Here is a 57,367-nt window from a genome sequence, read left to right on the forward strand (position 1 = left end):
CAGCGGCCCAGCGGCCCAGCGGCCCAGCGGCCCAGCGGCCCAGCGGCCCAGCGGCCCAGCGGCGAGACGCTACCCCCGCGTCAGCGACAGCAGGTCCCGCGCCGGTCCGGTGGGGCGGTGTCCCGTGGGCCACACCGCCCTCAAGTCCCGCGCCAGTGCCACCCCGTCCACCGGCACCCGCACCAGCCGCCGCATCGCCAGCTCCTCCCCCACCGCCAGCTCGCTCAGCACCGCCGGCCCCGCACCGCTCACCGCCGCGGCCTTCACCGCCGTCGTCGAGGACAGCTCGATCAGCGGCCGGGCCAGACCGCCGAGCGCCGCGTCCAGCACCTGCCGCGTCCCCGAGCCCTTCTCGCGGAGGATCAACGGCGTCGACGCCAGTTCCTCCGCGGCCAGCGACCGACGCCGCCGAGCCCACGCATGCCCCGGCGCGGTCACCACTATCAGCCGGTCATGGGCGATGACCGCCGAGTCGAGGCCGGCCGGCACCGACAGCCCCTCCACGAACCCCAGATCCGCCTCGTCCGACAGCAGCCGCTCCGCCACCACCGTCGAGTTCCCCGCGTGCAGTGACACCGCCGTGTCGGGCCGCTGCGCGCGCAGCGCGAGCAGCCAGCCCGGCAGCAGATACTCGGCGATGGTCATGCTCGCGGCCACCCGCAGCCGGGAATCGCGACGGACGCGCAGCGCCTGCGCCCCCACGTCGAACGCCTCCGCCGCCTCCACGATCCGCCGCGCCCAGTCCGTCACCAGCGCCCCGGCGTCCGTGAGCCGGGACCCGCGGGGCGACCGGTCGACCAGCGCCACACCGAGCTGCCGCTCCATCGAGCGGATGCGGCTGCTGGCCGCGGGCTGGGTGATGCCGAGTTCCCGCGCCGCACCACCGAGGCTGCCGAGCCGCGCCACCGCAAGCAGCAGTTCCAGGGCGCCCAGATCGGGCACCCGGTGCGCCAGGGCGCCGGAGACCGCCGGCCCGGCCTGCTCATCCGCGTTGCTCATAAACCCAGCTTATGTCGCCATAGAGGCATGGTCCCTGGTGGTGCGCCTCCCCCGTCCCCACCGTGGATTCATGGTCACCGCAGCCCAGCCCCTCGCGTACCCGCTCTCCGTCCGTCATCTCGGACCCAACTGGTACGCCACCGTGATGGGCACCGCCGTCGTGGCCACCGCAGGAGCCACCCTCGCGTCGCATGTCCCGGGGCTGCGCGGCGTGCTCGCGGCCGTGTGGGCCCTCTCGCTCGTCCTGCTCCTGGCGCTGCTCGCGGGACGGGCCGTGCACTGGACCCGGCACCGGGACCAGGCCCGCGCCCACCTCCTCGACCCGGCGACGGTCCCCTTCTACGGCTGCCTCGCCATGGCCCTGCTGGCCGTGGGCGGCGGTGCCCTCACCGTCGGCCGGGACTGGATCGGCCTGCGGGCGGCCGTCGCACTCGACGCGGTGCTGTTCACCGCCGGCACGGTTGTCGGGCTCGCCGCGGCGGTCGTGGTGCCGTATCTGATGGCCGTACGGCATCGGGTGGAGCCGGGGCAGGCCACGCCCGTCTGGCTCCTGCCGCTCGTCGCGCCCATGGTGTCGGCCGCCGTCGGGCCGCTGCTGGTGCCGCATCTGCCGCCCGGCCAGGCCCGGGAGACGCTGCTCCTCGTCTGCTTCGCGCTGTTCGGGCTCAGCCTGCTCGCGACCCTGGTCATGCTGCCGCTGGTCTTCGCCCGCTCGCTCACCGGCGGGCCGCTGCCCCTCGCCCTCACCCCGACGCTGTTCCTGGTGCTGGGCCCGCTCGGGCAGTCCACCACCGCCGTCGGCGCCTTCGCGGACGTCGCGCCCGGGGTCGTACCGGATCCTTACCGCGAGGGTTTCGGCGCCCTCGCCGTGCTCTACGGCGTGCCCGTGATGGGGTTCGCGCTGCTGTGGTCCTGCCTTGCCGCCGCCCATGTGCTGCGCGCCCGGCGGCACGGGATGCGGTTCTCGATGACCTGGTGGTCGTTCACCTTCCCCGTCGGCACCTGTGTCACGGGCGCCGAGGCGCTGGGCCGGCACACCGGGCTCATCGCCTACGCGGGCCCGGCGGTCGTGTTGTACGCGGTTCTGGTCGCGGCGTGGGGCACCGCCGTCGTGGGCACGGTGCGCGGGCTGCTCAGGGGCGAGCTGCTCGCAGCGCCCGGCCGAGCACCCGCGGCGCCTCGGCCAGTGACGGCCCGTACCACGTCAGGTGCCGTCCGCTGACGAGCGCGCAGGGCAGGCCGGGGAAGGCCTCGGGGCCGTCGTCCGCGGTGAATCGGTAGGGCTCGTCCGGGAGGACCACCACGTCGGGTGCCGAGGCGCGGAGCTCCTCCAGCGCGATGCGCGGATAGCGGTCGGGGTGCGTCGCGTACAGGTGGTCGACGCCGAGGCGGGCGAGGACGTCACCGGCGAAGGTGTCACGGCCCAGGACCATCCACGGCCGGCGCCAGATCGGCACGGCCGCCGTCAGCCGTACCCCGGGCTCGGGCAGGGACGACCAGGTCCGCTCCGCCTCCTCCAGCCAGCGCGGGCGGGCCGTCACCCCGCAGGCGTCCAGCACCCGGGCGAGTTCCCGGAAGGCCTGCGGCACGTCGCGGATCTCCGTCACCAGGACCTCGACGCCCGCCGCGCGCAGGCCCGCGAGGTCGGGCTCGCGGTTCTCCTCCTCGTTGGCGATCACGAGGTCGGGAGCGAGGGAGACGATCCGCTCGGTCTTCGGGTTCTTGGTGCCGCCGACGCGTACGACGTCGAGGCCGGGCGGGTGTGTGCACCAGTCGGTGGCGCCGGCCAGGGTTCCGGGCGCCGACCGGGCCACGGCCTCGGTCAGCGACGGGACCAGCGAGACGACCCTCACCGGCGTGGCCGGTCCCGGACCGCCTCGATGTGCTCCGCGACGGCGACGACGATCACGCGGGTGTCCGACTCGGCCGCCCGCCAGCGATGCCGGACGCCGCCGGTCAGGTACAGGGTGTCGCCGCGGCCGAGACGGTAGGCGCGGCCCTCCGCCTCGATCTCCACCGCGCCGTCGGCGACGTACATCAACTGGTCGTTGCGGTACTGGAATTCACGGCCGGCGTCATGGTCGCCGGTGAACTCGGAGGCGTGCATCTGGTGGTGGCCGCGGACCAGGGAGCGGGCGCGGGGCCGGGGCAGTGGCTCGCTGCCGTCGGCGCGGACGACGTCCACGCTGCACGCCGGGTCGGCCGCGGCGAGGAGCTCCACGGCGGTGGTGCGCAGGGCGTCGGCGACCTTCTCCAGGGAACTGGTGCTGGGCCGGGCCCGGTCGTTCTCGATCTGGCTCAGGAACGGGACCGACAGACCGCTGCGCGCGGCCACGACGGCGAGGGTGAGGTCCAGCGCGCGGCGCCGCCGGCGCACGGCCGCGCCCACCCGAAGGGGTTGCTCTTTGTGGTCGCCCATCGCTCCGGCTCCCTCCTTCGCCCGTCGATCCGCTCCCCGTGCGGCGGTGTCCCGGCGCACTGCTTCTGTTGAGTTGTCTGCACCCTACGCATGTTCGGCAAACCGTTTCATGCGCCCGTCACATCGACGTCATCCGGGGCGGTGCACGACCTCACACTTCGCGCCAGGGGATCCTCCGCCGGAGCGGCGCGGCGGGCCTTCCGCCCGCGGAGGAACAGGCAGGGAGAGGGGGTTCAGGGGGTGGCGTCGCGCTCTGTGGTTGTCCGGATCCCGATCGTGGGACCGGGGTCGGGGTGGGGCGCGGCGTGTCGCGCGTCCCACCCCGGAACCCTACTGCGGAGTCACCGCGGCGTCATGCGCTGCACCATGTCCGGGTGCTGCTCGAGCCACTCGGCCACGGCCTCTTCCTCATGGCCCTGACCGCGGTCCTTGATCTCGCTCTCCAGAGTGCCGAGCTCGTCCTCGCTCATCCTGAAGTTCTTGATCCACTTCGTGAGCTGCGGGTACTCCTCGGGGAACTTCTCGTTGGAGATGGTGCGGATCGTGTTGCCCTCGCCGAAGGCCTTCCTGGGGTCCTTCAGCTTGGTCAGCTCGTAGTCGCTGTACGCCCAGTGCGGCGACCAGAGCGTGACGGCGATCGGCTCCTTCTTGGCGTACGCGCGCTTCAGCTCGGCCAGCATCGCGGGCGTGGAGCCGTCGACGACCTCGTACTCCTCGTCCAGGCCGTAGCCGGGCAGGACCTTGTTCTTGAGCAGATCCATCTCGCCGGTGCCCGGCTCGATGCCGATGATCTTCCCCTTGAAGGTGCCGGACTTGCCCTTGAGGTCCTCCAGGGAGTCGACGCCCTTCACGTACGACGGTACGGCGATCTCCAGGGAGGTCGGTTCGTACCAGGTGCCGAGGTCCTTGAGCCGGTCCTTGTGCTTGTCCCAGTAGTTCTTCTGGGCGTAGGGCAGCCAGGCGTCGAAGTTGAGATCGAGGTCGCCCGAGGCCAGGCCGGTGTAGACCGGGCCGACGTCCATCTGCTTCAGGTTCAGCCGGTAGCCGCGCCGTTCCAGGACGTTCTTCCACAGGTAGGTGACGGCGATGTCCTCGTCCCAGGGGAACCAGGCGACGTCCAGGGGCTGCCTGGCCTCGGCCGGCGTGCCGCCGCCGGAGTTCTGCACCGGGGCGAGCTGGTCGACGACGCCGGGGTTCTGCTTCAGCCAGGCGCGGACGGCGTCCTGCTGGTCGCCCTTGCCGGCCTTGTTGATCTCGGCCTCGAGGCTGGTGAGCTGCTTCTCGCTCATCGTGAAGTTCTTCAGCCAGGTGGCGACCGTCGGGGCGTCGTCGGCGAAGCCCTTGCGGGACAGGGTGTGCACCCCGTCGCCCTCGCCCCAGGCGCCCTTCGGGTCCTTGAGCTTCTTGAGGTCGTAGTCGTTGTACGCCCAGTGCGGCGACCAGAGCGTGGTGACGATCGGCTTCTTCTGGGCATAGGCGCGCTTGAGCTCGGCCAGCATCGCGGGCGTGGAGCTGTCGACGACCTCGTACTCCTCGTCGAGGCCGTACTCCTTGAGGACCTTGCTCTTCAGCAGGGCCATCTCGCCGGCGCTGGACTCGATGCCGGTGATCTTGCCGCCGAACTCGGAGGCCTTGCCCTTGAGGTCCGCCAGGGAGTCGATGCCCTTCATGTAGGCGGGCACCGTGAGCTCCAGGGACGTCTTGTCGTACCAGGCACCCAGGTCGTCGAGCTGTTTGCCGTACTTCTTCCAGTACTGGGCGTGGGTGGTGGGCAGCCAGGCGTCCGTCTGGAAGTCGACGTCGCCCTGGGCGAGGGAGGTGTACAGCGGGCCGGCGTCGAACTGCTTGGCCTCGACCTCGTAACCGCGCTGCTCCAGGACCTCCTTCCACAGGAAGGTGGAGGCGACGCCCTCGTCCCAGGGGATGTAGCCGATGCTGATCTTCTTGCCCTGGCCGACGTTCTTGCCGTCCGCCACGGCCTCGGTGTCACTGTTGCCACCGAAGACGCCCATGCCGCCCGCGGTGAGCGCGAGGACGACGACGCCGATCACGGCGACCGCCGGACGCGGGCGGTACGACCAGATCGTCAGCCCGCGGGCCGCGCGCAGCTTGGCGGCGGCGCGGCGGCCGAGCGGGGAGACCTGGGTGCCCAGGGCGCTGGTCATGCGGTCCAGGTAGATCGCGAGGATCACGATCGCCACACCGGCCTCGGAGCCGAGGCCCACGTTGAGCTGGCCGATGGCCTCGTTGACGTCGCCGCCGAGGCCGCCGGTGCCGACCATGCCGGCGATCGCGGCCATGGACAGGCCGAGCATGATGACCTGGTTGACGCCGGCCATCACGGTGGGCAGGGCGAGCGGCAGCTGGACGCGCAACAGGGTGTTGCGCGGGGAGGTGCCGAACGCCTCGGCCGCCTCGACCAGTTCCCTGTCGACCTGCCGGATGCCCAGCTCGGTCATCCGCACGCCCGGGGCGAGCGCGAAGATCAGGGTGGCGACGATGCCCGCGGGGGCGCCGGTGCCGAAGAAGAGGATCGCCGGGATGAGGTAGATCATCGCGGGCAGCGTCTGCATGAAGTCCAGGACGGGCCGGACCAGACCGCTGACGCGGTCCGAGCGGGCCGCCCAGATGCCCACGGGCAGGGAGATCACCAGCGCGATGACGGTCGCCACGAGGACGAGCGACAGGGTGATCATCGCGTTCTCCCACAGTTCGAGGGAGTCGATGAACGCGAACCCGGCGAACGTGAGGACACCGGCGAGGGTGCCGCGCAGCCAGAAGGCGATCACGGCGAAGATGCCCGCGAGGAGCAGCGGTTCGGGGGCCTGCAGGACGGCGTTGATGCCGTCGTAGAGGCCGAGGAAGACGGCCTTGCAGAAGTCGAACAGCCACGCCATGTGGGTGGTGAGCCAGTCGACCGCGTCGTTGACCCAGTCGCCGAGCTGAATCCTAGGCACGGGCGGTCACCTTCTCTCCGCCCTTGCCCCGCGGGCAGTCGCAGGGCTCCGGGTCGGCGTCCTGCTCGTCGCCGAGGAATCCGACCAGGCGCTGCCGGGGCACGACGCCGATCAGCTGGTTGTCCTTGTCCACGACCGGGACGGGGTGGGAGAGCCGGGCGCTGATCGCGCACAGCTCCGTGAAGGGGGTGTCGGCCGTGGCGGTCTCGCAGTGGCAGCCGGGGCCGTCGCCGGTGACCGAGGTGTCCATGATCTCGCCGGCGGTCAGGACGCGGGAGCGGTCGACGTCCTGGGTGAAGGAGGCGACGTAGTCGTTCTCCGGCCGCAGCAGGATGTCCTGGGCGGTGCCGTTCTGGACGATGCGGCCGTCGCGCATGACGGCGATGCGGTCACCCAGGCGCATGGCCTCGTTCAGGTCGTGGGTGATGAAGACGATCGTCTTCTTGAGCTTCTGCTGGAGCTCCAGCAGCTGGTCCTGCATGTCGCGGCGGATCAGCGGGTCCAGGGCGGAGAAGGACTCGTCCATCAGCAGCAGGTCGGCGTCGGTGGCGAGCGCGCGGGCGAGGCCGACGCGCTGCTGCATGCCGCCGGACAGCTCGTCGGGCCAGGACTTCTCCCAGCCGGCCAGGCCGCACAGGGCGAGCGCCTCGTCGGCGCGGCGTGCGCGCTCGGCGCGGGGCACGCCCTGCACTTCCAGACCGTAGGCGGCGTTATCGCGCACGCTGCGGTGCGGGAACAGCGCGAAGTGCTGGAACACCATGCTGATCTTCTTGGAGCGGACCTCACGCAGTTCGCGGCCGCCGAGCGTGGTCAGGTCCTGGCCGTCGAAGCGGACGTGTCCGGCGGTCGGCTCGAGGAGGCCGTTGAGCATGCGCAGCAGGGTGGATTTGCCGGATCCGGACAGGCCCATCACGACGAAGATCTGGCCGGGCTCCACGGTGAACGACGCGTCGATCACGGCGGCCGTCGTGCCCTCGGCCCGCAGCTCCTCCCGGTCGGCTCCGCCGCGCAACCGCTCGACGGCCCGGTCCGGTCTTCTGCCGAACACCTTGTACAGACACTCTGCCTCAAGCGTCGCTGACACGTGCACCTCTATTTCACGGGAACAGAACAGAGCGAGGACAGGGCGCAAAGAGTTGAAATGCGCAACCAGCCTCGCTCCGGGGCGGCGCCTCCCCCCGATCCCCGAAGGCAAACTGCGGTGTGGGCCGCTTCACACCGAGGTGCAGGGCGCAACGCGTTGCGCGGCCGCGAGTGACTGTCGGCGGCGTACGGCATGATGCGTGGCGTGACCGGACGACTGATGCTCCTCGACACCGCTTCCCTGTACTTCCGCGCCTACTTCGGCGTCCCGGACTCGGTCAGGGCCCCGGACGGCACGCCGGTGAACGCCGTGCGCGGACTGCTCGACTTCATCGACCGCCTGGTCAAGGACCACCGGCCGGACCTCCTGGTGGCCTGCATGGACGCCGACTGGCGGCCGCAGTGGCGGGTGGAGCTGATCCCGTCCTACAAGGCGCACCGCGTCGCCGAGGAGCACGCGGTGGGTCCGGACGAGGAGGAGGTGCCCGACACACTGTCGCCGCAGGTGCCGGTCATCGAGGCGGTGCTGGACGCGGTGGGCATCGCGCGCGTGGGCGTCGCCGGGTACGAGGCGGACGACGTGATCGGCACGTTCACCGCGCGGGCGGACGGCCCGGTCGACATCGTCACCGGCGACCGCGACCTGTACCAGCTGGTGGACGACGCGCGCGGGGTACGCGTGCTGTACCCGCTGAAGGGCGTGGGCACCCTGCAGCACACCGATGAGGCGGTGCTGCGTGAGAAGTATGGGGTCGACGGCAGCGGGTACGCGGATCTGGCCCTGCTGCGCGGCGACCCCAGCGACGGCCTGCCGGGCGTGCCGGGCATCGGAGAGAAGACGGCCGCCAAGCTGCTGGCCGAGTTCGGGAACCTGGCCGGGATCATGGCGGCGGTCGAGGACCGGCGGTCGAAGCTGACGCCCACGCAGCGCAGGAGGCTGGACGAGGCGCGTCCCTATCTCGCGGTCGCGCCGAAGGTGGTCCGGGTCGCGGACGACGTGCCCCTGCCGGACGTCTCCACGGCGCTGCCGCGGGCGCCGCGCGACCCGGCTGCCCTGGAGGCGCTGGCGGCCCGCTGGGGACTGGGCGGGTCCCTGGAGCGGCTGCTGACGACTCTCGGGACCTGATCTCGTCGCCACTAGAGGTGTGAAGTGGGGGCGAGGTGCTAACTTAGGTTACCCTAACTATGCGAGACCGGGAGGTCCTCATGGCAGAGCGACCGGGACGCCAGCCGCGCAGGCTCCACTCCGCGCAGGTCGTGCGCACCGAACGGCTGACTCCGCACATGCAGCGCGTGGTGCTCGGCGGCGAGGGCCTCGCCGACTTCGCCGCCGGCACGTGCACCGACCACTATGTGAAGCTGCTGTTCCCGCCCGTGGGCGTCACCTATCCGGAGCCCTTCGACCTGCAGCGCGTCCGGGACGAGCTGCCGCGCGAACAGTGGCCGGTCACCCGGACCTACACGGTCCGCCATTGGGACGCCGAACACAGCGAACTGACGCTCGACTTCGTCATCCACGGTGACGAGGGCCTGGCCGGTCCCTGGGCCATGCGCGTCCGGCCGGGTGAGACCGTGCGTTTCATGGGACCCGGCGGGGCGTACGCGCCCGACCCGGGCGCCGACTGGCATCTGCTCGCGGGGGACGAGAGCGCGCTGCCCGCGATCGCCTGCGCCCTGGAGGCGCTGCCGCGCGGGGCCAGGGCGTACGCCTTCGTGGAGGTCTCCGGTCCCGAGGAGGAGCAGAAGATCGACTCGGATGTGGAGGTCGTCTGGCTGCACCGCGGCGCCCGGCCGCTCGGTGAGGCGCTGGTCGAGGCCGTACGGAACCTGGAGTTCCCCGAGGGCCGCGTACACGCCTTCGTCCATGGCGAGGCGCACTTCGTCAAGCAGCTGCGTCATCTCCTGCGCGTGGAGCGCCACGTCTCCCGGGAGGACCTCTCGATCTCCGGCTACTGGCGCCGCGGCCACAACGAGGACGGCTGGCAGGCCTCGAAGCGCGAGTGGAACGCCCGGATCGAGGCGGAGGAGAGGGTGTCCGCGGCCTGACGGCGGTCTCCTCAGGAAGGCGGGAGTGTGCCGGGGCCGACCCGCGCGTGCAGATGCATGTCGTGCCATCCGTCCGGCTGCAGGATCGCACTGCGCTTGGTGCCCTCCAGCGCGAAGCCGGTCCTGGTGGCGACGCGGCAGGACGCTTCGTTGCGTACGGCGTGCAGGAGTTCCAGGCGGTGGAAGCCGATCTCGCCGAGCGCCCAGCGGGTGAGCCGGGTCGCGGCCCGGGCGGCGACACCCCGGCCCCGGCCCGCCGGGACGGTCCAGTACGCCACCTCCGCCGTCCCGTCCTCGAGCCGTAGCTCGCGCAGCGCCACCCGGCCCAGCAGCACGCCGCGATCCGCGTCGGCCACGGCCCAGTGCGCCTCCCGCTCCCCCTCCCACGCCTGACGCCACTCACGGATCCAGTCACCGGCCTCCGCCACGGAATCGGCGGACCGGGCGTGCCACTGGTGCATCACGGGATCCTGGAAGACCTCGTACACCGCGGGCGCGTCCCCGGCCCGCCAGGGGCGCAGCACGAGTCCGCCGTCGGCGGGGAGTACCGGCTGCGGGCGGCCTGCGAGGGTCCCGGCGGTCAGGACCGGGCTGATGAGGAACGGCATGCCCGTATCCTGGCAAGGCCCGCCGGGCGCTCCCACCGGTTTTCCGCCCCTGCGCACCGGCCTCGTACGCTGGGCCGCGATGAGACGCAAGACCCGCACCCCGCCCGCTCCCCTGCCGCAGCGCCACGGCGTGGACCCGGTACGGGTGCGGCTGCCCGCCACGGGGACCTGGGGCACGGTGCGCGAGCACCTGGTGGAGCGGCTCTCCGGGGCGGGCACCGGAGTCGTCGACGGCATGTTCGACGCGGGCCGGATCGTCGGGGCGGACGGGCGGCCCGTCGCGGCGGACGCCCCCTTCGTGCCCGGGATGTTCGTGTGGTTCCACCGGGACCTGCCCGACGAGGTGCCGGTGCCCTTCCCGGTGGAGGTCGTGCACCGGGACGAGCACATCGTCGTCGCCGACAAGCCGCACTTCCTCGCCACCACCCCGCGCGGCGGCCATGTCGCCGAGACCGCGCTGGCCCGGCTCCGCCGCGAGCTGGACCTCCCGGCGCTCACCGCCGCACACCGCCTGGACCGCCTCACCGCGGGACTCGTGCTGTTCACCGTGCGCCCCGAGGAGCGCGGCGCCTACCAGACGCTGTTCCGCGACCGTCGGGTCCGCAAGGAGTACGAGGCCGTCGCCCCGCACACCCCCGCCCTCGCCCTGCCCCGGACGGTCCGCAGCCGGATCGTGAAGGAGCGCGGGGTGCTCACCGCCCGGGAGGTCCCGGGCGAACCCAACGCCGTCAGCCGTGTCGAGCTCGTCGAGCACCGCGACCGCCCCGACGGGCCCGGCGGACTGGCCCGGTACCGGCTCGCGCCAGCCACCGGGCAGACACACCAGCTGCGCGTCCACATGACGGCGCTGGGCGTGCCGATCCTCGGCGACCCGCTCTACCCGGAGGTGACCGCTCCCGGGGCCGCCGGCGACTTCCGCCGCCCGCTCCAGCTGCTGGCCCGGTGCCTGGAGTTCACCGACCCGGTCACCGGCGAGGAGCACCGGTTCCGCAGCGGCCGGGTGCTCGCGGCCTGGGCGTCGTACGACCGGTGGGCCGCCGGGGCGTACGACGGCCCGTCGGACGGTCAGTAGCCGCGCCACCAGCTCAGGAACCGCTGCCAGACGCCCCTGCGGCGGGGTGGTTCCGCGGCGGCCGGCGGCGGCGGCACCGGAACCGGCTGGGGCTGCGCGGCGGCTGGCCGGGGCTGCACCGGAACCGGCTGGGGCTGGGGCTGGGCGGCGGCCGGTGCGGCTTGCGGCTGCGCCGTGCCGATCTGCCAGTCCGAGCGCTGCGCGGCGACCGGCTTGTGGCTCGGCACCTCCTGCACGTCCTGGGGCGGCTTGGGCGCGAACTGCACCGGCAGTTCCACCAGGTGCCGGGAGGCGATGGACGCCGTCCAGCTCAGCTCCTCCTCGTCGCAGTCGAGTTCGACGTCCGGCAGCCGCATCAGCAGCGCGTCGACGCCCACGTCGGCGATGGAACGGCCGATGTCCTGACCGGGGCACTCGTGCGGGCCGCCGCCGAAGGCGAGGTGGGAGCGGTTGCCCTGCATGCTGGCCTTCAGGTCGGGCCGCACCCGCGGGTCGACGTTGGCCGGGAGCGGCGCGAAGAGCAGCCCGTCGCCCCGGCGGATACGCTGCCCGCCCAGCTCGGTCTCCTGCTTGGCGAAGTAGGCGAAAACCGTGCTGAACGGCGGCTCGTTCCACAGGGACTGCTCCACCGCCTCCGGCACCGTCATCTGGCCGCCGTTGAGCTGGGCCCGGAAGCGCGGGTCGATCAGCACCGTGAGCAGCACGTTGGACAGCAGGTTGGTGGTGGCCTCGTAGGCGGCGAAGAGCACCAGGCGCAAGTGCTCCCTGACCTCGTCGTCGCTCAGCCGGGCCGGGTGGGTGATCAGGTAGCTGGCGAGATCCTCCTCCGGCTGGGCGCGGCGGGTGGCGGTGAGCCGGCTCAGGGCGTCCATGACGTAGGAGTGGCTGGCGATCGCGGTCTCGGTGCCCTTGAGCGCGTCGCGGGCGGCCTCGACGAGGCGGTCGTTGTACTCCTCGGGCATGCCGAGGATCTCGCACATCACCGCCATCGGCAGGTGCTCGGTGAACTGGCCGACGAGGTCCGCCTCGCCCGCCTCGCAGAACCGGTTGACGATCACCTGCGTACTGCGGTTGATGTAGCGGCGCAGGCTGCGGAAGTCGATGGTGGAGATGGCGCCCATGACCGCGCCGCGCAACCGCTTGTGCTCGTCGCCCTCGGCGTGCGAGGCGATGGGCTGCCAGGCGATGTGCGGCATCAGCGGGTGGTCGGGCTTGACCAGACCCTCCCTGAGCGGCGTCCAGATACGGCTGTCCCGGCAGAACTGGGAGGGCGAGCGCACCATGTGCAGGTTCTCGCCGTGGCCGAGGACGATCCACATCGGCACGTCGTCGTGGAGCAGCACGGGCGCCACGGGACCGTGCTGGTCCCGCAGTTGCTCGTACAGCGCTCCCAGGTCCTCCGCCTCGTGCAGCCGGTGCAGACCCCCGGGCCCGAGGCCGTGCGCGGGGCAGCCGGGGGGCGGTCCGGGCCGGAGTCCGTCCGTACTGGTCGGGGCGTGGGATTCAGGCGTCACAGTGTCGCTCCGAAACTGAGGTGGTTCCAGGTGTCTGGGGGGAGGTGTGGGGGTGTGTGATGCGGGTCAGGTGAGCGAGCCCGTCATGGCGAGCGAGTGCAGGAAGCGCATGAGGGTCATCAGGACGTCGCGGCTGGAGGCCCGCCGCCGCGCGTCGCACTCGATGATCGGGATGTCCGGTGTGAGGTCGAGGGCCGTGCGCAGCTCCTCGACGTCGTAACGCGGGGCGTCGGGGAAGGAGTTGATGGCGACCACGAACGGCACGCCGCGCTCCTCCAGCCGCCCCATGACGTCGAAGCTGACCTCCAGCCGCCGGGTGTCGACCAGCACCACCGCGCCGAGCGCGCCCTCGAACAGGCCGTTCCACAGGAACCAGAAGCGCTGCTGGCCGGGCGTGCCGAAGAGGTACAGCACGAGCTGGTCGGTGATGCTGATCCGGCCGAAGTCCATGGCGACGGTGGTGGCCGTCTTGGACGCGGAGCCGAAGTTGTCGTCGACACCGATGCCGGCCTGCGTCATGGTCTCCTCGGTGGTCAGCGGTGTGATCTCGCTGACCGAGCCGACCATGGTCGTCTTGCCGACGCCGAAGCCACCCACAATCACGATCTTGGCCGCGGCCTGCGCCGTGTGGGGCAGCTGGTCCTCGGCCCGGGGGCCCGGGATGGTGTCAGAGCCGTTGAAGTCCATTCATCACCGCTTCGAGGAGGGAACGGTCGGTGCGCGCCTTGCGGACGATCGGGGCACGCGCCTGCACCAGTTCCGCCGTCAGCAACTCGGTGAGCAGCACGCCCATCGCGCTGAACGGCAGGTGGAGGTAGGCCGACAGCTCGGCCACGGACAGGGGGGCGGCGCAGAGTCGGAGCAGCGCCGCCTGCTCGGGAGAGGCAGAGGGCGGCGGGTCCGTGGCACGCGCCACGATTAACGTCACCAGATCGAGCTCGGCCCGTTCACCGTCCGGGCCGGCCACCACGTACATCCGCTCCGGGTTACCGGGTTTGCCCTCGCCGTCCTTGGGCGTGGGCGGTTCCGGGGCGAGGTCGCGCCTCTGGCGTTGGGGAGGCGTCATACGATCTGCCCGTTCCGCCGGGGCGGACTGGTGAGGTGGCCGCCGATCCGGACGACCAGGTCGCGCATCATCGCGCTCATCCGGCCGGGCTCGCACCGGACGTCGGAGAGCACCGCGAGAAAGGCGTTGGCTCCGGCGCTCATCAGGTAGAAGTAGCCGCGGTCGATCTCGATCATGACGAGCTTCATCTCGCCGTCACCGACGGTGAGTTCCTGGCAGACGCTGCCCGCGAGGGACTGCAGGCCGGCGCAGGCCGCGGCGACCCGGTCGGCCGCGTCGGGCTCGCCGCCGTAGCGGGCGATGCGCAGACCGTCGGCGGAGAGCACCACGATCATCTCGATGCCCGGTACGCCGTCGGCGAGTTGCTTGAGCATCCAGTCGAAGTTGCCTCGCTGCTGGATCACTTGAGGTCCCCCTCGTCATCGGCCTCTGTGGGAGCCGGGTCGTTAAGCAGGTGCAGGTACTTGGTCGGGTTCCTGATGAAGTCGGTCGGGTGGGTGCCGGGCTCGATGCCCTGCTTGAGCCCCTCCCAGAAGGCCTCGAGACCCTTGCCGGGGGCGTCGGGCGCCGACATGTCACGCAGGGGCTTGGTCTCGGGCTCCTGCGTCGCCGCCCACGGGTTGTACTCGCCCCGTTCGGCGGCCTCCCGGTCGGCCTTCTCGTTGGCGGCCTGCTGGGCGAGGCGCTCGGCGAGCGGCATCTTCACCCTGCTGCGGCGCTGGGGCAGGCCGTTCGCGGTCCACTCGGTGACCTCGGGGACGTCGTCGTCCTCCAGGGAGACCGTGGCGGGGATCTTCGGGCTCGTGGGGCGTCGCCGCTTGGGCGCGCGCTTCGGGCTCTCGGGGATGCCGACCGTCATGGGGATGCCGGTGGCGCCGATACCGTGCGCGAGGCCGACACCGGGCTCGTGGGTGATCATCTCGCTGGGCACGATGAGGATGGCCCGGACGCCGCCGTACGCGGAGGCGCGCAGCGAGACCTGCATGTTGTACGCCGTGCAGAGGCGGCCCACGACGGCCAGGCCGAGACGCGGGTGCTCGCCGATGTCCTGCAGGTCGACGCCCGCCTTGGCGGCCTCCAGCATGCCCTCGATCCGGGCCCGCGCCTCCTCGTTGAGGTTGACACCGCCGTCCTCGATCTCGATGCAGACGCCGGTCTGCACCTCGGTGGCGGTGACGTGCACCTTGGTCTGCGGCGGCGAGTAGCGCGTGGCGTTGTCGAGGAGCTCGGCGGCGGCGTGGATGACCGGCTCGACGTAGATGCCCTTGACGCTGACCTTGGCGATGGAGGACAGCTGGATGCGCCGGTACTCCAGGATGCGGGACATGGCACCGCGCAGGGTGCTGTAGAGGGACACGGGCTCGGGCCACTGCCGTCCGGGACGACCGCCGCCGAGAACGGAGACGGAGTCGGCCAGGCGGCCGATCAGCGCGTTGCCGTGGTCGATGCGCAGCAGGTCGTCGAAGACCTCCGGGTTGCGGCCGTGGTCCTCCTCCATCTCCCGGAGTTCCTCGGCCTGCTGGTGGATGATCGCCTGGACACGGCGGGCGACACTGACGAAGGAGCGCGCCGCGGCGTCCCGCATCGTCACCTCGCGGTCGACGATCTTGAGCACCGTCAGCAGCGTCTCGGCCTGCGGGGCGGGGAGGTTGCGGTACTCGGGGTTGGCGAGGCCGAGCTTGCGAATCACCTCCCTGGGGGATTCTCCGGTGCGCAGCAGGTTGAGCGCGGCGGGGACGATCTCCCTGGAGAAGCGCATCAACTCGTTCTCGTGGGCGGCGATCCGCTGTTCCAGATGCGCGCTGTGCCGGGCGTGCTCCGCACGCTGGTTGCGCAGCGCACGGCCGCGGCGCACCGCCTCGGCCGCCGTCATGAGCACCAGCGCGGTGGCGATGCCGCCGCACCAGCCGACGGCGCCCCGGGCCGGCTCCGCCACCAGGGCGACGGCGGCTCCGGTCGCCGCGGCCATGACTATGGCCGGCAACAACAACAGGCGCGCGTAGGGGAGTTCACGGCGACCGGGAGGGGATTGAACACTCACCATGTGGGCCTTCTGACAGGAGTCGACTGAGGTTCGGGGGGACTTGCAGGGGGGTATGTCATGAAGCTGTCGGGATCTTCCACACATTGGGGAACAAGCGCACGAATTCATCCCAAGCCGGTGCGCTGCGGGCGAGCTTAGTCCGACCGGATCACCGCTGTGTCATATTCAGCAACTGCCGGAAACCGGACGCGAAGGGATAGTACGCTCGGTCGTTTACACGCTGCGACATCGTTCGAATACCGTACGTAACGAAGAACGGACGTACGAAAACCCACTCACCGTGAGGGGTGAATGGGCTTCAGTACAGCGCCTCTCCAGGGGCGCGGGGAACCATGCGGGCAACCACCACCGACCGGCACCCGCGCGTCAGACGATCACCCCACCGACGAGTAGGCGACAACTCCCCGCAGCAACAGATCAACAGCCTTACGCGCGTTCTTCACGACACTGGAGCCCTGCGGCGCAGCCGCAGCGATCTGCCCCAGTACGTCGATGACCTGCTTGCACCACCGCACGAAGTCCCCCGCCGGCATCTCCGCCTCGCGCAGCACCTCGTCGAGCCCCTTCCCGGAGGCCCACTCGTACGCGGCCCAGGCGAAGCCGAGGTCGGGCTCCCGCTGCCCGACCCCTTCGGTCTGGGTGATCCGGAACTCCTCCTCCAGCGCGTCCAGCCGCCCCCAGATCCGCACCATCTCGCCCAGCGCGGCCTTGGCCTTCCCGGACGGCACCTTCGGGGCCGTCGCGTCGTCCGCGACACGCGACTCGAACACCAGCGCCGAGACACAGCCGGCCAGTTCCGCCGGGCCGAGCCCCTCCCAGACACCCTCGCGCAGACACTCGCTGGCGAGCAGGTCCAGCTCGCCGTACAGTCGCGCGAGCCGCTTGCCGTGCTCGGTGACCTCGTCGGCGCGCAGATAGTCCAGCTCCGTCAGCAGCGCCACGATGCGGTCGAACGTCCGGGCGATCGTGTTCGTCCGGCCCTCGATCCGCCGCTCCAGCTGCGAGGTGTCGCGCAGCAGCCGGTGGTACCGCTCGGCCCAACGGGCGTGGTCCTCACGGTCGTTGCAACCGTGGCAGGGGTGCGCGCGGAGCGCGGTGCGCAGCCGGGCGATCTCGCGGTCGTCGGCCGCCTGGGAGCGCCGCTTGCGGTGCCGCTCGGCCGGGATGTGCCCGGCCTTGGTGCGCAGCGCCGACGCGAGATCCCGACGGGACTGCGGGGAACGGGGGTTGAAGGACTTCGGGATCCTCATCCGCTCCAGCGGCTCGACCGGCACCGGGAAGTCCATGGACGCCAGCCGCTTCACCTGCCGCTCGGCGGTCAGCACCAGCGGGCGCGGCCCGTCGTGGTGCTCGAAGCCCCGGTGGCCGTTCGAACGGCCCGCCGGCAGGCCCGGGTCCAGCACCAGTGCCAGGCCCGCGTACTTGCCGGTGGGCACGTGGATGACGTCACCGGGCTTCAGCTTCTCCAGCGCCACGGCGGCCTCCGCCCGCCGCTGGGCGGCGCCCTGCCGGGCGATCTCGTTCTCCCGGTCCTTCAGTTCGCGGCGCAGGCGCGCGTACTCCTCGAAGTCGCCGAGATGGCAGGTCATGGAGGCCTTGTAGCCCTCCAGCCCCTCCTTGTTGCGCTGCACCTGCCGGGAGATGCCGACGACCGACTTGTCCGCCTGGAACTGCGCGAACGACGTCTCCAGCAGCTCGCGTGAGCGGTGCCGCCCGAACTGCTCGACCAGGTTGACCGCCATGTTGTACGACGGCTTGAAGCTGGAGCGCAGCGGGTACGTGCGCGTGCCGGCCAGGCCCGCGAGGTGTTCGGGGCTCATGCCGCGCTGCCAGAGCACCACGGCGTGGCCCTCGACGTCGATGCCGCGCCGCCCGGCCCGGCCCGTCAGCTGGGTGAACTCGCCCGGCGTGATGTCCGCGTGCTGCTCGCCGTTCCACTTGACGAGCTTCTCCAGGACCACCGAGCGGGCGGGCATGTTGATGCCGAGGGCGAGGGTCTCCGTCGCGAACACGGCCTTGACCAGGCCGCGTACGAACAGCTCCTCGACGACCTCCTTGAAGGTGGGCAGCATGCCCGCGTGGTGGGCGGCGATGCCGCGCTCCAGGCCCTCCAGCCACTCGTAGTAGCCGAGGACGTGCAGGTCCTCGGCGGGGATGGACGCCGTGCGTTCCTCGACCAGGGCGCGGACCCTGTCGCGCGCCTCCTCGTCGTTGAGCCGGAGTCCCGCGTACAGGCACTGCTGGACGGCGGCCTCACAGGCGGCGCGGCTGAAGATGAACGTGATGGCGGGCAACAGTCCCTCGGCGTCGAGCCGCTCGATGACCTCGGGCCGGCTCGGCGTCCACACCCGGGAGCGCTGCCTGCGGTCGCGCTCGCGGTCGGCCTCGCGCATGGACCGGCCGCGCCTGCGGTCCTGGTACGACGGCCGGCTCGCCTCCATGCGCGCCATGCGCGTGAGGTCGGGGTTGACGGCCTTCCTGTGGCCCTCGCCCTCCTCGAACAGGTCGTACATCCGCCGCCCGGCCAGCACGTGCTGGAACAGCGGTACGGGCCGGTGCTCGGAGACGATCACCTCGGTGTCGCCGCGGACCGTGTCGAGCCAGTCGCCGAACTCCTCGGCGTTGGACACGGTCGCCGAGAGGGAGACGAGCGTGACCGACTCGGGAAGGTGAATGATCACTTCCTCCCAGACGGCGCCCCGGAACCGGTCGGAGAGGTAGTGCACCTCGTCCATGACCACGTAGCCCAGACCCAGGAGGGTCTGCGAACCGGCGTACAGCATGTTCCGCAGCACCTCGGTGGTCATCACGACCACCGGGGCGTCGGAGTTGACGCTGTTGTCGCCGGTCAGCAGGCCCACCTTGTCCGTGCCGTAGCGGCGGCACAGGTCGGCGTACTTCTGGTTCGACAGTGCCTTGATGGGTGTCGTGTAGAAGCACTTCTTGCCCTGCCGGAGGGCGAGGTGGACGGCGAACTCGCCGACGATCGTCTTGCCGGAGCCGGTGGGCGCGGCGACCAGCACGCCCTTCCCCGCCTCGAGCGCCTGGCAGGCCTCGATCTGGAAGGGGTCGAGACCGAAGTCGTACATCTCGCGGAAGCCCGCGAGCGCGGTGGCCTGCTCGGCTGCCCGCAGGCGGGCTGCCGCGTACCGCTCGGCCGGTGAGAGATCCTCTGTCATCGTGCTTTCGAGCGTACCGGGCCGCACTGACAACAGGACGATCATTATCCGGATCCGTTGCTGTGAAACCTTGGATCGGCGCAGCTCAGGGGCCGACGACCCGCACTCCCCCGCGTACGCAGCGCGCGCTCAGGGGCAACGGGCCGAGCGGCTCCCCGTCTGCGTAGCCGGTGACGCCCTCGGCGGCGATCTCGACCCGGGCCGCCCGCAGCACGGTCACCTTCGGATGGTCGACGTGCGTGCCCCGGTACACCCTCGGGAACACCCGCAGCAATTCCGTCCGGCTGCAGTCCCCGACGACGGTGATGTCGAACAGCCCGTCGGTCAGGTCGGCGCCGGGGCAGATCCGCATGCCACCGCCGTACGAGGGGCCGTTGCCGACGGCCAGGAGGGTCGCCTCGATCTCCCGGACCTCTCCGCCGTCGAGCCGGATCCGGTACGGGACGGGCCGGAACCCGGCGAGTTCGGCGATCATCGCCAGGTCGTACTTGAGGCGGCCGGTGGGCCACCGCATGCGGTTGCCGCGGTCGTTGACGCGGGAGTCGAAGCCGGAGGCGAGGACGGTGCCGAACCAGCGGTCGCCGACCTGCCCGAGGTCGATGTCGCGGAGCCGTCCGCACTTGAGGGCGTCGGCGATCATGCGGCCCGCGGCGGCCGGCTCGCGCACGGGCAGGCCGAGGGCGCGGGCGAAGTCGTTGCCGGTCCCGACGGCGACGAGGCCCAGCGGGGTGTGCGTGCCCGCGACGGCCCGCAGGGCGAGGTTGGCCATGCCGTCCCCGCCGACGGCTATCAGCGCTCCTGTGCCGCCGTCGACAGCCGCACGCGCGCGGAGCAGGGCGTCGTCGGCGTCCTCCCCGAGCACCGTGCGCACCGAGAAGCCGGCCGCCCGCAAAGCCGAAGCGGCCGGCTGCGCCGCGCGGGCGCCCCGGCCGCGGCCCGCGGTGGGGTTGACGAAGAGGGTGATCTCGCTGGTCACGGGACCGACCCTACGATCTGCCTGGCGATCTTCAGGTCACGTCGTCATAACCGTTGACCCGGTCCGAGCGCTCCGAGCTCGCCTGCTCGGGCAGCGCGGCCCGGCTGGTGGTCACGGGCTCGATCTCGCCGATGTCGTCGGGGGTGAGGTCCAGCTCCGAGGCCTCGTCGTCGTCCGGCCCTGCCGCGTCGCGACGGGCCCGCCGCCTGTCGTTCGCGAGGGCGATCGCGCTCGCTGCGAAGTACAGCACCCAGATGGGGCCCGCCAGGGCAAGCATGGAGATCGGGTCGGTGCTGGGAGTGGCGATCGCGGCGAACACAGTGATGCCCATGATCATGCCCCGCCACCAGCCGGCGATCTTCTTGCCGGAGAGGACACCGCCGAAATTCAGCATGACCAGCAGCAGCGGCAGCTCGAAGGAGAGTCCGAAGACGATGATCATCCGCATGACCAGCTGGAGGAGATCATCAAGGGGAAGCTGGTTGTCACTGCCGATGATCGCGAACTCGAGCATCACGGAGGCCATCTTGGGCAGCGACCAGTAGGCGAAGTACGCCCCCGTGAGGAACAGCGGGAATCCTGCGGCCACGAAGGCCAGCGAGTACTTCTTCTCGTGCCGGTGCAGGCCCGGCGCCACGAAGGCCCACAACTGATACAGCCACACCGGGGCCGCGAGGGCCACACCGGAGGACAGCGAGACCGTGAGAGCGAGAGTGAACGGGCTGAGCAGACCGTTCTGGACGATCCGCGCACACTGGGATTCCTCGGTGCCCTTCGCGAGTTCGGCGAAGCTGTACTCGCATCCCACCGCCTCAAGGATGGGATCCGTGAAGAACTGGATGATGTCCTTGTAGAAGAAGGCAGCGACGATCGTCATGACAACGATCGCCAGCAGGCTCTTCACGAGCCGGTTGCGGAGTTCGCGAAGGTGCTCCGCGAGGGGCATCCGCCCCTCGGGATCCGTCTCCTTCTTGCGGGCAGACTTCAGCAACCCACGTTCCCATCTCGTGCGGCGGGCCGGAGGTCACCGGCCCTGCGTCAGCGCTTGGTCGTGTCCGTCGGCTCGTTGACCGGGCGCGAGCTGGTCACGTCACCGGGGGCGGCCTGGATGGTGCGCTGCGAGGGCTGCTCGTCGTTGTCGGGCGGGCCGGCCGGGGTCGTGGAGGACTTGTTCTCGTCCTTCATCGCCTTGGCCTCGCTCTTGAGGATGCGGGCGGACTTGCCGAGCGACCGAGCCATGTCCGGAAGCTTCTTCGCGCCGAACAGCAGGATGATGACGACGAGGATGAGAATGATCTCGGGGGCTCCGAGCCTTCCGAACATAAGTCTTTACCTTCTCACCGAGGCGGCTGTGTGGGGTGCTGTCCGACCGGTCGGACACTTGTCCGAACGATCGTGCTGACAGCGATCGTAACGCTCGGGGGTAAACGTGTGGCAATCCCTCTGCATCCCCTGTGCGTACTCCCGTCCGCGACCAGTGCCTCGTTAACCGGGCCGCGACCAGCAGCGTACCTTTCCGAACCACCGACGTGACAGGGCGAACTGTCCCAAAGCGCGACTCACGGCCGCCCGCAGGACGGCTCACAGAGCGTCCACGGAACGGGCCGCGCTGCCCGCCGCCCGCTCCAGGTCCTCGGCGGCCCGGTTGATACGGCGCGCCGAGTCCGTGACCTGCCTGCCCAGGCGCTGTGCCGCCACGAAGACCCGCACGGCGAGCACCCCGAGCACGACGAGACCCACGAAACCCACAGCAACCGCGAACATCGGCCAGAACATGACGTCGAGCCTAGACCGTCGCGAGGGGGCGAACGCCCCGACCCACTAGACGGTGGAGTGCAGCCGCAGGGTCCGCACACCGCCGCCGGTGAGCAGCTCCACGATCCGCTCCCCCGCGGGCTTGCGGACGGACGCGCCGCACCCGGGACAGGTGAAGGAGTAGAAGGTGGTGCGGCTGGAGGCGCCGATGGCCAGACGCAGGGCGCCCGCAGCGAGCTCGAAGGACCCCCGGCAGTCGGGGCAGCCCGCCCTGAACACGACCGGGGTCACGCTTCTCATCCCGGCGAACGCGGACTCCACCGTCATGCCCCGCACACCGGACGTCGCCGACTCGCTCAAGCCCTCGCTCCTCTTTCTGGGGTCGTTCGCCTCCGAGACGCCACAGCCGGTGCCGTGACCCACGACCGTGCCCGGCCCGGACCGCGGTGGCACCGTGGCTCACTCGGGTCTGCCGCCCGGCCCGTCCGGAACCGCGTGCACCGCGCGTGGCCCCCGCGCGTCGGCGGTCTCCACGACGCGGGCCGTCTCCACCGCCTCGACCCCGTCGTACGCCGCCAGCGCCTCCCGGGCCGCCTGCCGGGCGCTGTCGGCGAGCTCCGGCGGCGAGACGATCCGGCCGTCCCGCCCGAGCCGCAGAGCCAGGCGCCGGAGCGACGCCGGGTCGGGGGTCCGCAGAGTGATACGGAGCCCGCCCTCCGGGAGCTCATCCGCACTGTCGTGCGGGTAGTACTCCGCGACCCAGCGCCCGCCGGGCCCGACCTCGACCACGACCTCCGGGTCCTCGGCCGCGGGCTGCACCAGCGCCTCCGAGAGGTCCCGCAGCTCGATCTCGGGCGGCGCCGACGGCTCGTCCAGGATCTTGATCTCGGCGACCCGGTCGAGCCGGAAGGTGCGGCGTGCCTCGGAGCGGCGGCACCAGGCCTCGACATACGTGTGCCCGACGCTGACCAGACGGATGGGGTCGATCTCCCGCTCGGTGACCTCGTCCCGCGCGGGCGAGTAGTAGCGGATCCACAGCCGGCGGCGCTCGGCGATCGCCCGGTCGACGTCCGCGAACACTCCGCCCTCGGACTCGAAGGTCACGGACAGGCGCGAGCTGGCGCCCGCCGCCTCGCCGGCCGCGGTCTCCACCTTGGCCGTCGCCCGCAGCAGCGCCTGCCGGTCGCTCTCGCGCAGGCCGGGCAGCGTGGACACCGCCCGGGCGGCGACGAGCAGGGCGGTGGCCTCGTCGGCGGCGAGTCTGAGCGGCTCGGCGGCCTCCGCCGCGAGGGCGGCCGGGTTGTGCCACCAGATGCGCTCGCCGTCGGTGTCGATGTCCAGCAGGTCACCGCCACGGAAGCTGGTGCCGCACATGGGCAGCACGTCGAGGTCGGAGACCAGTTCGTCCTCGCTGATGCCGAAGGCGCGCGCGACGTCCTCGACCCGGGCTCCGGGGCGCTCCTTCAGATACGTCACCAGCGAGAGCATCCGCCGGGTCTGGTCGATGGCGTTCACGGGCCTGACCGGTTTGCCTGCCACTGTCTTTCCGCTCCCCCTCAGCCCTTGGCCACGGCCCGCAGCCGGTCCACCACGTCGGCCCGCAGCTCGGCGGGCTCCAGGACGACCACGTCCGGCCCGAACTCCACCAGCCAGGCGTCCAGCCCGTGGCCGTACGGAATCTCCAACTCGTCCCAGCCGTCGCCGAGTTCCCGGACGGAGGTGGCCTTCGCCCGAAGGGGGTACCCAGCACCCGTGCGCAGCCGGATCCGCGCGGAGCGGTCGGCGATCTCCCCGGCCCAGCCCGCGACGGTCTCCCGGACGGTGACGACGTCCGGCACCTCGGCGGTGTACCGGCCGCTGCGCGAGCGGACCTTGCCGGTGATCCGCGACAGCCGGAAGACCCGCTCGGCGCCCCGGTCGCGGTCCCAGCCCGCCAGGTACCAGTGGCCCCGCCAGCACTCCAGCGCCCATGGCTCCACGTGCCGCTGCTCGGGGCGGGCGGCGGTGGCCTTGCGGTAGCCGAAGGCGACGGGCCGGCGGTCCCGGCAGGCCAGCATCAGCGGCTCGAAGGCGGCCTCGTGCACGGGGATGCGCGGCTCCAGCGCGCCGTGCGACCCGTACGGGTCGACGTCCTCGGGGAGTCCGGCCGCGCGCAGCTTCTGCAGGGCGCCGCTGGCCGCTCCGGCGAGCCGGGCCTGCTGCCACACCTTGGCGGCCAGCCCGAGGGCGGCGGCCTCCTCCGCGTCCAGGGTGATGGCCGGGAGGCGGTTGCTGTCGCGGCGGGCCAGGTAGCCGACCTCGCCGTCGAGGTTCTCGACGGTCTCGATGACCAGCCCGAGTTCGCGCAGGTCGTCCTTGTCGCGCTCGAACATGCGGTTGAACGAATCATCGGAGCCGGTCGCGCCGTTGCCCGGCCCGAAGGCCTCGACGTAGGCCTCGATGGAGTCGCGCAGCTCACGCTTGCTGAGCGGCCGCCGTGTCCCGAGCAGACACAGCGCCAGATTCATCAGCCGCTCCGCCTTGGCAATGGCCATCGACGCGCTTCGCCTCCCTATGGTGCTTACGAGCGATGACCGTACCGCCACACGGTGGCACGGCAAAAGCCGAGGGCCCATGCCCGAACAGGCATGGGCCCCACATGATCGAATCCGGTCGGAGCTTGCTCAGACCCCGAGCAGGTCGACCACGAAGATCAGCGTCTCGCCGGGCTTGATCAGAGGGGTCGGACTCTGGTTGCCGTAGGCCAGGTGCGCGGGGACGGTCAGCTGGCGGCGGCCGCCGACCTTCATGCCCTGCACGCCCTGGTCCCAGCCCTTGATGACCCGGCCGCCACCCAGCGGGAAGCGGAACGGGGTGCCGCGGTTCCAGCTGGCGTCGAACTCCTCGCCCGTGCTGAAGGCGACACCGACGTAGTGCACGGTGACGGTCTGGCCGGCCTGCGCGACCGGGCCGTCGCCCTCCCAGATGTCCTTGATCTCGAGGTCCGCCGGGGGCTCGCCGCCCGGGAAGTCGATCTCGGGCTTGTCGATGCTCACTTCATCTCTCCTTGTTACGTGACCTGCGTCGGGGACAGTCTCACAGACCGGCCTGGTCAGACCGTGCCGAGGATGTCCACCGTGAAGACCAGTGTGTTCTTGGCCAGCTCGCTCTGCGGGCTCGCGCCGTAGCCGAGCGAGGGCGGGATCACCAGCAGCACCCGGTCGCCCACGTGCTTGCCGACGAGGCCCTTGTCCCAGCCTGCCACCACGGAGCCGTTGCCGATCTGGAAGGCGGTGGCGCCGCCGTGGTCCCAGGAGGAGTCGAACTTCTTGCCGTCCTCCCACTTGACCCCGGTGTACTGGGCGATGAGCCCCTGGCCGGCCTCGACCTTCTTGCCGTCACCCTTGATCAGCACCTGCTCCTTGAGGTCCTTGGGAGCCTTCTCGCCCTTGGGGACGGTGATGACCGCGGCCTTCTGCGACGGGGACTTCACCTCGGGCACGCCCGGCTCGGAGGGCGCCTGCTCGCCCTTCGCCTCGGCCTTGGTGTCGACGCTCGCGGCACCGACCGGGTCGACCACCCAGATCAGCACGTCCTTCGCGGAGATCCCGGAGGAGGTGTTCAGGCCCTGGCCGATCAGATCGCCCGCGGTGCCCTGCACCAGGACGCGGCTGCCGGGCTTCTTGCCCTTCACGGCGTCGAGGACCTTCTCGGGCAGCTGCTGGCTCGGCTTGCCGATCTGCTCGATGGACTGCCGCCGGGGCGCCTTGTCACCCGCCGCTCCCGCGGCCCAGGTGCCGCCGAGCTCCTGGTCGCCGCCCCACTTCTCGACGGTCCAGTCCAGCCGGACGAAGTCCGAGCCCTTGATCGGCGTTCCGCTGCCCGCCGAGACCGTCTTGACCACGGTCTTGTCGGACGGCTTGCCGTCCTTGGGCACGGAGATCTCGGGCTTCGCCCCGACCTTGCCCTTGACCTCGGCGACGCCTCCCGCCGTGTCGCCGTTGTTCCCGTCGTCCGATCCGCACGCGGCGGTGAACAACAGGGCGGGAACGGCCAGCAGCGCGGCCACGAGTCGTTTCGTGTTGTAGTTCATCAGTCCAACTGGGATCGGGAGTGGGGGGCAATGGCCGCCACTCTACGGCGTACCCGCTCCTCACTCGCCTCACCACCGCGACACGATGTCGCCCGGGCCGCTCTCGGACCGGCGGAGCCGGACGGAAAAGGCCGGTACCCGAAGATTCGAAAACCTCCGGGCACCGACTTCCCGGACAAGCCGGAACAGGCTCACATTCCGGCGATCAGCTTCTCCACCCGGTCGTCCACGGAACGGAACGGGTCCTTGCACAGCACGGTGCGCTGGGCCTGGTCGTTGAGCTTGAGGTGAACCCAGTCGACCGTGAAGTCACGGCGCTGTTCCTGGGCCCGCCGGATGAAGTCGCCGCGCAGCCGGGCCCGAGTGGTCTGCGGCGGAACGGACTTGCCCTCGAAGATCTTCAAGTCGTTGCAGATACGCGCCGCCTGCCCCTTCTTCTCGAGCAGGTAGTACAGACCACGACGGCGGTGGATGTCGTGGTAGGCGAGGTCTATCTGCGCGACCCGGGGGTGCGACATGGTCATGTTGTGCTTGGCGCGGTACCGCTCGAGGAGCTTGTACTTCATGACCCAGTCGATCTCCGTGCCGATGCGGTCGAGGTCCTCGGACTCGATCGCGTCCAGCGTGCGGCCCCACAGCTCCAGGACCTGCTCGACGGTGCCGGTGCGGATGCCCCGGCGCTCGCAGAAGTCCAGGGCCTTCTCGTAGTACTCGCGCTGCACCTCCAGGGCGGACGCCTCGCGTCCGCTGGCCAGCCGCACCTTGCGGCGGCCGGTGATGTCATGGCTGACCTCGCGGATCGCCCGGATGGGGTTCTCCAGGGTGAGGTCACGCATCACCGTGCCCGCCTCGATCATGCGTAGCACCAGGTCGGTGGCACCGACCTTGAGCAGCATGGTCGTCTCGGACATGTTGGAGTCGCCCACGATGACGTGCAGGCGGCGGTAGCGCTCGGCGTCCGCGTGCGGCTCGTCACGCGTGTTGATGATGGGCCGGGAGCGGGTCGTCGCCGAGGAGACGCCCTCCCAGATGTGCTCGGCCCGCTGGCTGACGCAGTACACGGCGCCGCGCGGCGTCTGCAGCACCTTGCCGGCACCGCACAGCAGCTGCCGTGTGACCAGGAACGGAATGAGAATGTCCGCGAGCCGGGAGAACTCCCCGTGCCGGGCGACCAGATAGTTCTCGTGGCAGCCGTAGGAGTTGCCCGCCGAGTCGGTGTTGTTCTTGAAGAGGTAGACGTCGCCCGCGATTCCCTCCTCGTGCAGGCGTCGTTCGGCGTCCACCAGGAGTCCTTCGAGAATGCGCTCGCCTGCTTTGTCGTGGGTGACCAGTTCGGTCACGTTGTCACATTCCGGTGTCGCGTATTCCGGATGCGATCCCACGTCGAGATAGAGGCGGGCGCCGTTTCGCAGAAAGACATTGCTGCTGCGGCCCCATGACACGACACGGCGGAAGAGGTACCGCGCCACCTCGTCAGGAGACAGGCGGCGCTGTCCCCTGAACGTGCACGTGACGCCGTACTCGTTCTCCAGCCCGAAAATGCGGCGGTCCATGAGGGAACATTACGCCCGATCCCCTGAACTGAAACGGGGTTCGACGGCACGGTTTGGATCATTTTCCGAACCGGCCGCGACGACCGCTCCCTTGCCGGGAGCTGCGACTACCCGTCCGGTGGCGGTCAAAACCAGCAGGGACACGCCACCGGCGACGCCGGGGACGGCGAAGCCCCACAGGGCCCCGCCCGCCTCTACGACGGGCCCCGCGACGCCCGTTCCGACCGAGTGGCCGACGGTGAACGTCGTCACCAGCCAGGAGAACGCCTCGGTGACCGTGCCGCGCGGGGCGTGCCGGTCGACCAGGACGAACGCGCAGGCGATGGCGGGCGCGAGGAAGACCCCCGCGAGCGCGGTGAGCGCCACCATGGGCACGGCGTCCGGCATGAGCATCAGCGGGAGGTAACACACCACCAGAAGGGCCACCAGCACCCGCAGTCGCCGCGCGGGCTCACCGGCCCACTGCCGGGCGCCGTAGACGGTGCCGCCGACCAGGGCCCCGAAGCCCAGGGCCGCCATCAGCCAGCCGTACACCGCGTCTCCGCCGTGGTCGTCCGCGTAGGGCACCGAGGCGACCGTGATGGATCCGAGCGCCATCCCGATGAACAGGAACGCCGCCAGCAGCGCGAGCAGTCCGGGCGAGCGCAGCGCGCCGAGCCAGTGCGCCTCGCGCGGCGCCGACCGCCAGGCGCGCGAGGGCTCCGACACCACGACGGACAGCGCCCCCAGCACCCCGACCACGTTCAGCACGAGCAGCGCGGCCTGGGCCGACCACAGGGACACGCACAGCGTCACGAGCAGCGGCCCGACGGTGAACATCACCTCCTGCGCCACGGCGTCCATGGCGTACGCCGTGTGCACCTGGTCCTCCCTGCGCAGCACGGAGGGCCACAGCGCCCGCAGCCCGCCCTCCAGGGGCGGTGTGAAGAGCCCGGCGGCCGCGACGGCGGCATAGGCGAGCGGCAGCGTCCCGATGCCGGAGAAGGCGAAGACGGCCATGGCCAGCGCGGACAGAACGGCCGCGGGCAGCTGCACACGCGGCTGTCCGCGCAGATCCACGATCCTGCCCAGTACCGGCTGACCGACGGCGTTGGCGACGCCGTACACGCCCGCCAGCGCCCCCGCGAGGGTGTACGAACCGCCTTCGGCCCGCACGAACAGCAGGATCGCGATGGCCCCCGTGGCATTGGGCAGCCGGCCCACGAGCGTGCCGACGAGCAGTCGGGCGGCGTGTCGTGCCCGAAGGATCTCCAGGTATCCCGTGACCATGTCCCCGCCCTAGGTTTTACGTATAACGTCGGCTTCCATACGTACCATGGCCGCTGTTCACGAGTCCAGACGAAAGAGCAGGCCGACGGTGGCACGAGGCAGCACCCGACCCACCAGCCGGGACGTCGCCCAGGTCGCCGGCGTCTCCCAGGCGGCCGTCTCCCTGGTCCTCGGCGACAAGTGGCGCGGCCGCGTCTCGGAGGCCACCGCCCAGCGGGTCCGCGAAGCCGCCCGCGACCTGGGCTACCGCCCCAACCTGGCCGCCCGCAACCTGCGCCTGGGACGCACCCGCACGGTCCTCCTGGTCGTGCCGGCCCTCACCACGGAGTTCTTCGCCGGCGTCTACACGGGCGCCGCCCGCGTCGCCGCCGAGCACGGCTTCGGCGTGGTCCTCTACCCCTCCCCCGAGGGCATCGGTCCCGCCCGCGACCCCTTCGCCTCCGCGCAGTCGGCGCTGGACGGCGTCATCGCCTCCTCCATGGCCGCGGACGCCCTCACCGCGATCCGCGGTGAGGCACTCCCCCTGGTGATGCTGGACAGCGATCCTGCCGGGAGCCTGGGCGCGGCGACAGTGAACCTGGACATCGCCGACGGCGTCCACCGGGTCGCGGAGCACCTGCTGTCCCTGGGCCACCGCCGCTTCCTCCACTTGGCGGCGGACGTACCCTCCTGGACCTTCGAGGTACGCGCCCGGGAGCTGGCGGCGCGGCTCGCCGAGGTGCCGGGCACCTCGGTGCGCACGGCCGGCTCCCCCATCTCCATCGAGGGAGCGGTGACCGCCGCCGAAGCGGCCCTCTCGGCACCCGGCCCCCGCCCCACCGCCGTGATCTGCGACGACGACCAGCTCGCGGCCGGCACGTACAAGGCAGCCCGCCGCCTCGGCCTGCGCATCCCGGACGACCTGTCGGTCACGGGAGTCGACGACCTGGCCCTGGCCACGGCCATGGACCCGGAACTGACGACGGTCCGCCTGGACGCGGAGCTGTTCGGTGAGCGGGGCATGCGGGCACTGCTGGCCGTCCTGGAAGGCCGTGCACCCGAGGGCGGGGACATCCCGGTACAGCTGGTTGTCCGGGGCTCCACGGCACCGCCCGGCTGATCGTGCCCTGCGTCGGCACCGGGGCCGGGGCGTCACGCGCCCCGACGCAGCGGGGGTGCCGCTGCGGGGTGCCGCTGCGCCCACCCTCCCCCAGAATCTCGGCGTCACGATTGCCCACAGCTGAGCGGAGACCCACCCGCACCCGCACCCGCACTCGCACACACGGCAACGCGCCCCGGCCGCCATCCCGGCCGGGGCGCGCCGCACCGCGCCTCACCTACTCGTCGGCGTCCTCCGACGCCGCATCCTCCGATGCATCACCGCCACCGTCGCCGTCCGCACCGAGCAGCCGGGACAGCTGCCGCCCGCTGATCCGCCTGAACTTGCGCTTCTGCGGCCGCGTCCGGTCCAGCACCGCCACCTCCAGCCGCTCCGCGGGAATCTCCCGCTCGCTGCCGTTGGTGTCGCGCGACAGCGCCTGCACCGCCAGCTTCAGCGCCTCCGCCAGGGTCATGCCCTCCTGGTGGCGCTGATCCAGATAGCTGCTGATCTGCTCGGCGTTGCCGCCCACCGCGACCGAGCCGTGCTCGTCCACGATGGAGCCGTCGTGCGGGAGCCGGTAGATCTGGTCGCCCTCGGGCGTCTCCCCGACCTCGGCGACGACCAGTTCCACCTCGTACGGCTTCTCGGCGGCGCTGGAGAAGATCGTGCCCAGCGTCTGCGCGTACACGTTCGCCAGGCCCCGGGCCGTCACATCGTCCCGGTCGTAGGTGTAACCCCGCAGGTCGGCGTAGCGCACCCCGCCGATCCGCAGGTTCTCGTACTCGTTGTACTTGCCGGCGGCCGCGAAGCCGATCCGGTCGTAGATCTCGCTGAACTTGTGCAGCGCTCGGGACGGGTTCTCACCGACGAACACGATGCCGTCGGCGAACTGCAGCACGACCAGGCTGCGACCACGGGCGATGCCCTTCCGGGCGTATTCCGCCCGGTCGGCCATGGCCTGCTGGGGTGAGACATAGAACGGCGTCGACACCGGTTATCCGTCCCTCTCTTGAAGATTCCGTCGGTTCACTGGACCACCCTCACGAAGACGATCGCCGCTACAGGAGCGCGGCCCGCGGCCCGTCGGGCTGGTCGAGACGCCGCTCCAGAATCGAGCGCGCGATCTCGGACGCCTCGGTCTCGGTGAGCCGGCGGAAGCCGTCGTCGGTGATCACGGTGACGATGGGATAGATCCGGCGGGCGACATCGGGACCACCGGTCGCCGAGTCGTCGTCTGCCGCGTCGTAGAGCGCCTGGACCACGAGTGTCGTGGCCTCGGCCTCGCTGAGGTCCTCCCGGAAGAGCTTCTTCATCGCGCCGCGCGCGAAGATCGACCCGGAGCCGGTGGCCGCGTAGTTCTGCTCCTCGGAGCGGCCGCCGGTGACGTCGTAGGAGAAGATGCGGCCCTTGCCGCGGTCCACGTCGTACCCGGCGAACAGCGGCACCACGGCCAGGCCCTGCATGGCCATGCCGAGGTTGGAGCGGATCATCGTCGACAGCCGGTTCGCCTTGCCCTCGAGGGACAGCTGCGCACCCTCGACCTTCTCGAAGTGCTCCAGCTCCAGCTGGAACAGCTTGACCATCTCCACGGCCAGGCCCGCCGTGCCCGCGATGCCCACCGCCGAGTACTCGTCGGCGGGGAAGACCTTCTCGATGTCCCGCTGCGCGATGACGTTGCCCATGGTGGCCCGCCGGTCACCGGCGAGGACCACACCGCCGGGGAACGTCACGGCGACGATCGTGGTCCCGTGCGGTGCCTCGATCACGCCCTGAGTGGGGGGCAGTTGCCGGTTGCCGGGCAGCATCTCCGGCTGGTGCCCGGACAGGAAGTCCATGAAGGAGGAAGACCCTGGCGTCAGGAAGGCAGCTGGTAGACGCCCGGTGCTACGAGTGTTGGCTTCCACGCGATTCCTTCCAAGTAAGCGGCGGCCCGGCGGACGGCGTCGGGATCGTCTCCCAACTTGCCGATGGCCGAATTGCAGTTGAAGCACAGTACGCCACGGACCCTACCCGTCTTGTGGCAGTGATCCACATGGACAGCCGGGGGCTTTCAGGCAGATCACGCAGAGGCCCCTTTGAGAGGCGATCATCGCGTCGCGCTCCGCTTCGGTCAGCCCGTAGTGGCGCTTCAGATGACGCGCACGTCCTTCGATTGCTCGGCATGCCCTGCAAGCCGTCGAAAGGCCATCGGAAGCTGTTCTGTTGCGATCCCACTCGGCGTGCGGCCGGCAGCGTTGGCAGTACTTGTGCCCATCGGGCGCGGCCACCCTCGGGCGGGGCTTCCCGCCTCGGGCATCCTGGCGCTGCCGGTAGTACGCCGCGGAGCACTCGCGGCAGTACGCCTGGAGACCGTCCCTCATCGCCTTGCTGCTCGCGAACGCTGCTCGCGGCTTGTACTGCTTGCACCGCGAGCAGCGCTTCACGCTCTCACTGTCGGACAACCCAACTCCCCCGTTAACCTTCAAATCGAAGGTTAGATCACTCTCCACCCTTTTGAACGAAGGAGCGCACGAAGTCCTCGGCATTCTCTTCGAGTACATCATCGATTTCGTCGAGGACGGAGTCCACGTCGTCGCTCAGCTTCTCCTGACGCTCCTTGAGGTCCTCGGAAGCCTGCGTCTCCGCCGCCTGCTCCTCGACCTCCTCGGTGGACCGGGTGGCCTTCTGCTGTCCGCCGCCGGTGTCCTTGGTCGCCATATCCCTCACCCCGCTCGGTTCGCCCGACACAGTTGCTCGGTCAAGATCAGACCCTACTCGCCGGGTCTGACCATGGCCCCGCAGTTGCTCCAACGTACGGGGACCACCTCGATGATTCCCGGACCAGGGACTTTCCACCCTGTCCGGCCGGTTCCCGACGAGTACCCGCTCACCGCTGTCACCCGCCCGACAGGACCCTGACCAGGTCTTCCGCGGTGCGGCAGCGGTCCAGAAGCTCCTTGACGTGATTACGCGTTCCGCGAAGCGGTTCCAGGGTTGGAACGCGCTGCAGCGAGTCCCGGCCCGGCAGGTCGAAGATCACCGAGTCCCAGGAGGCCGCCGCGACGTCGTCCGCGTACTGCTCCAGGCAACGACCGCGGAAGTACGCCCGGGTGTCCTCCGGAGGCACCGTACGGGCCCGCTCGACGTCCGTGTCGGTCAGCAGCCGCTTCATGCGCCCGCGGCCCACCAGACGGTTGTACAGGCCCTTCTCGGGCCGGACGTCGGCGTACTGGAGGTCGACCAGGTGCAGCCGCGCCGCGTCCCAGTCGAGGTTGTCCCGGCGCCGGTAGCCCTCCATGAGCTCCCGCTTGGCGACCCAGTCCAGCTCTCCGGCCAGGCTCATCGGGTCGTGCTCCAGACGGGTGAGGGTGTCCTCCCAGCGGGACAGGACGTCCTTGGTCTGGTCGTCGGCGTCGGCCCCGAACCGCTCCTCCACGTACTTGCGCGCCAGCTCGTAGTACTCCATCTGCAGCTGGACCGCCGTCAGCGTTCGGCCGCTGCGGAGCGTGACCAGGCGCTTCAGGGACGGGTCGTGCGAGACCTGGTGGAGGGTGCGGACGGGCTGGTCGACGGCCAGGTCGACGGCGATGAAGCCGTCCTCGATCATCGACAGCACCAGCGCGGTCGTGCCGAGCTTGAGATAGGTCGAGATCTCCGACAGGTTCGCGTCGCCGATGATCACGTGCAGGCGCCGGTACTTCTCGGCGTCCGCGTGCGGCTCGTCGCGGGTGTTGATGATCGGGCGCTTGAGCGTCGTCTCGAGGCCGACCTCGACCTCGAAGTAGTCGGCCCGCTGGCTGAGCTGGAAGCCGTGCTCGTGCCCGTCCTGGCCGATGCCGACGCGGCCCGCTCCGGCGAAGACCTGGCGGGAGACGAAGAACGGCGTCAGGTGGCGCACGATGTCCGAGAAGGGGGTCTCCCGCTTCATCAGGTAGTTCTCGTGCGTGCCGTAGGACGCGCCCTTGTTGTCGGTGTTGTTCTTGTACAGGTGGATAGGCTGGGCACCGGGCAGCTGGGCGGCCCGTTCCGCGGCCTCGGCCATGATCCGCTCGCCGGCCTTGTCCCAGAGGACGGCGTCCCGGGGATTGGTCACCTCGGGGGAGCTGTACTCGGGGTGTGCGTGGTCGACGTAGAGCCGTGCACCGTTGGTGAGGATCACGTTGGCCAGGCCGATGTCCTCGTCGGTGAGCTGGCTGGAGTCGGCGGCCTCGCGGGCGAGGTCGAAGCCTCGCGCGTCCCGCAGCGGATTCTCCTCCTCGAAGTCCCATCGGGCCCGGCGGGCCCGGTGCATCGCCGCCGCGTAGGCGTTCACGATCTGGGACGAGGTGAGCATGGCATTGGCGTTGGGGTGGCCGGGGACGGAGATCCCGTACTCCGTCTCGATGCCCATTACTCGCCGTACGGTCATGCGGCCCTCCTTGCCCGGCGGCACCCTCGGTCGTGGGCGCCACTCAGATACCGCTGGCGCTCGGTTGCGTGTGCGGTGCCCGTCCCCGCACTGCGCGACTCGGCGGTATGGAAGAGCCTAGAACGCCTTTGCGCTGGTGGGGAGATCATTTGCGTCATTGCGTTGCTCCAGCCGTGGCCTGAAAAACAGCCGGCTGCGGGTACCCGCCGAGGGCACCCGCAGCCGCCCTGCCTTTTACAGGTACTGACCGGTGTTCGCCACCGTGTCGATGGAGCGTCCGGTGTCCGCGCCCTGCTTTCCGGTGATGAGCGTACGGATGTACACGATCCGTTCGCCCTTCTTTCCGGAGATACGGGCCCAGTCGTCGGGGTTGGTGGTGTTCGGCAGGTCCTCATTCTCCTTGAACTCGTCCACGCAGGCCTGGAGGAGGTGGGAGACGCGGAGGCCCTTCTGGTTCTTCTCGAGGAAGTCCTTGATCGCCATCTTCTTGGCGCGGCCGACGATGTTCTCGATCATGGCGCCGGAGTTGAAGTCCTTGAAGTAGAGGACTTCCTTGTCACCGTTGGCGTACGTGACCTCCAGGAAGCGGTTCTCCTCGGACTCGGCGTACATCTGTTCCACAGCCGTCTGGATCATGCTCTGGACCGTGGAGGCCTTGGAGCCGCTGTGCTCGGCGAGGTCGTCGCCGTGCAGCGGGAGGCGCTCCGTGAGGTACTTGCCGAAGATGTCCTTGGCCGCCTCAGCGTCCGGACGCTCGATCTTGATCTTCACGTCGAGCCGCCCGGGCCGCAGGATGGCGGGGTCGATCATGTCCTCACGGTTGGAGGCACCGATCACGACCACGTTCTGCAGGCCCTCCACACCGTCGATCTCGGCGAGCAGCTGCGGGACGATGGTGTTCTCCACGTCCGAGCTGACACCGGAGCCACGGGTGCGGAAGAGGGACTCCATCTCGTCGAAGAAGACGATGACGGGTGTACCCTCGCTGGCCTTCTCACGGGCCCGCTGGAAGACGAGGCGGATCTGCCGCTCCGTCTCACCGACGTACTTGTTCAGGAGCTCGGGGCCCTTGATGTTGAGGAAGAAGCTCTTGCCGGCGGCCTGACCGGTCACCTCGGCGACCTTCTTGGCCAGCGAGTTGGCCACGGCCTTGGCGATGAGCGTCTTGCCGCATCCGGGGGGCCCGTACAGCAGGACACCCTTCGGCGGCCGCAGTTCGTGCTCCTTGAACAGGTCCGGGTAGAGGTAGGGGAGCTCGACCGCGTCGCGGATGGCCTCGATCTGGCCGCCGAGACCGCCGATCTGCTCGTAGCCGATGTCGGGGACCTCTTCGAGGACGAGTTCCTCGACCTCGCTCTTCGGGACGATCTCGTAGACGTAGCCGGAACGGGGCTCCATCAGCAGGGCGTCACCGGGGCGGATGTTCACGTCCAGCAGCGGCTCGGCGAGCCGCACCACCCGCTCCTCGTCGGTGTGCCCGAGCACCAGGGCCCGCTCGCCGTCCTCGAGGATCTCCTTGAGGGTGACGATGTCACCGACGCGCTCGTACTCCATGGCCTCGACCACGTTGAGCGCTTCATTGAGCATTACTTCCTGGCCGCGCCGGAGCTCCTCGAGCTCGACGCTGGGGCTGACGTTCACCCTGAGCTTGCGGCCGCCGGTGAAGATGTCGGCGGTGCCGTCCTCGTTGGCCGTCAGGAAGACACCGAAGCCGGCCGGTGGCTGTGCGAGCCGGTCGACCTCCTCCTTGAGGGCCACGATCTGGTCACGGGCCTCACGGAGCGTGTTGGCGAGTCGCTCGTTCTGCGCGGACACGCCGGCCAGATTGGTCTGCAGCTCGACGATCCGCTCTTCGAGAATCCTCGTGTGTCGCGGAGAGTCGGCGAGCTTGCGTCGCAGGACGGCGATCTCCTGCTCAAGGTAAGCGATCTGCCCGGCCGGGTCGTCGGACCCGCGTCCCGGGCGGATGCCGCGGTTCATGTCGTCGTCGTGGGCTGCCACGGTCCTCACCTCCTCCAAGGGGAGCTGGACGCTTCCAGACCCTACCTGGGCGGGTGTCGATTGAAACCCCTAGATCACAAAGACGGTCGGGGTGTGTCCGATCTTCACCCTTGCGCTCTCCCTCACGCCAGGGGAATACCCAGCGAACATGATTGGAACCCAGCCGCAGGTAGGGTCGAACTGTTCAACACCCGCCGGAGCTGGCCGGATTCCCGATACGGCTCGGCGGAGAAACGGCAGGAGAGATGAGCGTGCAGCAGGTGGCCGGGACCGACGGCGAGGAGCTGGAGGTCTGGATCGACCAGGACCTGTGTACCGGCGACGGGATCTGCGCCCAGTACGCGCCCGAGGTGTTCGAGCTGGACATCGACGGTCTGGCCTATGTGAAGAGCGCCGACGACGAGTTGCTCCAGGACAAGGGAGCGACAACGCCGGTTCCGCTGCCGCTCCTCACGGACGTGGTCGACTCCGCGAAGGAGTGTCCGGGCGAGTGCATCCACGTGCGTCGGGTTTCGGACAGGGCCGAGGTCTTCGGACCGGACGCGGAGTGACCACTTCTCCACGCTCCGTTACTACCGTCTGATATCTCACAAGCGGCGTCGCAGGCGCCTCACACGCTGCGGGCTCCGGCCGGGGTCGAGCGGACGAACGAGCCGCCGTGCCAACGCCATTTCGCGTCGCTCTTCTCGTCGGGGCAGCAACGCGGCACGTCGGCCGACGAGTAGCCGAGGAGCGTGGCCGTGACGGCGCCGTCGCGCACGGCGACGTCGGCGACGGTGGTGCCGTCCTCGGGGTCGAGCAGGGTGGCCACGACGCGGGGCTTGCCGCCGTCGGCGTCGCGCGTGAGGACGTACACGCCGTCGGGCGGGGTTCCCATCGGGGAGTCGCAGTGGACCACGGCCACCGTCTCGGGCCGGCCGTCGCCGTCGAGGTCTCCGGAAGCCCGCTTCTCCACCACGGCCTTCACGGGGCCGCACTCGATCGGGAACCCCACCGCGGCCGGGTCGGGCGGAGTCATGTGGGCCGGTGCGCTCCTGGTCTCGGGGGCGGCCGGCTGGGCCGCCGTCGCCGCGCCGGGCTGCAGGACGGAGGAGAAGGCCACGACGCCCGCGACGGCCGTCGCGGTGGCGAGCCAGTGGATGGGGCGGGTGTGGGCGTGGGCGAGCTCCGGGACGGCGGAAGACTGCACTAGGAGGGGCTCCTGAGGCTGTGCCGGTGGGGTGGCCAGCATGGTGCCATACGTCACACCGCGAGGGAACGGCGGGGTGTGCACGTCTCATGCCGGGGAAGGCAGAAGGGTTGCGGTTCCTGCCACTGTGTCAGCGGGCCGGTGCGGACCGGTCCCCCGCTGCGTCACGGTGTACGTCGTGACGGCCTTCGCGGCAGGTCAACGGCGTTCCTCGAGAGTGCATCCGGGGCGGCAACGCAACGGCGCCGTGCCGCAGTTCCGGTGTGGATCCGGGAACTCCGGCACGGCGCCGTTGCGTTGGATGCGGTGACGGTCCGCCTCAGCGGGCGGTGCCGCCGTCGGCGTTGGGGCCTGCGTAGTCCTCGCCGTAGGCGCCCTTGGCGGGGCGGCGGCGGCGCATGGGCGGCTCGACGCCGTCGGCGAGGCGGCGGGCGGTGAGCAGGAAGCCGGTGTGGCCGATCATCCGGTGGTCCGGGCGGACGGCCAGGCCCTCGATGTGCCAGTTGCGGATCATCGTCTCCCAGGAGGTCGGCTCGTTGAAGCAGCCGATCTCGCGGATGGACTCGACGGTCCGGGCGAGCTGCGTGGTGGTCGCCACGTAGCAGCACAGGATGCCACCGGGGACGAGCGCCTTGGAGACGGCCTCCAGGCACTCCCAGGGGGCGAGCATGTCGAGGATGACGCGGTCGACGTCGGCGTCGGACAGGTTGTCCTGGAGGTCGCCGACGGTGAGCTGCCAGGCGGGGTGCGGACCGCCGAAATAGCGCTCCACGTTGGCCTGGGCGATCTCGGCGAAGTCCGCCCGGCGCTCGTAGCTGTGCAGCATGCCCTGGTCGCCGATGGCCCGCAGCAGGAAGCTGCTGAGCGATCCGGAGCCGACGCCCGCTTCCACGACGCGCGCGCCGGGGAAGATGTCGGCGAAGGCGAGGATCTGCCCCGCGTCCTTGGGGTAGACCACGGCGGCGCCGCGGGGCATGGACAGGACGTAGTCGGGGAGCAGGGGGCGCAGCGCGAGGTAGGCGACGTTCCCCGTGGTGCGGACAACGCTGCCCTCGGGAGCGCCGATCAGTTCGTCGTGCGGGAAGGAACCCTTGTGGGTGTGGAAGTTCTTCCCGGCCTCGAGCGTGAACGTGTAGTGGCGGCCCTTGGGGTCGGTCAGCTGAACCTGGTCCCCGACCTTGAAGGGCCCGCGCCTGCGGGCGGCACCGGTCGGTTCGGACATGTGACCAGCCTACCGGCCCCGGAGAGGGCCGCCGACCACTAGGACGGCCTCGCCATCGCCTTGACGAAGGCGCGCTCCACGTCGGCCGCCGACAGGACGCCGTAGATCTCGCCGGTCTCCTCCACCACCAGGTACTCGGTGGCCGGGGTGGCGCGCAGGGCGTCCAGGAGTTCCTCGCCCGACAGTTCCGCCGAGACGCGCATGCCGTCGGTGAGGTCCTGGGCGAGGCCGCTGACGGCGACCCAGGGACGGCGGTGCTCGGGCACGCCCACGATGGCGGCCTCGCGGACGAGGGAGAGAGGCTGGCCGTCGGCGTCGACGACGACCAGGGCGCGGGCTCCTGCGGCGTTGGCGCGGCGCAGGGCCTCCGAGAGCGGGGTGTCGGTCTCGACGGGGACCGCGCGGCGGGTGAGCGTCCGGGCGCGCAGCTCGGGGAGGTGCTCGCGCAGGCGGGCCATGCGCAGGCTGTTGCCGGCGCCGGTCCAGATGATCGCGGCGAGGATGGCGGCGAGCAGGGCGTCGAGGACGGTGTCCATGCCGACGCTGTCGACGGCCTCGGTGCCGAGGGCGCCGGACTGGGTCAGCAGGGGCAGTCCGATGAGCACGGAGACGGCGAGGGCGCGGCCGACCCAGGCGGCGGCGATGGTGCCCTTCATCGGCTTGCCGGTGATCTTCCAGACGACGGCGCGGAGCATCCGGCCGCCGTCGAGGGGCAGGCCGGGCAGGAGGTTGAACGCGGCCACGATGAGGTTGGAGATCATCAGGCCCGCGAGCAGGACGCCTGGGACGGTGCCGGGTTCCACGGCCTGCACGGCGGCGTAGAAGACGCCGGCGAGGACGAGGGAGAGCAGGGGCCCGACGAAGGCGAGCACGAACTCCCGGCCGGGGGTCTCGGCCTCCTTCTCGATCTCGGAGACGCCGCCGAAGAACTGGAGCTGGATGCGGCGGACCGGGAGCTTGAAGCGGAGGGCTGCGACGGTGTGGGCCAGTTCGTGGACGAGCACGGAGGCGTAGAAGGCGACCGCGAAGAAGAGGGAGACCAGGTAGCGGGCGGCACCGAGCTCGGGCAGCACGCGCTCCAGTTGGCCGCCGAACACCCAGGTGATCAGCGCGGCCACGAGGAACCAGCTCGGCGCGACGTACACGGGCACCCCGAAGGGCCGCCCCATGAGCAGCCCGCCGCGGGGCTCCGGCCGCTGGGGGGCGGGGCCCTTGCCGTCGGCGGAGCGGGCCGGGGGGCGGTGGCTGCGGGGAGGGGCGGAGGGGCCGGGGTGGTGGGTCGGGTGGCCGGGATCCGGGGCGGGGGCGGAGGGCTGCTGCGGGCGGTTCGGCTCACCGGAGTTCGGGGCCTGCGCCTTGTGCAGGCGGTCCGCCTCGGGCCGGTCGGCGGCTGGTGTCTCGTGCGGGCCGCCGGCGTGGGCGCGGTCGGGGTGGGTGTCGCCCTCCGGGGCATCGCCGCCGTCGCGCTCGCCGGGGGCGGGTGCGGCCTGCGGTACGTCCGCGTCGGCGCGTGCGGGTGCCGCGTGCGGGCCGCCGGCGTAGGCGCGGTCGGGGTGCGTGTCGCCCTCCTGCGGACGGCTTGCGTCGGACTCGGCGGGGCCGGGGGTCTCGTCACCCTGCGTCGGCCGGGCCGGTGAAGCGCCGGTGACGGGGCGCCGGTCCGCTGCCGAGGCGTCCCCCGGGGTGTCTGCCGCCGGGGTGTCGGCGGGTGCGGCCGGACCGGTCGGCTCCGGTCCCGGGGTGGGCTGCTCAGGGGTGGAGCGGTGCCCGTCCGTGGGCTGCTCGTCGGCGGGGGCCGGGTCGGTGGCCCGGGGCGCAAGCCCCTCGTGGCGCTCGGCCGACTCGTCGTTGCCGGACCGCGGCTGCCCGCGCCCGCCGCTCTCGTCCACCGGTGTCCCCTCGTCGAAGCGTCTCCCGCGCCTGCCGGACGGGAGGGTCTCGAGTCGATGGTATGCGTCCGCCGAGGTGCGTTCCGCCCCGGCACCCCTGTGTTTCCCGTACGTCGGCCTCCCCTCCCGGCTTCCTCACGGAACGCGGCTGGGTCACTGTCAGTGGCGGGCCGTATGGTCTGGGGCATGGACACGAGCAGCGAGGGCGCGGCGCCGCCCGGGAGCAGCCCTGCCGCGGCGGCGGATCCGCCGGGCCCGGCCGGGCCCGCGGAGACGGCGGTGCAGACGGTGGCAGAGGCGCGGACGGTGACGGAGGCGACGGCCGGGACCGCCGCCGTGAGCGACGTCGTGACCGGGTCCACCGCCATACCGCCCGCCTCGCTGTCCCCCTCGCGTGCCAGTGACTTCATGCAGTGCCCGCTGCTCTACCGCTTCCGGGTCATCGACCGGCTGCCGGAGAAGCCGAGCGAGGCGGCGACCAGGGGCACGCTGGTGCACGCGGTCCTGGAGCGGCTCTTCGACGCCCCGGCCGCCGAGCGCACGGCGCCCCGGGCGAAGTCGCTGGTCCCCGGCCAGTGGGACCGGCTGCGCGAGACGCGGCCGGAGGTCGTGGAGCTGTTCGCCGACGACCCGCAGGGTGAGCGGCTGGCGCGCTGGCTGGGCGAGGCGGAGCAGCTCGTGGAGCGCTGGTTCACCCTGGAGGACCCCAGCCGTCTGGAGCCGGCCGAGCGGGAGCTGTTCGTCGAGGCCGAGCTGGAGTCCGGGCTGCGGCTGCGCGGCATCATCGACCGGGTCGACGTGGCGCCCACGGGCGAGGTCCGCATCGTCGACTACAAGACGGGTAAGGCGCCGAGGCCGGAGTACTCCGAGGGCGCCCTGTTCCAGATGAAGTTCTACGCGCTGGTGGTGTGGCGGCTGAAGAACGTGGTCCCCCGGCGGCTCCAGCTGGTCTACCTCGGCAGCGGCCAGGTGCTGACGTACGACCCGGTCCTCGCCGATCTGGAGCGGGTCGAGCGCAAACTGCTGGCGCTGTGGGAGGCGATCCGGCTGGCGACGGAGACGGGCGACTGGCGGCCGCGCCCCACCAAGCTGTGCGGCTGGTGCGACCACCAGGCCCACTGCCCGGAGTTCGGCGGCACTCCCCCGCCGTACCCGCTGCCGGTGCGCGCGGCGGACGTTCCGGCGCAACCGGTGAGGGCGGCTGAGTCCGGCGGACCCGCGCAGGGCAGAATGGGGCCGGACTAGCGAAGGAGACTTACGTGGCCATCCGCGTCCTACTGGTCGACGACCAGCCGCTGCTCCGAACCGGCTTCCGGATGATCCTGGAGGCCGAGCAGGACATCGCGGTCGTCGGCGAGGCCGGAGACGGCCTCCAGGCGCTCGACCAGGTGCGGGCCCTGCAGCCCGACGTGGTCCTGATGGACATCCGCATGCCGCGGATGGACGGTGTGGAGGCGACCCGGCAGATCACCGGGCCCGGGCGGGACGGCCCGGCGAAGGTGCTGGTGCTGACCACCTTCGATCTCGACGAGTACGTCGTGGAGGCGCTGCGGGCCGGGGCCAGCGGCTTCCTGCTCAAGGACGCGCCCGCCAACGAGCTGGTGCAGGCCATCCGGGTCGTCGCCGCGGGCGAGGCCATGCTCGCGCCGAGCATCACCCGCCGGCTGCTCGACAAGTACGCCACGCACCTGCCGTCGGGTGACGAGCCGGTGCCGGACACGCTGCACACCCTCACCGACCGCGAGGTCGAGGTGCTGAAGCTGGTGGCGCGCGGGCTGTCCAACGCGGAGATCGCCGCCGACCTGTTCGTCAGCGAGACCACCGTCAAGACGCACGTCGGGCATGTGCTGACCAAGCTGGGCCTGCGCGACCGCGTGCAGGCCGCGGTGTACGCGTACGAGAGCGGGCTGGTGCGCCCCGGCGCGCAGTAGCGGCTTGCGAGCGGATACGGGAGAGGGCGCCCCCCGCGAATGGGGGGGCGCCCTTCTTCGCGCCTGTGGGTCAGACGTCCTTGCTGAGCTCCCAGAACCGGAACACCGTCGAGGCGTCGAGGCAGTACTCCAGGCCGTACACGCCGTCGCGGACGACCGCGTACTGCTTGGCCTGCCACACCGGCAGGACGGGGAGTTCGTCGGCGACGATGTCCTGCAGCTCCCCGTACTCCTTGTCCGTGGCGGCCCGGTCGGTCAGGGCGGCGGTGCGCGGGATGAGCGAGCCGGTGATCGTGCCGTTGTCGTAGTTGTTGCCCAGCACGTTGCCCTTGCCGAAGAAGGGGGCCGTGAAGTTGTCGGCGTCCGGGTAGTCCGGCACCCAGCCCTTCACGTAGACGCCGTACTTGCCGGCGGCGATGTCCTTCTCGTACTGGCCGAAGGGGACGGACTTGACCTCGGCGTCGAACAGGCCGCTGGCGTTGAGCTGCCCGGCGATGGCGGTCAGTTCCTGGTCGGTCGCGGGGCCGTAGCGGGACGGGGTCGACCAGAGGGTCAGCTTCACCTTGCCGCTGATGCCGTCCTCGCGTAGTGCGGCCTGGGCCTTGGACCTGGAGGGGCGGGCGCCGTAGGTGTCGAAGAAGGCCGTGTTGTGGCCTGCGATACCGGCCGGGATGATCGAGTACAGCGGGGTCGCGGTGCCCTGGTAGACGTCCCTGATGAGGGCTTCGCGGTCGAGCAGGTGGGCGATGGCCTTGCGGACGCCGAGCTTTCCGGCGACCGGGTCGTCCATGTTGAACACCAGGTGCTGGACCTCGGCGCTGCTGCCCTCGACGACCTCGACGCCGGTGCCGTCGTCGGCCTTCTCCGTGTCGGCGATGTCGCCCGCGGTGAGACCGCGGTAGGCGATGTCGACGTCCCCGTTCTGGATGGCCTGCTTCAGCGCCGTCTGGTCGCCGTCGAAGAACTTGAGCGTCACGCCGGTGTTGTTCACCTTGGCGGTGCCCTTGTAGTTCTCGTTGACGGAGAAGACCGCCTGCCCGTCGTCGAACGAGTCGAGCTGGTAGGGCCCGGAGCCGACCGCCTTGCCGTCCTTGCGGAGCCCGTCCGCGTCGTACTGGGCGTGGTCGACGATGGAGCCGGCACCGGAGGCGATCTTGCTCGGGAAGGTGGCGTCGGCCGTGTTGAGGCGGAAGACGACCGTCTTCTCGTCCGGCGTCTCGACCTTGTCCAGCATGGGGAACATGATCGCGGGCCCGTCGGGGTCGTTGATCTTCAGCATGCGGTCGAAGGAGAACTTGACGTCCTCGGAGGTGAGCTCGTCACCGTTGCTGAACTTGAGGCCGTCCTTCAGCGTGCACTTGTAGACCGTCGTCTGCGTGTCGGAGAAGGCACAGCTCTCGGCGGCCTCGGGCTGCGGTTCCGTGGCGCCCTTAGGGAAGCTCAGCAGGGACTGGAAGACGTTGTTGAACAACAGCCAGGAGCCGGGGTCGTAGCCGGAGGCCGGGTCCGTGGCCAGGACGTCGTCGGACATCCCCACCACCACATTGGAGCCGTCCCCCTCGGAGTCTCCGCTCTCCGTGCCGCAGCCGGTCAGCAGTCCGGAGGCGAGGCCCGCCACGATGGGCAGGACCGGCCACTGGTTGCGTATGTTCACGTGTGTGCCTTGTCGTCGGTTCTCGAGAACTCCCGGAGCATGTCCCTGGCTCCGGGGCACGGTTCCCCGGGGGCCGCGGTGACAGGCCTCGGGGATCCAGTGGGTCCGTCAGTCGCTCACGCCCCGCCCGAGTTCCCACAGCTGGAGCGTCGAGGCGGAGTTGAGCGCGTACGCGGTACCCGTGATGTCGTCGCGTGCGGCGACGTACTGCTTGCCCTGCCACAGCGGCAGCACCGGCACGTCACCGGCGACGATGTCCTGAATGTCCGTCAGGCTGGTGGAGGCGGACAGCCGGTCCGCCTCACGGCGGGACTCGGGGATCAGGGTGTTGCGGATCTGGCTGTTGTCGTACGGCGAGCCGAGGGTGTTGTCGGCGTCGAGGAACGGCGCGAGGAAGTTGTCGGCGTCCGGGAAGTCCGGGAACCAGCCCATGCCGTAGACGTCGTACTCGCCCTTCTTCTCGGCCGGGCGGAACGTGTCCCAGGCGGTGCCCTTGATCTTGACCTCGAACAGGCCGCTGGAGTTCAGCTGGTCGCGCAGGACCTCGAACTCCTTCTTCGTGGCCGGGCCGTAGTGGTCGGTCGTGTAGTGCAGCGTCAGCTTCACGGGGGTGGTGATGTTCGCCTGGTTGAGCAGGGCACGGGCCTTGGTGACGTTCGGCTCGCCGTACTTGTTGAAGAACGAGTTGGAGTGGCCGGTGACGCTGGCCGGGACCAGCGAGTACAGCGGCTCGGCCTGGGAGCCGTAGACCTTGGAGACCAGTGCGCCGCGGTTGACGGTCTGGGCCATGGCCTGGCGCACGGCCTTGGACTTGACCGTCGAGGCGTCGGTGTTGAAGCCGAGGTAGCGGATCTCGAGGCCGGGCATCTCTACGAGGTCGATGTCGGTGTCCGCGTCGCCCGAGAGTCTGCGGATCTGTTCCGGCGACATGGTGCGGGTCATCAGGTCGATGTCGCCCTTGTCCAGCGCCTCGCCCATGGCGTCGGCGTCCTTGAAGGAGACCATGTCGACCTCGTCGTGGTTCACCTTGATGGTCCCCTTGTAGTCGGGGTTCCGGGTGAACTCGGCCTTGACCATCTCGCCGTTCTCGACATCGGCCTTGAGGGTGTACGGGCCGGAGCCCTCCAGGTCGAAGCCGTCGCGGAGCTTGCCCTTCGGATAGTCGTCGGGGTCGACGATGCCGGCGACCGGGGTCGACAGCTTGTACGGGAAGGTCGCGTCGGCGGTCTTGAGGTGGAAGATGACCTCACGGTCGCCCTGTGTCTCCACGGTGTCGATGGTGGACAGCAGCGCGAACACGCCACTGTCGGCCTTGAGGGAGCGGGCACGGTCGATGGAGTACTTCACGTCGGCCGCGGTGACAGCGTCGCCGTCCGCGAACTTCAGCCCGTCGCGCAGGGTGCAGGCGTAGCGCTCGTTGCCGGTGTCGGTGAAGCCGCACCGTTCGGCGGCCTCCGGTACCGGCTCACCCTCGCCGCGGGGCTGGATCATCAGGGTCTGCACGGTCTGGCGCAGGATGTTCCAGGTGCCGACGTCGTAGGCGTACGCCGGGTCGAGGGGCGCGGGGACGTCCTTCGAGGCGGTGAACCGGTCCGTGGTGCCGACGACGATCGCGCCGCTGTCGCCGCTCCCGCTGCCGGAGCCGCCGCAGGCGGCGAGCACCGGCGCGAGCAGACCGATCACGGCCGGCAGCACCAAGGTCTTGCGGTTCATGCTCGAGTTTCTCCAGAGCTGTCGACTCCGTGTACCCGGCATGCAGGGGTGGCGCAGCGGATCACGGAGGTGGGGCGATGTTCTCGCGACGAGATTAGTCGCGGCCGACAGGAAGCTTCGCAGCCACCGGAGTTGAGCACCCATCACGCTGCGGAACCGGGCGTGGACACACCGAAAACCCGACAGTGGAAGCTTTGGTGCAGTGTTCCATCAATCGGGACACAAGGGCACGTCGGCAGCCTTCTGGAGGGGGTGCGCAGCACACACCCGACCGGCTGTCGACCCCGGGTCGCGTGGGGAACGTCACAGCGTAAACGGGTTCGCAGGTACGGGAATTCACCCACCCGGAGGGGTTCGAATTCACCTTCGGAATTACCGCCCTAACGCCGCTGCACGCTGGGTGAACGCCTAGCGCATTTCCGTCATCAGTCCGTGCAGAAATGTCAGGTCGACCTCTTCGAGGGAGGTGACGACCGTGCGGCGCAGGGCCGGGGCGATGGGGGCCACGGAGGGCACGGCCACGACGTGGCAGCCCGCGGCCTCGGCTGCGGCGACCCCGGTCGCGGTGTCCTCGATGACCGCGCACCGGACCGGGTCCGCGTCGAGTCCGGCGGCGGCGGCGAGGTACGGGTCGGGGTGGGGCTTGGTGCGCGGCACCTCGTCACCGGCCACCGTCAGGCTGAAGTGGTGGGCGCCCAGCGAGGTCAGCACCCGGTCGATGATGCGCCGGTGCGAGGCGGAGACCAGGGCGGTGGGGATCTCGTACGCGTACAGCTCGGCGAGCAGCCGGCCGGCGCCCGGCATCAGCGGCAGGGCGCGGTCGATGCGGTCCTCGAAGCCGTCGTTCAGGAGCACGGTGACCTCGTCCAGGGTGATGTCGGCGCCGGTGGCCTCGATGAGGAAGCCCGCGCTGCGGGTCATGGGGCCGCCGACCACGACGTGCCGCCAGGACTCGTCGAGCGAGTGGCCGAGGGAGGCGAAGACCTCGACCTCGACGTCCCACCAGAAGCCCTCCGTGTCCACCAGGGTGCCGTCCATGTCGAGGAGCACGGCCTGCAGGGCCGACCCTTCGGCCGACCGGGTACCGAGCGCGGGGACCGTACTGGTCATCCACCTACCTCCTTGAGGGACGATCAGGCCGGTTCCCACGTGGGAACCGGCCTGCAGTGGACCGACCAGTCTACGTCGTCCGTGAGCGAAGTGCCTCGTTTAACAGCTGTGCCCCCGGGCACACCGTGGATACGCCGGGGGCCGCTGTGACGTGCACCGGAAGTACCGCTCAGCGGGCGTTGAAGTACTTCGCCTCGGGGTGGTGGATCACGATGGCGTCCGTGGACTGCTCGGGGTGCAGCTGGAACTCCTCGGACAGCTGGACGCCGATGCGCTCCGGCTGGAGCAGGTCGGCGATCTTGGCGCGGTCCTCCAGGTTGGGGCAGGCGCCGTAGCCGAGGGAGAAGCGGGCGCCCCGGTACTTCAGCTCGAACATGCCCTGCATCTCGTCCGGGTCCTCGCCGGCGAAGCCGAGTTCGGAGCGCACGCGCGCGTGCCAGTACTCGGCGAGCGCCTCGGCCAGCTGCACGGACAGCCCGTGCAGTTCGAGGTAGTCGCGGTAGGCGTTGGCCTCGAAGAGCCGCGCGGTCTCCTCACCGATGCGCGAGCCGACGGTGACGACCTGGAGGCCGACGACGTCCGTCTCGCCGGACTCCTCCGGGCGGAAGAAGTCGGCCAGGCACAGGCGGCGGCCCCGGCGCTGGCGCGGGAAGGTGAAGCGGGTGCGCTCGTTGCCCTGCTCGTCGAGGATGATCAGGTCGTCGTCCTTGGAGACGCACGGGAAGTAGCCGTAGACCACGGCCGCCTCCAGCAGGTTCTCCGTCTGGAGCCGGTCCAGCAGGCCGCGCAGCCGGGGGCGGCCCTCGCTCTCGACGAGCTCCTCGTAGGACGGGCCCTCGCCGGTGCGGGCCTGCTTCAGGCCCCACTGGCCCTTGAACAGGGCGCCCTCGTCGAGCCAGCTCGCGTATTCCTTGAGCTGGATGCCCTTGATCACGCGAGTGCCGCGGAAGGGCGGCTCGGGGACGGGGTTGTCGGTGGCGACGTCGGAGCGGACGTGCCCCTCCTCGGGGTGCTCGTCAGCGGCGGCCGGTGCCGTTGCCCTGACCCGGCGCTGCTTGAGCTCGGGCAGCTTCGCTCCGGGCACGCCCCGCTTGACGCCGATCAGGGCGTCCATCAGGCGCAGGCCCTCGAAGGCGTCGCGGGCGTAGCGGACCTCGCCCTGGTAGATCTCGTGCAGGTCCTGCTCGACGTAGGCGCGGGTGAGGGCGGCGCCGCCGAGGATGACCGGGTAGCCGGAGGCCAGGCCGCGCTGGTTGAGCTCCTCCAGGTTCTCCTTCATGATCACCGTGGACTTCACCAGGAGGCCGGACATGCCGATGACGTCGGCCTTGTGCTCCTCGGCGGCGTCCAGGATCGCGGAGACCGGTTGCTTGATGCCGAGGTTGACGACGTTGTAGCCGTTGTTGGTCAGGATGATGTCGACGAGGTTCTTGCCGATGTCGTGCACGTCTCCGCGCACGGTGGCCAGGACGATGGTGCCCTTTCCGGCCTCGTCGGTCTTCTCCATGTGCGGTTCGAGGTGGGCGACGGCCGTCTTCATGACCTCGGCGGACTGCAGGACGAACGGCAGCTGCATCTGGCCGGAGCCGAACAGCTCGCCGACGACCTTCATGCCCTCCAGCAGGGTCTCGTTGACGATGTCGAGGGCGGGCCGCTCCTGGAGGGCCTCGTCCAGATCGGCCTCCAGGCCGTTGCGCTCACCGTCGATGATGCGGCGCTTGAGGCGCTCGTCCAGCGGCAGGGCGGCCAGTTCCTCGGCCTTGCCGGCCTTGAGGGACTTGGCCGTGGCGCCTTCGAACAGCTGCATGAGCTTCTGGAGGGGGTCGTAGCCCTCGGCGCGGCGGTCGTGGATGAGGTCCAGGGCCGTGCGGACCTCCTCCTCGCTGAAGCGGGCGATCGGCAGGATCTTCGACGCGTGCACGATCGCCGAGTCCAGGCCCGCCTTGACGCACTCGTCGAGGAAGACGGAGTTCAGCAGGATGCGGGCGGCCGGGTTGAGACCGAAGGAGATGTTGGACAGGCCCAGCGTGGTCTGCACCTTCGGGTGGCGCCGCTTGAGTTCGCGGATGCCCTCGATGGTGGCGATGCCGTCCTTGCGGGACTCCTCCTGGCCGGTGCAGATGGTGAAGGTCAGGCAGTCGACGAGGATGTCCTCCTCGTGAATGCCCCAGTTGCCGGTCAGGTCGTCGATGAGCCGTTCGGCGATCTCGACCTTCTTCTCGGCGGTGCGGGCCTGGCCCTCCTCGTCGATGGTGAGCGCGATGAGGGCCGCGCCGTGCTCCCCGGCGAGGGCCGTGACCTTGGCGAAGCGGGACTCGGGGCCGTCGCCGTCCTCGTAGTTCACCGAGTTGATCACCGCGCGGCCGCCGAGCTTCTCCAGACCGGCCCGGATGACGTCGACCTCGGTGGAGTCCAGCACGATGGGCAGGGTGGAGGCGGTGGCGAAGCGGCCGGCCAGCTCCTGCATGTCGGCCACGCCGTCGCGGCCGACGTAGTCCACGCACAGGTCGAGCATGTGCGCGCCCTCGCGGATCTGGTCGCGGGCCATCTCCACGCAGTCGTCCCAGCGGCCGTCCAGCATGGCCTCGCGGAACTTCTTCGAGCCGTTGGCGTTGGTGCGCTCGCCGATGGCCAGGTAGGAGGTGTCCTGCCGGAACGGCACGGACTGGTACAGGGAGGCGGCGCCGGGCTCGGGCTGCGGGGCGCGCTCGGTGGGGGCGACGTCCCGGACACGCTCGACCAGCTGCCGCAGATGCTCGGGGGTGGTGCCGCAGCAGCCGCCGACGAGGGAGAGGCCGTAGTCGCGGACGAAGGTGCCCTGCGCCTCGGCCAGCTCGGGCGCGGTCAGCGGGTAGTGCGCGCCGTCCTTGGTCAGCACCGGCAGGCCCGCGTTGGGCATGCAGGACAGCGGGATGCGGGAGTGCCGGGACAGGAAGCGCAGGTGCTCGCTCATCTCGGCCGGGCCGGTGGCGCAGTTCAGGCCGATCATGTCGATGCCGAGGGGCTCCAGCGCTGTCAGGGCCGCGCCGATCTCGGAGCCGAGGAGCATGGTGCCGGTGGTCTCGACGGTCACCGAGACGATCAGCGGCACGGAGTGGCCGGTGGCCTCCATGGCCCGGCGGGCGGCGATGACGGAGGCCTTGGTCTGGAGCAGGTCCTGCGTGGTCTCCACGAGCAGCGCGTCGGCGCCGCCGGCGATCAGGCCCTCGGCGTTCTGCTGGTAGGCGTCCCGGATGGCGCCGAAGGTGGTGTGGCCGAGGGTGGGCAGCTTGGTGCCGGGTCCCATCGAGCCGAGCACCCAGCGCTGCTGCCCGGTGCTGCGGGTGAACTCGTCGGCCACCTCCCGGGCGATCCGGGCACCGGCCTCGGACAGCTCGGTGACGCGCTCGGGGATGTCGTACTCGCCGAGGGCGGTGAGGTTGGCGCCGAAGGTGTTGGTCTCCACGCAGTCCACACCGACGGCGAAGTATTCGGAGTGGACCGAACGGACGATGTCCGGGCGCGTCAGGTTGAGGATCTCGTTGCAGCCCTCGAGATTCTCGAAGTCCTCGAGCGTGGGGTCCTGCGCCTGGAGCATGGTGCCCATGGCTCCGTCGGCCACGACCACGCGGGTGGCCAGGGCTTCTCGGAGCGCGGACACACGGGCCCGGCTGTCTGCGGAAGGGGTCGGCGGCAACGAGGCCATGAAAAGGGCTCCCTCGGATGCGACGGCTGTCGGCTTTGCGGCTTCCCGGACAGCCGGAAGGCATCCGGGAAGGGGCGCACCGCGCCAGCGTAACCGGGAGTGGGCTTGGATGGGCATCGCGTCCACGGGCCGGACTCCGATGGCGCAGGAACGGCCGCCCGGGCGGCGCATCGGTGCCCGGCGGAGTAACAAATGACGACCGGCCATTAGCGGGAGGTCGGCATCGACCGGTAGTGTTCGACATTGCCGAACGAGGGCTGTGGTGCCGCTTGTCGGCGGTCGAAGGGGACGGAGGCAGTACGGCGATGGCACGGAACATCCAGTCGCTCGAACGGGCGGCCGCGATGCTGCGGCTGCTCGCGGGCGGCGAGCGGCGGCTCGGCCTGTCGGACATCGCCTCGTCGCTGGGCCTGGCCAAGGGCACCGCGCACGGCATCCTGCGCACCCTCCAGCAGGAGGGCTTCGTGGAGCAGGACGACGCCTCGGGGCGCTACCAGCTGGGGGCGGAGCTGCTGCGCCTGGGCACCACCTACCTCGATGTGCACGAGCTGCGGGCGCGCGCCCTGGTGTGGGCCGACGACCTGGCCCGTTCCAGCGGCGAGAGCGTCTACCTGGGCGTCCTGCACCAGCAGGGCGTGCTGATCGTGCACCACGTCTTCCGGCCCGACGACAGCCGGCAGGTCCTGGAGATCGGGGCCATGCAGCCGCTGCACTCCACGGCCCTGGGCAAGGTGCTGTCCGCCTACGACCCGGTGGCGCACAGCGAGGCCCTGGAAGCCGACCGCAAGGCGTTCACCGACCGGACGGTGTGCGAACCGGAGGACTTCGAGCACCTCCTCGACGTGACCCGCGCGCGCGGGTACGCGGCGGACGTGGAGGAGACCTGGGAGGGTGTCGCCTCGCTCGCCGCTCCCATCCACGACCGGCGGCGCATGCCGGTCGGCGCGGTCGGCATCACCGGCGCCGTCGAGCGGCTGTGCCGGTCCGACGAGGAGGGTGCGCTGCGGCCCGAGCTCATCGCGGCGGTCCGCGACTGCGCCCGCGCGGTCTCGCGGGACCTGGGCGCCGGGCGGTTCTGACGGCACACGAGCGGACCGGGGCGTCGTACGGCGTTCCGGTGTTCGGCATGTCCACGCTCACCTGCGGTAAAGATCCTTGGGCCCGCGGCGATCAGTAACGATCGTGTTATCGACTACACAGCTCTTGACGTGCTCGTAACCCCGAAGCAAGACTCCCGTCCATCGGTCGACATTGTCGAACAGCTACCGGCAATACGCGCTAGAGTGTGACAACGCCAGGCCGGTATCGAACTTCCCTGGACGTAGGACAAAGGAGTCGCGGGTGTCCAGCTCCGACATCTTCATCGGCGAGACCATCGGTACCGCCATACTCATCCTCCTCGGCGGCGGCGTCTGTGCCGCCGTCACGCTGAAGGCTTCCAAGGCCCGCAACGCCGGCTGGCTCGCCATCACCTTCGGGTGGGGCTTCGCGGTGCTCACGGCCGTCTACACCGCGGCGCCGCTGTCCGGCGCCCATCTGAACCCGGCCGTCACCATCGCGATCGCGATCAAGGACGGCGACTGGAAGAACGTCCCGGTCTACTGGGCCGGTCAGATCCTCGGCGCCATGATCGGTGCGGCCCTGGTCTGGATCGCTTACTACGGTCAGTTCCACACGCACCTCACCGACCGCGAGATAGTCGGCGGTCCGGGTGCGCAGGACACGGCGGTCAAGGCCGTCGAGGCGCAGGAGAAGGGCGCCGGCCCCGTGCTGGGCGTCTTCTCCACCGGCCCCGAGATCCGGGTCGCCTGGCAGAACGTCGCCACGGAGATCATCGGCACCATCGTGCTGGTGCTCGCCGTGCTCACGCAGGGCCTGAACGACAAGGGCAACGGCCTGGGCACCCTGGGCGCCCTGATCACCGCACTCGTCGTGGTCTCCATCGGCCTGTCCCTCGGCGGCCCGACGGGGTACGCGATCAACCCGGCCCGTGACCTCGGTCCGCGCATCGTGCACGCTCTGCTGCCGCTGCCCAACAAGGGCGGCTCCGACTGGGGCTACGCCTGGGTTCCCGTGGTGGGTCCGCTGATCGGCGGCGCCCTCGCGGCAGGCATCTACAACGTCGCATTCGTTTAGGAGCGATTCCCGCCCCTGCTGCGAAACTTCCAGCACGCGCCGTACGTAAAGCCCCATAAACCCGGAATGACCAGGAGCACACAGTGACCGACGCGCACACCGCCGGCCCCTTCATCGCAGCCATCGACCAGGGCACCACCTCCAGCCGCTGCATCGTCTTCGACCGGGACGGCCGGATCGTCTCCGTCGACCAGAAGGAGCACGAGCAGATCTTCCCGAAGCCGGGCTGGGTCGAGCACAACGCCACCGAGATCTGGACCAACGTCGAGGAGGTCGTCGCCGGGGCCATCGCCAAGGCCGGCATCACCCGCGACGACATCAAGGCCATCGGCATCACCAACCAGCGCGAGACGACCGTGCTGTGGGACAAGAACACCGGCGAGCCCGTCCACAACGCCATCGTCTGGCAGGACACCCGCACCGACGCCCTCTGCCGCGAGCTCGGCCGCAACGTCGGCCAGGACCGCTTCCGCCGCGAGACGGGTCTCCCTCTCGCCTCCTACTTCGCCGGCCCGAAGGCCCGCTGGCTGCTCGACAACGTCGACGGTCTGAAGGAGCGCGCCGAGGCGGGCGACATCCTCTTCGGCACCATGGACACCTGGGTCATCTGGAACCTGACCGGTGGTGTCGACGGCGGCAAGCACGTCACGGACGTCACCAACGCCTCGCGCACGATGCTCATGAACCTGCACACCATGCAGTGGGACGACAAGATCTGCGAGTCCATCGGCGTCCCGCAGCAGATCCTGCCCGAGATCCGTTCCTCCGCCGAGGTCTACGGCGAGATCACCGGCGGCAAGCTGGGCGACCTGCTCGGCGGCATCCCGGTCGCCTCCGCGCTCGGCGACCAGCAGGCCGCCCTGTTCGGCCAGACCTGTTTCGCCGAGGGCGAGACCAAGTCGACCTACGGCACCGGCACCTTCATGGTGATGAACACCGGTGACAAGATCATCAACTCGTACAGCGGCCTGCTGACCACGGTCGGCTACAAGATCGGCGAGCAGAAGACGGTCTACGCCCTGGAAGGCTCGATCGCCGTCACTGGTTCGCTGGTGCAGTGGATGCGCGACCAGATGGGCCTGATCTCCACCGCCGCCGAGATCGAGACCCTCGCCCTGTCGGTCGAGGACAACGGCGGCGCCTACTTCGTGCCGGCCTTCTCCGGCCTGTTCGCCCCGTACTGGCGCTCCGACGCCCGCGGCGTGATCGCCGGCCTGACCCGGTACGTCACCAAGGCGCACCTCGCGCGCGCCGTCCTGGAGGCCACCGCCTGGCAGACGCGGGAGATCGCCGACGCCATGACGAAGGACTCCGGCGTGGAGCTGGCCACCCTCAAGGTCGACGGCGGCATGACCTCCAACAACCTGCTGATGCAGACCCTCGCCGACTTCGTGGACGCCCCCGTGGTGCGCCCGATGGTCGCCGAGACCACCTGCCTCGGCGCCGCCTACGCCGCCGGTCTCGCCGTCGGCTTCTGGAACAGCACCGACGACCTGCGCGCCAACTGGCGCCGGGCCGCCGAGTGGACCCCCCGCATGGACGCGGAGACCCGCGCCCATGAGTACAAGAACTGGCTCAAGGCCGTCGAGCGGACCATGGGCTGGCTCGAGGACGAGGAGTAAGAAACAGCATGACCACCAAGTCCACCCTGCAGTCCGTACCTGCCCTGGGGACGCGCCCGGCCTCCGGCTCGAACCCGAGCCGAGCCGAGACCAGGGAGCAGCTCTCCAAGGCGTCGTACGACCTTCTCGTGATCGGCGGCGGCATCCTGGGCATCTCCACCGCCTGGCACGCCGCGCAGTCCGGCCTCAGGGTGGCTCTGGTGGACGCCGGCGACTTCGCCGGTGCCACGTCCTCCGCCTCCTCCAAGCTGCTCCACGGCGGTCTGCGCTACCTGCAGACCGGCGCGGTGAAGCTGGTGGCGGAGAACCACTTCGAGCGCCGTGCGGTCTCCCGCCAGGTGGCCCCCCACCTGGCGAACCCGCTCACGTTCTACCTCCCCGTGTACAAGGGCGGGCCGCACGGCGCGGCGAAGCTCGGCGCGGGCGTCTTCGCCTACTCCGCGCTCTCCGCGTTCGGTGACGGCGTCGGGCACCTGCTCTCCCCGGCCAAGGCCGCGCAGGACGTGCCCGAGCTGCGCACCGAGAACCTCAAGGCCGTGGCCGTGTACGGCGACGACCAGATGAACGACGCCCGCATGGCGCTGATGACGGTCCGCGGGGCCGTCGAGGCGGGTGCGGTCGTCCTCAACCACGCCGAGGTGACCGGACTGCGCTTCACCCAGGGCCGGGTCACCGGCGCCGAGCTGAAGGACCGCCTGTCCGGCGACGAGTTCGGCGTCAGCGCCCGGCTGGTACTGAACGCGACCGGCCCCTGGGTCGACCACCTGCGCAAGATGGAGGACCCGAAGGCGGCGCCGTCCATCCGCCTGTCGAAGGGTGCGCACCTGGTCCTCAAGCGCACCTCCCCCTGGAGGGCCGCGCTCGCGACCCCGATCGACAAGTACCGCATCACCTTCGCCCTCCCCTGGGAGGACATGCTGCTCCTCGGCACCACCGACGAGGAGTTCGAGGGCGACCCGGCGGATGTCTCCGTCACCGACAAGGACATATCCCAGATCCTCGACGAGGCCGCCTTCTCGGTCCGCGACCAGCAGCTGGACCGCGACCTCATCACGTACGCCTTCGCGGGGCTGCGCGTACTGCCGGGCGGCCCCGGCAGCACCGCCAAGGCCAAGCGCGAGACGGTGGTGACCGAGGGCCGGGGCGGCATGCTGTCCGTCGCGGGCGGCAAGTGGACCACGTTCCGCCACATCGGCCGCACCATCATGCAGAAGCTGGAGACGCTGCCGGGCCACCCGCTCGGCGACGACTTCGAGCCGATCAGCTCGCTGCCGAAGAAGCTGCCGCTGCCCGGCATCGCCAACCCGCGCGCGGTCGCCCACCGGCTGCTGACCGACCGCCCGGCGCCCGGTCCGCGCATGGCGGCCGACACGGCCAGGCACCTGGCCACGCACTACGGCTCGCTGGCGTTCGACATCGCCCGCCTGTCCAACGAGAGCCCCGAACTCGCCGAGCGCGTCCACCCCGACGCCCCGGAGATCTGGGCGCAGGTCGTCTGGGCCCGGGACCACGAGTGGGCCGAGACGCAGGACGACGTGCTGCGCCGCCGCACGACGTTGACGATCCGCGGCCTCGCCACGGACGACGTCCGCGCCAAGGTCCAGGACCTGCTCGACAAGAAGTAGGCCCGGCCACGGGGGCATCCCGTACCGGAAGGGGCGGCTCCACGCCGACGGAGCCGCCCCTTCGGCGTTCCCGACCCCCCATAATGACGTGATACGTCGGAGGTCTTGAGCGACACAGGGAGAGCTGGCCATGGCAGTCACCGACGACGCGATCGAGAAGATCAAGGGAATGATCGTCTCCGGCGCGCTGCGCCCGGGCGACCGGCTGCCCAAGGAGAGCGAACTCGCCGCCGATCTCGGCCTGTCGCGCAACTCGCTGCGGGAGGCCGTACGCGCCCTGTCCCTCATCCGGATCCTGGACGTCCGCCAGGGCGACGGCACGTACGTCACCAGCCTCGATCCTCAACTCCTGCTGGAGGCGATGAGTTTCGTCGTGGACTTCCACCGCGACGACACGGTCCTGGAGTTCCTGGCCGTCCGCCGCATCCTGGAGCCGGCCGCGACGGCCATGGCGGCCCTTCGGATCAGCGAGGGGCGACTGGAAGCGCTGACGGCCCAGATGGACAAGCTCGGCGAGAACCCGTCCGTGGAGGATCTGGTCGCCTGTGACCTGGAGTTCCACCGGGGCATCGTGCACAGCTCGGGCAACTCCGTGCTGTGCTCGCTGCTCGACGGGCTGTCGGGCCCCACCACCCGGGCCCGGATCTGGCGCGGCCTCACCCAGGAGGACGCCGTCGCCCGCACCCTGCGCGAGCACCGCGCGATCCTCGCCGCCCTGCGCGACCGGGACGCCGAGGCGGCCCGCTCGTGGGCGACCGTGCACATCGCGAGTGTGGAGCAGTGGCTGCGCTCCACGCTGTGACCAGGGCCTCACGCACCGCTCGGATGAGTCCGGGGTGTTCAGGGGCGGATCGCGGGGCAGTGATGGGGGCACTCCCCCTGCAAGGGGGCTGCGGAGGCCCCCGCGGCACGCCGTAAGGTTGGGTGGTCAGGCGAGGGCACGTCGGAAGGAGGCGCTGGGTGATCGAGCTCGAGGGGGTTCCCGAGCTGGTCGACCCGGTCATGGTGGCCGCGTTCGAGGGCTGGAACGATGCCGGCGACGCCGCCTCCACCGCGGTCGCGCATCTGGACAGGGAATGGAAGGGCGAGGTGTTCGCGGCGCTGGACGCCGAGGACTACTACGACTTCCAGGTCAACCGCCCGACGGTGTTCATGGAAGCAGGCGTCCGCAAGATCACCTGGCCCACGACCAGGCTGTCGGTGGTCCGGGTCGGCGGCGAGAAGCCACGCGATCTCGTGCTCGTCCGGGGCATCGAACCGTCCATGCGGTGGCGTTCGTTCTGCAACGAACTGCTCGGCTTCGCGCACGAACTGGGGGTGGAACTGGTGGTCGTCCTGGGCGCCCTGCTCGGCGACACCCCGCACACCCGGCCGGTTCCGATCAGCGGGACGACGTCCGACCCGGACCTGGCCCGTCGCATGGACCTGGAGGAGACCAAGTACGAGGGCCCCACGGGCATCGTCGGCGTCCTCCAGGAGGCGTGCACGCACGCGGGCGTCCCGGCCGTCT

Annotated in this window: 50 protein-coding genes (1 of these 50 only partly in view); 14 read left to right on the forward strand and 36 right to left on the reverse strand. The window is 70.5% G+C overall.

Features of this window, described 5'->3' with window-relative positions:
* Positions 1 to 69 precede the first annotated feature (69 nt).
* Entirely contained in the window at positions 70 to 999 is a 930-nt protein-coding gene (locus tag ACFU3E_RS16500; protein ID WP_361306774.1) for a LysR family transcriptional regulator, read from the reverse strand.
* Between the two features lie 70 nt (positions 1,000 to 1,069).
* On the opposite strand from ACFU3E_RS16500, the gene ACFU3E_RS16505 reads away from it, so the two are divergent.
* Complete coding sequence (locus tag ACFU3E_RS16505; protein WP_384157691.1) at positions 1,070 to 2,221, forward strand: TDT family transporter; 1,152 nt, start codon at positions 1,070 to 1,072, stop codon at positions 2,219 to 2,221.
* Here the strand turns inward: ACFU3E_RS16505 and ACFU3E_RS16510 are convergent.
* The 4 genes from ACFU3E_RS16510 to ACFU3E_RS16525 all read right to left on the reverse strand — a co-directional run bounded on the left by ACFU3E_RS16510 (position 2,133) and on the right by ACFU3E_RS16525 (position 7,459).
* A complete protein-coding gene (locus ACFU3E_RS16510) occupies positions 2,133 to 2,852 on the reverse strand; it encodes a helical backbone metal receptor (RefSeq protein ID WP_384157694.1) in 720 nt (239 codons plus the stop codon). The two genes, ACFU3E_RS16505 and ACFU3E_RS16510, sit on opposite strands and share 89 nt — an antisense overlap.
* On the reverse strand, positions 2,849 to 3,418 hold the full coding sequence (locus tag ACFU3E_RS16515; protein ID WP_384157697.1) for a helix-turn-helix domain-containing protein: 570 nt from the start codon (positions 3,416 to 3,418) through the stop codon (positions 2,849 to 2,851). Before ACFU3E_RS16515 ends, ACFU3E_RS16510 begins: the two co-directional genes overlap by 4 nt.
* A 341-nt stretch (positions 3,419 to 3,759) precedes the next feature.
* Positions 3,760 to 6,375 (reverse strand): ABC transporter permease/substrate binding protein, encoded by a 2,616-nt coding sequence (locus tag ACFU3E_RS16520; protein ID WP_384157700.1) that lies wholly within the window; start codon positions 6,373 to 6,375, stop codon positions 3,760 to 3,762.
* Positions 6,368 to 7,459 carry a glycine betaine/L-proline ABC transporter ATP-binding protein gene (locus ACFU3E_RS16525; RefSeq protein WP_384157703.1) on the reverse strand — a complete coding sequence of 364 codons (1,092 nt, stop codon included), beginning with the start codon at positions 7,457 to 7,459 and terminating at the stop codon, positions 6,368 to 6,370. Before ACFU3E_RS16525 ends, ACFU3E_RS16520 begins: the two co-directional genes overlap by 8 nt.
* 195 nt (positions 7,460 to 7,654) lie before the next feature.
* On the opposite strand from ACFU3E_RS16525, the gene ACFU3E_RS16530 reads away from it, so the two are divergent.
* Positions 7,655 to 8,584 carry a 5'-3' exonuclease H3TH domain-containing protein gene (locus tag ACFU3E_RS16530; protein ID WP_384157830.1) on the forward strand — a complete coding sequence of 310 codons (930 nt, stop codon included), beginning with the start codon at positions 7,655 to 7,657 and terminating at the stop codon, positions 8,582 to 8,584.
* A gap of 80 nt (positions 8,585 to 8,664) precedes the next feature.
* On the forward strand, positions 8,665 to 9,504 hold the full coding sequence (locus ACFU3E_RS16535; RefSeq protein WP_384157706.1) for a siderophore-interacting protein: 840 nt from the start codon (positions 8,665 to 8,667) through the stop codon (positions 9,502 to 9,504).
* An 11-nt stretch (positions 9,505 to 9,515) separates the two neighbouring features.
* On the opposite strand, the gene ACFU3E_RS16540 is transcribed toward ACFU3E_RS16535, so the two are convergent.
* On the reverse strand, positions 9,516 to 10,112 hold the full coding sequence (locus tag ACFU3E_RS16540) for a GNAT family N-acetyltransferase (protein ID WP_384157709.1): 597 nt from the start codon (positions 10,110 to 10,112) through the stop codon (positions 9,516 to 9,518).
* Positions 10,113 to 10,191: 79 nt separating this feature from the next.
* Here ACFU3E_RS16540 and ACFU3E_RS16545 point away from each other — a divergent pair, with 79 nt between their 5' ends.
* Positions 10,192 to 11,184, forward strand: a complete 993-nt coding sequence (locus tag ACFU3E_RS16545; protein ID WP_384157712.1) for a pseudouridine synthase — start codon at positions 10,192 to 10,194, stop codon at positions 11,182 to 11,184.
* Here the strand turns inward: ACFU3E_RS16545 and ACFU3E_RS16550 are convergent.
* The 17 genes from ACFU3E_RS16550 to ACFU3E_RS16630 form a co-directional block, all read right to left on the reverse strand.
* Complete coding sequence (locus ACFU3E_RS16550; protein ID WP_384157715.1) at positions 11,178 to 12,698, reverse strand: cytochrome P450; 1,521 nt, start codon at positions 12,696 to 12,698, stop codon at positions 11,178 to 11,180. The genes ACFU3E_RS16545 and ACFU3E_RS16550 overlap by 7 nt on opposite strands.
* Positions 12,699 to 12,764: 66 nt before the next feature.
* Positions 12,765 to 13,385, reverse strand: coding sequence for an ATP/GTP-binding protein (locus ACFU3E_RS16555; protein ID WP_384157718.1), 621 nt, complete (start codon positions 13,383 to 13,385; stop codon positions 12,765 to 12,767).
* Positions 13,366 to 13,764 carry a DUF742 domain-containing protein gene (locus tag ACFU3E_RS16560; protein ID WP_384157721.1) on the reverse strand — a complete coding sequence of 133 codons (399 nt, stop codon included), beginning with the start codon at positions 13,762 to 13,764 and terminating at the stop codon, positions 13,366 to 13,368. The genes ACFU3E_RS16555 and ACFU3E_RS16560 overlap by 20 nt, the downstream gene beginning before the upstream one ends.
* Positions 13,761 to 14,168 carry a roadblock/LC7 domain-containing protein gene (locus ACFU3E_RS16565; RefSeq protein ID WP_031141974.1) on the reverse strand — a complete coding sequence of 136 codons (408 nt, stop codon included), beginning with the start codon at positions 14,166 to 14,168 and terminating at the stop codon, positions 13,761 to 13,763. The genes ACFU3E_RS16560 and ACFU3E_RS16565 overlap by 4 nt, the downstream gene beginning before the upstream one ends.
* Positions 14,165 to 15,808, reverse strand: coding sequence for a sensor histidine kinase (locus ACFU3E_RS16570; protein ID WP_384157724.1), 1,644 nt, complete (start codon positions 15,806 to 15,808; stop codon positions 14,165 to 14,167). The genes ACFU3E_RS16565 and ACFU3E_RS16570 overlap by 4 nt, the downstream gene beginning before the upstream one ends.
* A gap of 374 nt (positions 15,809 to 16,182) precedes the next feature.
* Positions 16,183 to 19,032 (reverse strand): DEAD/DEAH box helicase, encoded by a 2,850-nt coding sequence (locus tag ACFU3E_RS16575; RefSeq protein ID WP_384157727.1) that lies wholly within the window; start codon positions 19,030 to 19,032, stop codon positions 16,183 to 16,185.
* 40 nt (positions 19,033 to 19,072) lie between these two features.
* Positions 19,073 to 19,963, reverse strand: a complete 891-nt coding sequence (locus ACFU3E_RS16580) for a diacylglycerol kinase (protein ID WP_384157730.1) — start codon at positions 19,961 to 19,963, stop codon at positions 19,073 to 19,075.
* A gap of 31 nt (positions 19,964 to 19,994) precedes the next feature.
* Entirely contained in the window at positions 19,995 to 20,954 is a 960-nt protein-coding gene (gene tatC / locus ACFU3E_RS16585) for a twin-arginine translocase subunit TatC (protein WP_384157733.1), read from the reverse strand.
* Positions 20,955 to 21,001: 47 nt separating this feature from the next.
* Complete coding sequence (tatA, locus tag ACFU3E_RS16590) at positions 21,002 to 21,286, reverse strand: Sec-independent protein translocase subunit TatA (RefSeq protein ID WP_274815152.1); 285 nt, start codon at positions 21,284 to 21,286, stop codon at positions 21,002 to 21,004.
* Between the two features lie 258 nt (positions 21,287 to 21,544).
* A complete protein-coding gene (locus ACFU3E_RS16595) occupies positions 21,545 to 21,739 on the reverse strand; it encodes a hypothetical protein (protein ID WP_384157736.1) in 195 nt (64 codons plus the stop codon).
* Between the two features lie 45 nt (positions 21,740 to 21,784).
* The gene (locus ACFU3E_RS16600) at positions 21,785 to 22,078 is read right to left on the reverse strand and encodes a hypothetical protein (RefSeq protein ID WP_384157739.1); all 294 of its coding nucleotides are present in this window, start codon (positions 22,076 to 22,078) and stop codon (positions 21,785 to 21,787) included.
* 99 nt (positions 22,079 to 22,177) lie between these two features.
* Complete coding sequence (locus tag ACFU3E_RS16605; protein ID WP_384157741.1) at positions 22,178 to 23,257, reverse strand: helix-turn-helix transcriptional regulator; 1,080 nt, start codon at positions 23,255 to 23,257, stop codon at positions 22,178 to 22,180.
* A gap of 17 nt (positions 23,258 to 23,274) precedes the next feature.
* Entirely contained in the window at positions 23,275 to 24,252 is a 978-nt protein-coding gene (locus ACFU3E_RS16610; RefSeq protein WP_384157745.1) for a helix-turn-helix transcriptional regulator, read from the reverse strand.
* A 129-nt stretch (positions 24,253 to 24,381) separates the two neighbouring features.
* The gene (locus tag ACFU3E_RS16615; RefSeq protein WP_248507422.1) at positions 24,382 to 24,753 is read right to left on the reverse strand and encodes an FKBP-type peptidyl-prolyl cis-trans isomerase; all 372 of its coding nucleotides are present in this window, start codon (positions 24,751 to 24,753) and stop codon (positions 24,382 to 24,384) included.
* A gap of 56 nt (positions 24,754 to 24,809) precedes the next feature.
* Complete coding sequence (locus ACFU3E_RS16620) at positions 24,810 to 25,790, reverse strand: FKBP-type peptidyl-prolyl cis-trans isomerase (protein WP_384157748.1); 981 nt, start codon at positions 25,788 to 25,790, stop codon at positions 24,810 to 24,812.
* Between the two features lie 191 nt (positions 25,791 to 25,981).
* Entirely contained in the window at positions 25,982 to 27,343 is a 1,362-nt protein-coding gene (gene pafA / locus ACFU3E_RS16625; RefSeq protein WP_384157751.1) for a Pup--protein ligase, read from the reverse strand.
* Between the two features lie 9 nt (positions 27,344 to 27,352).
* On the reverse strand, positions 27,353 to 28,612 hold the full coding sequence (locus ACFU3E_RS16630) for an MFS transporter (RefSeq protein ID WP_384157754.1): 1,260 nt from the start codon (positions 28,610 to 28,612) through the stop codon (positions 27,353 to 27,355).
* 46 nt (positions 28,613 to 28,658) lie between these two features.
* Here ACFU3E_RS16630 and ACFU3E_RS16635 point away from each other — a divergent pair, with 46 nt between their 5' ends.
* Complete coding sequence (locus ACFU3E_RS16635) at positions 28,659 to 29,711, forward strand: LacI family DNA-binding transcriptional regulator (protein WP_384157757.1); 1,053 nt, start codon at positions 28,659 to 28,661, stop codon at positions 29,709 to 29,711.
* Between the two features lie 217 nt (positions 29,712 to 29,928).
* Here ACFU3E_RS16635 and prcA read toward each other — a convergent pair whose 3' ends face one another.
* The 6 genes from prcA to arc all read right to left on the reverse strand — a co-directional run bounded on the left by prcA (position 29,929) and on the right by arc (position 36,081).
* Positions 29,929 to 30,684, reverse strand: a complete 756-nt coding sequence (prcA, locus tag ACFU3E_RS16640) for a proteasome subunit alpha (protein WP_384157760.1) — start codon at positions 30,682 to 30,684, stop codon at positions 29,929 to 29,931.
* Positions 30,685 to 30,751: 67 nt separating this feature from the next.
* Complete coding sequence (gene prcB / locus ACFU3E_RS16645; protein ID WP_384157763.1) at positions 30,752 to 31,597, reverse strand: proteasome subunit beta; 846 nt, start codon at positions 31,595 to 31,597, stop codon at positions 30,752 to 30,754.
* Entirely contained in the window at positions 31,549 to 31,725 is a 177-nt protein-coding gene (locus tag ACFU3E_RS16650) for an endonuclease domain-containing protein (RefSeq protein ID WP_384157766.1), read from the reverse strand. The genes prcB and ACFU3E_RS16650 overlap by 49 nt, the downstream gene beginning before the upstream one ends.
* A 446-nt stretch (positions 31,726 to 32,171) precedes the next feature.
* Positions 32,172 to 32,390 carry a ubiquitin-like protein Pup gene (locus ACFU3E_RS16655; RefSeq protein ID WP_030955201.1) on the reverse strand — a complete coding sequence of 73 codons (219 nt, stop codon included), beginning with the start codon at positions 32,388 to 32,390 and terminating at the stop codon, positions 32,172 to 32,174.
* A gap of 178 nt (positions 32,391 to 32,568) precedes the next feature.
* Positions 32,569 to 34,080, reverse strand: coding sequence for a depupylase/deamidase Dop (dop, locus tag ACFU3E_RS16660; protein WP_384157770.1), 1,512 nt, complete (start codon positions 34,078 to 34,080; stop codon positions 32,569 to 32,571).
* 234 nt (positions 34,081 to 34,314) lie between these two features.
* Positions 34,315 to 36,081 carry a proteasome ATPase gene (gene arc, locus ACFU3E_RS16665; protein WP_384157773.1) on the reverse strand — a complete coding sequence of 589 codons (1,767 nt, stop codon included), beginning with the start codon at positions 36,079 to 36,081 and terminating at the stop codon, positions 34,315 to 34,317.
* A 245-nt stretch (positions 36,082 to 36,326) separates the two neighbouring features.
* Between arc and ACFU3E_RS16670 the strand changes: the two genes are divergently transcribed.
* A complete protein-coding gene (locus ACFU3E_RS16670) occupies positions 36,327 to 36,632 on the forward strand; it encodes a ferredoxin (RefSeq protein WP_384157776.1) in 306 nt (101 codons plus the stop codon).
* Positions 36,633 to 36,691: 59 nt separating this feature from the next.
* Here the strand turns inward: ACFU3E_RS16670 and ACFU3E_RS16675 are convergent, their stop codons facing one another.
* The 3 genes from ACFU3E_RS16675 to ACFU3E_RS16685 all read right to left on the reverse strand — a co-directional run bounded on the left by ACFU3E_RS16675 (position 36,692) and on the right by ACFU3E_RS16685 (position 40,381).
* On the reverse strand, positions 36,692 to 37,270 hold the full coding sequence (locus tag ACFU3E_RS16675) for a hypothetical protein (RefSeq protein ID WP_384157779.1): 579 nt from the start codon (positions 37,268 to 37,270) through the stop codon (positions 36,692 to 36,694).
* Positions 37,271 to 37,589: 319 nt separating this feature from the next.
* Positions 37,590 to 38,492: a tRNA (adenine-N1)-methyltransferase gene (locus ACFU3E_RS16680; RefSeq protein ID WP_031141913.1), complete on the reverse strand. Its 903-nt coding sequence runs from the start codon at positions 38,490 to 38,492 to the stop codon at positions 37,590 to 37,592.
* A 38-nt stretch (positions 38,493 to 38,530) separates the two neighbouring features.
* Positions 38,531 to 40,381 carry a site-2 protease family protein gene (locus ACFU3E_RS16685; RefSeq protein WP_384157782.1) on the reverse strand — a complete coding sequence of 617 codons (1,851 nt, stop codon included), beginning with the start codon at positions 40,379 to 40,381 and terminating at the stop codon, positions 38,531 to 38,533.
* A 186-nt stretch (positions 40,382 to 40,567) separates the two neighbouring features.
* On the opposite strand from ACFU3E_RS16685, the gene ACFU3E_RS16690 reads away from it, so the two are divergent.
* Complete coding sequence (locus tag ACFU3E_RS16690) at positions 40,568 to 41,626, forward strand: RecB family exonuclease (protein ID WP_384157785.1); 1,059 nt, start codon at positions 40,568 to 40,570, stop codon at positions 41,624 to 41,626.
* Positions 41,627 to 41,640: 14 nt separating this feature from the next.
* A complete protein-coding gene (locus ACFU3E_RS16695; RefSeq protein WP_020141342.1) occupies positions 41,641 to 42,312 on the forward strand; it encodes a response regulator transcription factor in 672 nt (223 codons plus the stop codon).
* A gap of 70 nt (positions 42,313 to 42,382) precedes the next feature.
* On the opposite strand, the gene ACFU3E_RS16700 is transcribed toward ACFU3E_RS16695, so the two are convergent.
* From ACFU3E_RS16700 to metH, 4 genes are all read right to left on the reverse strand, one after another.
* Positions 42,383 to 43,966, reverse strand: a complete 1,584-nt coding sequence (locus ACFU3E_RS16700) for an ABC transporter substrate-binding protein (RefSeq protein WP_384157788.1) — start codon at positions 43,964 to 43,966, stop codon at positions 42,383 to 42,385.
* 108 nt (positions 43,967 to 44,074) lie between these two features.
* Positions 44,075 to 45,679 carry an ABC transporter substrate-binding protein gene (locus tag ACFU3E_RS16705; RefSeq protein ID WP_384157791.1) on the reverse strand — a complete coding sequence of 535 codons (1,605 nt, stop codon included), beginning with the start codon at positions 45,677 to 45,679 and terminating at the stop codon, positions 44,075 to 44,077.
* A 408-nt stretch (positions 45,680 to 46,087) separates the two neighbouring features.
* Positions 46,088 to 46,789 (reverse strand): HAD family hydrolase, encoded by a 702-nt coding sequence (locus ACFU3E_RS16710; RefSeq protein ID WP_384157794.1) that lies wholly within the window; start codon positions 46,787 to 46,789, stop codon positions 46,088 to 46,090.
* A 169-nt stretch (positions 46,790 to 46,958) separates the two neighbouring features.
* Positions 46,959 to 50,474, reverse strand: a complete 3,516-nt coding sequence (metH, locus tag ACFU3E_RS16715) for a methionine synthase (protein ID WP_384157797.1) — start codon at positions 50,472 to 50,474, stop codon at positions 46,959 to 46,961.
* A 305-nt stretch (positions 50,475 to 50,779) separates the two neighbouring features.
* On the opposite strand from metH, the gene ACFU3E_RS16720 reads away from it, so the two are divergent.
* The 6 genes from ACFU3E_RS16720 to ACFU3E_RS16745 all read left to right on the forward strand — a co-directional run.
* Positions 50,780 to 51,553 (forward strand): IclR family transcriptional regulator, encoded by a 774-nt coding sequence (locus ACFU3E_RS16720; protein ID WP_384157800.1) that lies wholly within the window; start codon positions 50,780 to 50,782, stop codon positions 51,551 to 51,553.
* 262 nt (positions 51,554 to 51,815) lie between these two features.
* Complete coding sequence (locus tag ACFU3E_RS16725) at positions 51,816 to 52,610, forward strand: MIP/aquaporin family protein (protein WP_384157803.1); 795 nt, start codon at positions 51,816 to 51,818, stop codon at positions 52,608 to 52,610.
* A gap of 83 nt (positions 52,611 to 52,693) precedes the next feature.
* Positions 52,694 to 54,232 carry a glycerol kinase GlpK gene (gene glpK / locus ACFU3E_RS16730; RefSeq protein WP_384157806.1) on the forward strand — a complete coding sequence of 513 codons (1,539 nt, stop codon included), beginning with the start codon at positions 52,694 to 52,696 and terminating at the stop codon, positions 54,230 to 54,232.
* A gap of 8 nt (positions 54,233 to 54,240) precedes the next feature.
* On the forward strand, positions 54,241 to 55,857 hold the full coding sequence (locus ACFU3E_RS16735) for an FAD-dependent oxidoreductase (RefSeq protein ID WP_384157809.1): 1,617 nt from the start codon (positions 54,241 to 54,243) through the stop codon (positions 55,855 to 55,857).
* Between the two features lie 130 nt (positions 55,858 to 55,987).
* The gene (locus ACFU3E_RS16740; RefSeq protein ID WP_384157812.1) at positions 55,988 to 56,659 is read left to right on the forward strand and encodes a FadR/GntR family transcriptional regulator; all 672 of its coding nucleotides are present in this window, start codon (positions 55,988 to 55,990) and stop codon (positions 56,657 to 56,659) included.
* A 158-nt stretch (positions 56,660 to 56,817) separates the two neighbouring features.
* On the forward strand, positions 56,818 to 57,367 hold the 5' portion of the coding sequence (locus tag ACFU3E_RS16745) for a PAC2 family protein (protein WP_384157815.1). It continues 434 nt past the right edge of the window; only the first 550 of its 984 coding nucleotides appear in the window; it begins with the start codon at positions 56,818 to 56,820; the stop codon falls past the right edge of the window.

This window comes from Streptomyces sp. NPDC057424 (assembly GCF_042803315.1).
Taxonomy (GTDB): domain Bacteria; phylum Actinomycetota; class Actinomycetes; order Streptomycetales; family Streptomycetaceae; genus Streptomyces.

Bases quoted from the DNA above. Each gene is read 5' to 3' on its own strand.
- ACFU3E_RS16500 (WP_361306774.1), bottom strand. From the start codon at position 999: ATGAGCAACGCGGATGAGCAGGCCGGGCCGGCGGTCTCCGGCGCCCTG.
- ACFU3E_RS16505 (WP_384157691.1), top strand. From the start codon at position 1,070: ATGGTCACCGCAGCCCAGCCCCTCGCGTACCCGCTCTCCGTCCGTCAT.
- ACFU3E_RS16515 (WP_384157697.1), bottom strand. From the start codon at position 3,418: ATGGGCGACCACAAAGAGCAACCCCTTCGGGTGGGCGCGGCCGTGCGC.
- ACFU3E_RS16530 (WP_384157830.1), top strand. From the start codon at position 7,655: ATGCGTGGCGTGACCGGACGACTGATGCTCCTCGACACCGCTTCCCTG.
- ACFU3E_RS16535 (WP_384157706.1), top strand. From the start codon at position 8,665: ATGGCAGAGCGACCGGGACGCCAGCCGCGCAGGCTCCACTCCGCGCAG.
- ACFU3E_RS16540 (WP_384157709.1), bottom strand. From the start codon at position 10,112: ATGCCGTTCCTCATCAGCCCGGTCCTGACCGCCGGGACCCTCGCAGGC.
- ACFU3E_RS16545 (WP_384157712.1), top strand. From the start codon at position 10,192: ATGAGACGCAAGACCCGCACCCCGCCCGCTCCCCTGCCGCAGCGCCAC.
- ACFU3E_RS16555 (WP_384157718.1), bottom strand. From the start codon at position 13,385: ATGGACTTCAACGGCTCTGACACCATCCCGGGCCCCCGGGCCGAGGAC.
- ACFU3E_RS16560 (WP_384157721.1), bottom strand. From the start codon at position 13,764: ATGACGCCTCCCCAACGCCAGAGGCGCGACCTCGCCCCGGAACCGCCC.
- ACFU3E_RS16570 (WP_384157724.1), bottom strand. From the start codon at position 15,808: ATGGTGAGTGTTCAATCCCCTCCCGGTCGCCGTGAACTCCCCTACGCG.
- ACFU3E_RS16575 (WP_384157727.1), bottom strand. From the start codon at position 19,032: ATGATCGTCCTGTTGTCAGTGCGGCCCGGTACGCTCGAAAGCACGATG.
- tatA (WP_274815152.1), bottom strand. From the start codon at position 21,286: ATGTTCGGAAGGCTCGGAGCCCCCGAGATCATTCTCATCCTCGTCGTC.
- ACFU3E_RS16595 (WP_384157736.1), bottom strand. From the start codon at position 21,739: ATGTTCTGGCCGATGTTCGCGGTTGCTGTGGGTTTCGTGGGTCTCGTC.
- ACFU3E_RS16610 (WP_384157745.1), bottom strand. From the start codon at position 24,252: ATGGCCATTGCCAAGGCGGAGCGGCTGATGAATCTGGCGCTGTGTCTG.
- ACFU3E_RS16620 (WP_384157748.1), bottom strand. From the start codon at position 25,790: ATGAACTACAACACGAAACGACTCGTGGCCGCGCTGCTGGCCGTTCCC.
- pafA (WP_384157751.1), bottom strand. From the start codon at position 27,343: ATGGACCGCCGCATTTTCGGGCTGGAGAACGAGTACGGCGTCACGTGC.
- ACFU3E_RS16630 (WP_384157754.1), bottom strand. From the start codon at position 28,612: ATGGTCACGGGATACCTGGAGATCCTTCGGGCACGACACGCCGCCCGA.
- ACFU3E_RS16635 (WP_384157757.1), top strand. From the start codon at position 28,659: ATGGCCGCTGTTCACGAGTCCAGACGAAAGAGCAGGCCGACGGTGGCA.
- ACFU3E_RS16655 (WP_030955201.1), bottom strand. From the start codon at position 32,390: ATGGCGACCAAGGACACCGGCGGCGGACAGCAGAAGGCCACCCGGTCC.
- dop (WP_384157770.1), bottom strand. From the start codon at position 34,080: ATGACCGTACGGCGAGTAATGGGCATCGAGACGGAGTACGGGATCTCC.
- ACFU3E_RS16670 (WP_384157776.1), top strand. From the start codon at position 36,327: ATGAGCGTGCAGCAGGTGGCCGGGACCGACGGCGAGGAGCTGGAGGTC.
- ACFU3E_RS16680 (WP_031141913.1), bottom strand. From the start codon at position 38,492: ATGTCCGAACCGACCGGTGCCGCCCGCAGGCGCGGGCCCTTCAAGGTC.
- ACFU3E_RS16690 (WP_384157785.1), top strand. From the start codon at position 40,568: ATGGACACGAGCAGCGAGGGCGCGGCGCCGCCCGGGAGCAGCCCTGCC.
- ACFU3E_RS16705 (WP_384157791.1), bottom strand. From the start codon at position 45,679: ATGAACCGCAAGACCTTGGTGCTGCCGGCCGTGATCGGTCTGCTCGCG.
- ACFU3E_RS16710 (WP_384157794.1), bottom strand. From the start codon at position 46,789: ATGACCAGTACGGTCCCCGCGCTCGGTACCCGGTCGGCCGAAGGGTCG.
- metH (WP_384157797.1), bottom strand. From the start codon at position 50,474: ATGGCCTCGTTGCCGCCGACCCCTTCCGCAGACAGCCGGGCCCGTGTG.
- ACFU3E_RS16720 (WP_384157800.1), top strand. From the start codon at position 50,780: ATGGCACGGAACATCCAGTCGCTCGAACGGGCGGCCGCGATGCTGCGG.
- ACFU3E_RS16735 (WP_384157809.1), top strand. From the start codon at position 54,241: ATGACCACCAAGTCCACCCTGCAGTCCGTACCTGCCCTGGGGACGCGC.
- ACFU3E_RS16740 (WP_384157812.1), top strand. From the start codon at position 55,988: ATGGCAGTCACCGACGACGCGATCGAGAAGATCAAGGGAATGATCGTC.